This window comes from Paracoccus sp. MBLB3053, from assembly GCF_031822435.1.
GTDB classification, from domain to species: Bacteria; Pseudomonadota; Alphaproteobacteria; order Rhodobacterales; family Rhodobacteraceae; genus Paracoccus; species Paracoccus aurantius.
In genome coordinates, this window is sequence record NZ_JAVQLW010000005.1 from 42,501 (window position 1) to 98,970 (window position 56,470).

Consider the following 56,470-nt stretch of genomic DNA (forward strand, 5'->3'; position numbering starts at 1 on the left):
CAAACGATGCTCATGGCGAGCTCGCGCTATTGCCAGCAGCATCTGCTGCCCCGCACGCAGAACCTGATGCTCCAGGTCGAGAGCCTTGCGGAACAGATGGCGAGCCTGAACCGAGCCGAAGCGGCTGATCTGCCGGTTGGGCTGGGCGCGATCGCAGTGCTTCTGGATCGGTGCTGCACCACGTTGCGCGGTCATGCCAGAACCGCGCCGCGCGGCGCAGGCATGATGCGCATGTGCGAACAGCGCCTATGGGGGGCCCTGGCCGCCGAGTTGCATCGTATGGAAGGAACAGACGGCCCGATCATGCAGGCTTGCACCAGGATAGAGGTCATCGGTTTCGACCTCGCCTCGGCGATACTCGACCTGCCTGAAGACGAATCGGCCATGGATGTGGCGGCAATGCGCGATCTGATTGCGGCCCATATCTGCATCGCGGCGGGCGCGGGCAACGGGCGCTACCTGCCGGAAGAATTGCCGGAACTGCTTTCCTCGCTTCCGAGCTGCCAGTCCGAGATCGCTGAACTCACCGAGGCGCTGAATCGCGAGCATCGCCACCTCCAGACCGCCTCGAGCGATGTGGCCTTGGCCCTTTCGATCGCCACGCAGGCGAGCGCGCAGTCAATGGCGATCACGAGGCTCGAAGACGCGCTATGGGGTCTGGACCATCAGCTGAACGAGGTCGCGGCGCAATATCGTGCGATGGCCAGGCAGGCCAAGCGTTCTGCCGCGCGCGTGGCGATCAGAAAGCGCATCGGGACCGATGCGGCATTCTGGCGCCGGACCGCAGAAGCCCTTTCGGCGCCATCGGCACTGATCCAGGAGCCGCCAGACCTTTCCCTTCTACAGGAAAATGTGCATCGCGGCCGGATCGGGCTGAACTCGCCCCTATCCGCCTGACGAAGTGTCAGGCAGCACGGCGGATCACTCCTTCTTGTCACCACGCAGGCTCATGCCTCGGACGCTCATCCCGCCGACGCTCATGCCCTGAACGCTCATTCCGCTCACACTCATGCCGCCAACACTCATGCCACGCGCTTCGGGGCCCGAGGGGCCCTTGCCAAGCAGGAGCTGCTCGAACATGCCCGACTGGACATCCATGCGGATCGAGTAATCGGCCTTGTCATAGGTCCAGACCATGAGGTCATCGGGAAGGAGAACTCCGCCAACCGAGCCCTCGGTGGTGGCGCCAGCCGAAGGGCGCAGACCCGAGGCTGCAGTTTCTGCCGACACCCCGGGGCCATGAACCAGGAACAGGGCAGGCACCGGCAGGACATGGTAGAGCCCTTCGAAACCGAAACCATAGACCCGCGCGAAATTCGGCTGTTCGGCAGCAAGCTGCCCCTCGACGGCGCCAGGCTGGCCCGAGCTCTTGGCCGCCTCGGGTTCTTCCGTGGCCTTGATATGCAGGTCTTCGACGACACGACCGAAAAGCAGGATCTCCGAGTGGCTGAGCAATGTTTCGGGCATTCGGGAACCTTTTTGATGAAATGGGAAAGATCGAGGCAGACCAGGCCCCATTCGCGGCACCTGTCTGGCGGACACCCGAAAGAACTAGCCTAAAGCGGCAATCCTGTCGAACTTTTTCTCGGATCCAGAAGGGTTTCTGCCGATCTGCCACTTCGCGCCCTCGGGGCAGCAGGATCAGTCGCGCATCTGCGATATTCCGCCGCCAGAAGGAGATGGAAGTGCTCGGGGTCCGACATTCCCAGATCCATCAGATAGGCCGTGATGTCGCTGGGGACAGGGCGTCCCAGGCGGGTTTCGAAATACCAGCTCATGAGCATGGGTTGGGGCGGCACGATCTGCCCATCCGCACCCTTCCCGTCCGCCTTGCGGTCGGCGCGCGCGCGCAAAGATTCGAAATCGCCAGCAAGACGCAGCAGGTCAAGCATGGCGCCGCCAAGCTGGCGATCCATCTGCCGGGCCAGCTTGGCAAGCGACGCGCGATCCGAGATCAAGCGCTCGAAACCATCCCGGCTCAGGCCATTTCGTGCAGTCCAGCCCCCGATGTCGCGTTGGCGAAACAGGCCCAGTGGCAGCCTTATCGAAAGTGCCGTCTCTGACACTTCATCCCGATCCGGCTCCAAGCCCGCACGCTTGGCCGCATCCAACGCCAAGACCTGCAAAAGCGCGTCCTGCCGCAGTTTCAGATACCTGTCGGCATCGAGCCGCAGCTCGTCCAGGATGCGCGCGTCCTCTGCCGACAGCAGGTCTTGCTCCGCTGCGATCCAGGGCGCATTGGCCCAAGCCTCTGTATGCTCGAAGACAAATCCAGGCGGCCCGGGTGGGGGTGGCCTGTGTTCAGCCAGCGCTGCGAGCAAGGCAAGCGCGTCCAGCCGCTTCTGGTCGATCCTTCCCCGCGCAAGCCAGTCGAAAAACCGCTGACGCCGCGCGGCATCGAAGCCTTCGGCGGCGGAAATCGCGGCTTGCCAGTTCCGTTCCTGGTAAAAGAGGCGCTTCGCCGACCTGACCAGAGCTGCTGCCGCAGGCTTGTCCAGAACCCCCTGCACGACGGCTGCGGCGACCGTGGCGCGGATGTTCACCATCGGCTCGCTCAGGGCGACAAATCCCGTCTCGGCCGGACCGTGCAGCAACGCGACCTCGTCGTCATCGGTCAGCACGCCATCGCGGTAATCCTCGAAAATCCGACCGATGCCCTGCATGCCAAAGGGATGAAGCTCGGCTGCGCGCAGCGCCCCCATGCTGGACGCGCCATAGACGGCGATCCCCTGAGACAGGGCCCAAAGCACCTCCTTGTGCCATACGGCGGGCGCCCCATCGAAATAGCCGTCGATGACCCCGATTGCTGCGGGGCCGGACAGCGCGGCCTTGTAAAGTTCGCCTTGTCGCACAGGGGGGCGAAAGTCGAAATCAGGATGGGCCAGAGTATCGCTTTCCCTCAGTGAGGGGCCAGCAAACACGATGATGTTCATGCCCGCCCTCTGCTTCGCGCCCGCTCGCCGGGGATATAGCCTGCGTGGTCATCCGGCCCCTCGAGCCCCGGAATGACGACCTTCACCACGGGTATCCCCAACGAAGCCTTGGTCAGATCGACGGCGACAACCTCCGTGATCCCCACGCGCCGAAGCCGCGTCAGGAGCCATTCCAGATCGTCACCGAAATTGTCCGACAGGAATTCGGGAATGGCCGCGAATTCCCGCGAGGGCAGATGCGCCTCGCGCCAGATGCTTGCGATCTCGGCCTTGCGGCTTCGTTCCGCGACGGAGTACTCGACCGGGCTGAGATCATCGCGCGCACCCGATATATAGGTGGTCCGAACCTGTACCGCCTCGGTCAGCGACCTGAGCAGGGCAATCGCGCGTGACGGATGCGTGCCCACCCCGATGCCGACATGCTGCAGGGGGTCGCGCCGATCAGAAAGCAGGGTGTAGAAGCTGGGAACGCCAATATCGCTTGTGATATCCCAGACAGTGACGTCGAAATCAGTCTCCCCAAGCCGGGCAAGCACGGCACGGCACGCGGCGTCGGTGACACTCTCGGGATCTATCCCAGTCGCTGCGCGCAGGTCCGGCGTGCTCGCCTTCCACATGGCGGTCGCGTCCCGTTCGATCACTTCGCAGATCGCGTGGCAGATCGCCTCGATCATGCTGTTCCCCGAGGCCAGCCCATTGCTGCTGCAATCAAAGCAGCCGCTGCCGGGCGGCTGCGGCAGGGTGAGATTTGCTCGGACCGTTTCATAAGGCAGCCAGCGCGCGGTGCCCGAGATCAGATCCCTGCCCTCGGCCCAAAGCGTGACAAGGTTCGGGTGAAAGCGATCCGAGGTCCGCGCCAGCCGCCCGACATCGACAAATTCATGTGCATGCCGAAGCTCGGCCATGCTGCCGAACTTGAGCGGAAGTTCGATATGCTCGGCATGATAGAGTTCGGCCGCCTCCATCAGACCCGAGGCAGTGGCGGCCTCCAGATCCCAGCCCTTGCCCTGCGACACCGCCAGGGATCTCGCGTTCGGACGGCACACCATCACCACCGGAATGCCGATGCGATCGAGCCCGGTCACATTGGCGATCCGCGTGATGCCCATTTGCGGCATCAAGGCCTTGACCCGCTCGACGGTCCGGGCTGGAGAGACGCCGCGATGGGTGCCGGTCAGATATCCCTTGCTGTCATCTTGCAGGTCCACTTCCGGACCAAGGCCTCGCGGGTGCATCCTCTCCCCTTCCAGCGGCCCCATCGTCAAAGCCTAAGTGACCCGTTCGGTCGGCGTCCAGACCATGTCGATGATGGGCGTTGCATTGGGATCGATCACGCGAAACCCCATCCGGCAGTAAAGTTCGATCGCACGGTTGGTGCGTACCGCGGAAAGTGAAACGGTCCTGCCTTCGCAACTGGCGCGATCCTGCAAATCGCGGATGATCCGCGAGCCGATGCCGAGGCCACAGTATTCCGCAAGAATCTGGATCTGCGTAAGATTGTAATCGGTGTCCCGCTCGGTGATCTGGGTCCATCCGATATCCACGCCACGATAGACGATGATGCAGGAATCGGCGGCCTTGAAGGACCTTCTGATCGCTGCCCGCCGCATCGGCTCATCCCACTTGCCCAACTGCAGCATCAATGGCCTCATGGCATCGATGTAGATCGCCTCGGCAAAGGCAAACTCATCGCGACACGCCGGGCGAAGATGAAATATCGGGCAATGATTCATGGCGGCAGTATATGAGCTAGTTATCTCATGTCACTGGCCCGCCTTGATCTTTCGTCAATAATTATCCCACATATTTGCCAAGCATGTGCCGTACTCTTCGACGTGGCGCTTGACAGATGGGCGCTTGGCGGCGTTTAGGGGGCGGCAAGGCAGAAAAAGCGAATTCCAACAGCCGCTTTCATCCCGAAGATGCGGCATCACAGCACCGCAGAGGAAAGTGCCGGAAGCATGATTGCGCAGTCGAACTTGAGCGGCCCGCAGCTTCTGACCGTCCTCTACGCGGATGTTCACGGATATACGCGACTTCTCGAACAGGACGAACGGGGAACGGTCGCGCGTCTGACCCGATCGCTTGCATTGATCCGTGACCTCGTGGGCGATTACGGGGGATCGGTCGTCAACACGGCCGGGGACGGTCTGGTCGCCGTTTTCCAAAGTGTGCACAAGGCCCTGCATTTCGCGATCGAGATGCAAAGCGAGTTGTCGCGCGAATCCGCCTGGACAGATGGGGCCCAATCCATCAGCTTTCGGGTGGGGATCTCGGTCGGCGACACCTTCGCTGGGGCCGATGGCGTCTATGGCCATAGCGTGAACCTTGCCGCCCGCATCCAGAGCTTTGCCGAACCGGGCGGGATCTGCGTGACCGAGGCGGTCTATCAGATCGTCCGGGCGAATGGCGATCTTCGGCTGCGTTCGCTTGGCTCCAAGCGGCTCAAGAATGTCTCGGCACCGGTGGAGATCTACTCGGTCGAGCGACTGTGCACTGGCCAGAGCAGCTTGCCGATCCCCACGCGATCTCTGGGTGCCGAAAGCCTGCCGGATGCATCGCTGGCGATCCTGCCGCTCGAGAATATCTCGGCCGATCCATCAGATCTGTATCTTTGCCAGGGGATCGCGGCAGATCTGATCACCAACCTTTCGCGGTTCCGCAACCTGATGGTCATTGCGCGGCATTCCTCGATCCTTGCCGCCGCGAATGCCGGATCGCTGGGTGAAATCGGACGGAGACTGGGCGTGCGCTATCTGCTTACCGGCAGTTTCCGGCGTTCGGACAAAAGGATCCGGATGACCGTCGACCTGGTCGAAGCCGCCAGCGAAAACGTCATCTGGTCCGAACGCTATGATGGCGTGATGACGGACATCTTCGATTTTCAGGACGATGTGGCCGCCATGACCTCTGCGCGGGTCGCGATCCATATCGACGCGGCCGAGCGGCGCCGGCTGGCGGAACATGCACATCCCGCGCTTTACGCCTATGGTCTCGTGCTGCGGGGACAGGACATGGGATTCCGTTTCCTTCCCGACGCGAACCTGCATGCGAGGCGCCTTTTCGAGCAGGCGCGCGACCTCGACCCGGATTACGGCCGCAGCTATGCGGCGATGTCGCGCACCTTCAATGTCGAGTGGCGCTACAACTGGACAAACGACCCCGAAGGATCGCTGAACGAGGCACTTGCCCTCGCCAAGCGCGCCGTCCAGTGCGACAGCCTGGATTCCCGTGGCTTCTCGGAAATGGGGCTCGCGCATCTCTACAAGAAGCAGCATGACGAAGCCATTGCCGCCTATGAGCATGCTGTCGATCTCAACCCGAATGATGCCGATCTGCTGGCCTATATGGGCGACTGCCTTGCCTATGTCCGCCAGGGCGAGCGCGCCGTGAACCTTCTGGAACGCGCGATCCGGCTCAACCCCTATCACCCTGATTCCTACCTGTGGTTTCTGGGCGATGCCTATTTCCACAACGGGGACTATGCGCGCACGCTGGAAACCCTCTACCGCATGCGCGACCAGTCCGAGGCACATCGCCTCCTCGCGGCCAGTCACGCCATGCTGGGCCAGATGGACGAGGCGCGCCACCATGCCTCGGAAGTGATGCGGGTGCATCCGAATTTCACCATCGAGCATTGGCGCAAGGTGCCCCCACTGAAGCATGCGGAAGACCTCGATCTCTATGTCCATGGCCTGCGCCTGGCCGGGCTGAACTGACAGGGCGAGCTTTGTCCCAGGGCCGTTCAGCGTTGCCGGGCCTCCACGGCGTCGCGAAGCCTGTACCAGTGGATTGCGAGCCCGGCATAGATCGGGTGCAACCCGTGCATCGGCAAGGGTTGGGGTTTGCTGACCGGCAGGGGCAGCGCCTTGCCCGTCGTCAGGTGATCGGCCAGCGCCCTGCCCATCGCCGTTCCCAGGGCAACCCCTCTTCCGTTGTAGCCGATCGCTGCAAGCAGACCCGGAGCAAGCTCGTGCAGATGCGGCAAATGGTCGGTGGTCATGCCGACACGTCCACCCCAGCGATGCGTGATCTTCAACCGCCCGGCCTTGGGAAAGAGCCTTCGAATGGCCGCGGCGATGCCGTCAAAGGCCGAGTCCGCGGCCGGCTCGGCGAAACTGCCGCGCCCGCCCATCAGCAGCCGGTTGCCCGGACCGATCCGGAAGTAGTTCCCGATCCGGCGGATATCCGAGACTGCTTCGCCGCGGGGCAGGATCTGGGCAAGCAGTTCGGGCGAAAGGGGTTCGGTCGCGACCTGAAAGCTGTTGGCGGGCACGATGGTCTGCCTTAGCCCCGGCCAGAGTGCGGCAGGGGTATAGGCATTGCTTGCCATGACGATCCGCTCGGCTTCGACCTGGCCTTGCGCCGTCGATGCGACCCAGCGCTTGCCCCGGCGTGCGATTCCGGTGACCGGGCTGTGACCTCGGATATCGACCCCGGCGCGGGCCGCCGCGGCGGCAAGCCCCCTGACATATTTGAGCGGATGCAGGCGCCCCGCACGCGGATCGCGCCAGCCCGCGACAAAGTAATGGCTTCCGGTCCGCGCGGCCATTGCGTCCCGGTCAAGCCACTCGACCGCGACGCCGCGGCTTTCCCATTGCCGCGCCCGCGCTTCGAGCCCGGGGACATGACATTTCGCGACACCCGCCTGGATCCATCCGTCGCGGGCCGCGTCGCAGTCGATTCCCAGCCGGTCGATCAGCGAAAACGTGACATCCGCCGTGCCTCCCGCAAAGGCTGCACTGTCCGGTCCGAAATGGCGCTCCAGATCGTCGGGGTCTTCCTTCAGGCCGGGGATGACCTGCCCGCCATTGCGCCCGGAGCCGCCCTGCCCCGGTTGCACGGCTTCCAGAAGGATCGTCGCACTGCCAGCCTCGGCCAGGTGAAGTGCCGCGGAAAGGCCTGTGAAGCCCGCACCGATCACGAGCACGTCGCAACGATGCGTGCCCGCAAGCGGCGGATATTCCACGCCCGGCTTGGCCGTCGCCTCCCAAAGCGAGTTCATCGAGAACATCTCAGCCCTCCGGATGGGTGACGCGACGCAGGAAATCCTGCGTCCGCGGATGCCTGGGGCTTCCGATCACCTCGCGTGCCGGGCCATCCTCGACGATCCGCCCGCCATCAAGGAACAGCACCCGGTCCGCGACCTGCCGGGCGAATTCGATTTCATGGGTGACGATCAGCATGGTCATCTTCTCGGCCGCCAGCGCCCGCATGACGGAAAGCACCTCGCCGACCATCTCGGGGTCCAGCGCCGAGGTCGGTTCATCCAGCAGGATCGCATCGGGTTGCATGGCCAAGGCCCGCGCGATTGCCACGCGCTGCTGCTGCCCGCCGGAGAGTTGGTCGGGCATGGCATCGATCTTGGCAGCCAGTCCGACGCGTTCCAGCAGGGCGGTAGCGCGCTCGCGGACCTGGGCTTTCGGCTGCTTCAGGACGTGAACTGGCCCTTCCATGACATTTTCCAGCGCCGTCCGATGGGGAAACAGGTTGAAGCGCTGGAACACCATGCTGACCCGAGTCCGGAGCCGGTGGATCGACGCGGCATGGGCATCAATCCTCGCACCGTCAATCGTGATCTCGCCGGACTGGTAATCCTCGAGCCCGTTGACGCAGCGCAGCAGGGTCGACTTTCCCGATCCGGACGGCCCGATCAGGCACACGACCTCGCCCTTGGCGATCCTGGCATCGATTCCCTTGAGCACTTCGAGCTTGCCGAAAGATTTATGGACATTCTCGAAGCGGATCATCTCGCACCTCCCAGACGCTTTTCGGCCTGCCGCATTACCATGTTCAGCGGAATGGTCAGGCACAGGTACAGTGCGGCCACCAGCGTGAAGACCGTCATGTTGTCGAAGGTCGATGATGCCAGCATCTTGCCCTGCATCGTCAGTTCGGCGACCGAAATGACCGACACCTGCGAGCTGTCCTTGAGCAGCATCACCATGTTGTTTCCATAGGGCGGCAGCACGATCCGGAACGCCTGCGGAAGGACGACCCGGCGCATCATCAGCCCGTGCTTCATGCCGATCGACTTGGCGGCCTCGACCTGCCCCTTTGGAATCGCCTCGATGCCCGCGCGGAACGTCTCGCCGATATAGCAGGAATAGGTCAGCCCAAGCCCGATCACGCCGGCCTGGAATGCCGTCAGGTCGATCCCCAGTTCGGGAAGGACGAAGTAGATGTAGAAGAGCACCACGAGGATCGGAATTCCGCGAAGGAATTCGACGAAGAAACGGGCGATGCCGCCAAGAAGCCGGCTGTTTGACGTGCGCATGAGCGCCCAGAAAAGACCCAGTGACGAGGCCAGCAGCAAGGACAGAAGCGTCACCGCGACCGTGAGCCAAAGACCTTTCGTCAGGATCGGCAGATAGGTCTGCGCGCTGTCGAGAAATTCGGACATGGGGACTCCGTGTAAGCAGGTCCGGGCCGAGCCGGCCCGGACCCCTGCTCAAAGGCCGTATTTCGAGAAGATCTCGGCAAGCTCGCCGCTCGACTTCATCTCGGCGATCGACGCGTTGACCTTTTCCAGCAGTTCAGGCTTGTCCTTCGAGAGCGCGATGGCCACGTTCCCCTCGCTCATCGGCGTGTAGCCCTCGACCAGGTGGACACCAAGGTTCGGGTTCTGTGCGATTTGATAGGCGACGATCGGTGCATCTCCGAAGCCAGCCTTGATGCGGCCCAGTTTCACCTCGCGCATGATATCGGCCAGGCTGTCGTAAAGCTTCACCTCGGAAAACAGGCCGGTCGCCTGCAGCTTGTCGGCAAAGGTCGTGCCGATCTGCGCGCCGATCACTTCGCCCTTCAGATCCTCCAACTGATAGGCTGTGCTGTCTTCGGACTTCACGAACAGACCGTCGCCATAGCTGTAGACCGGGTCGGTGAAGTTCACGACCTTCTTGCGCTCATCGGTCGCGAACATGCCGGCCGAGATCATGTCGATCTTTCCTGTCTCAAGCGACGGGATCAGGGCCGAGAACGAGGTCACCTCGAATTTGGCCGGGCTGCCGATATCCTCGGCAATGGCCGAGGCCAGATCGACCATTGCCCCGGCAGGTTGCTGCGTGGAAGTGTCGAGGAAAGTGAAGGGCACACCTGTTGTCGTGATGCCGACCGTCATGGCGTCCTGCGCGACAGCCGGTGCTGAAACGGTCAGGCCAAGGGCAAGCACCGCGCCAACTTTGCCAAGTCTGTTCATGGTCATGAAATTCACTCTCCTTGCTGTCTGCATTTTTCGGGTCCTCTCATAGGGCGCTACGAAGCGTGGAGGACATATTTTCACGATATTGAACGAATTCTTCTTGGCAAGGAAAATATCTTAAAATATTCACGAAGGTGAAAGCGATGTAGATTTGAGCAGTAGAATTTTCAGTCAGGTGATGGAAGACCGGTTTTTGGTTTGCGATATGCGGCCGGCGGCATCTATTCTGCGGGTAACGGCAAAGAAGGGCATGTGATGACCGCGACTGATCCCGACCAGTTCGGAATTCCCGAGACCGAGGATGATCGCTCGCTCGGGCTGGCCGTCCGCGCCGCACGCAAGAAAAGCGGCCGATCCCTGAAGCAAGTTGCTGATTCGGCTGGTATTTCCGTCGGGCTCCTTAGTCAGATCGAACGCGGCATCTCCTCTCCCTCGGTGCGGGTCTTGCGCGCGGTCTGCGTTGCCCTGGACATACCGGTCCTGTCGCTTTTCGATAGTGGCGACCAGCGGTCCGAGCGCGAAGCCCAGATCATCGTGCGCGCCGGACGACGTCGCTCGGTCGATTTCGGAGACCGGGGATTCATGAAATCCTTCCTGAACGCACATGAAAACGGCGCCCTGCAGGTGATGGAGCTTGTGCTGCAGGAAGGCGGCGGATCGGGCGAGGACAGCTATCAGCACGAGGGCGAGGAATGCGGGCTGGTCGTGTCGGGCCAGATCGAACTTGCGGTCGATGGCGATGTCTTTCGCCTGGGCCCCGGAGATTCGTTCCATTTCCAAAGCGAATTGCCACATCGCTTCCGCAACCTTCACGCCGGAGAAACGCGGGTCATCTGGGTCACGACGCCGCCCGTCTGGTAGGTCAAGCCGACGACAAATGCTGCGCAAGCCCCCTCAACATCGCACAGCATTCGGCCAACTCGCCCGGGGTGATGAATTCATCCGGCCGGTGGGCGCGGTCGATTTCCCCCGGCCCACAGATGATCGCGGGTATTCCCGCAGCCTGGAAAAGCCCCGCCTCGGTCCCGTAGCTTACCGACTGCAAAGGAATGTTCCCGGTCAGCCGGGCCAGCAGATCAGCCAATTCGGCGCATTCGGAAGGCGGCAGGGCGGGATAGGCGCTCAACTCGCTATGGCTGACGGCAAGGGCACGATTTGGCACCAGATCCTGCGCGCGCCGGATCACCTTGGCGGTGATGGCCGCCGGATCATCAGCGGGAATTGCCCGCACTTCGAATGCGATTTCGCATCGTTCCGGGATGATGTTCACGGCCGTGCCACCCCGCACGACTCCGGCGACGACCGTCGAATGGGGCGGTGAAAACCGGTCGTCAAACGGGCCATCCTCGGCCAGCCGCGCATTCAGGTCGCGGATTGCCAAGAGCATCTCGGCCCCCGCATAATTTGCATTCAGCCCCGCTTCGGGGCGCGAGGAATGCGCGGCGCGGCCGGTCAACACCAGAGATGTCGCGCGCTTGCCCTTGTGCGACAGGACCGGACGCATCGCCGATGGTTCACCCACGATGCAGGCCAGAGGCGGGGCGATCAGGCCGGGCATCGCGGCGATCATATGCCCTACGCCGCGACAGCCGATTTCTTCGTCATAGGAAAAGGCAAGATGGATCGGCTGCCTTAGACCCGCGGCCTGGAACTCTGGCACCATGGCCAGCATGCAGGCGAGGAAGCCTTTCATATCCGTGGTGCCGCGACCATACAGCCTGCCGTCGCGGGCCGTCAGGCAGAACGGATCGGACGCCCAGACCTGACCGTCCGTCGCGACAACGTCCATATGCCCCGAAAGAACCACCCCCGGCACATCCCGGGGTCCGATCGTCGCCAGAATGTTTACGCGATCGCCCTCCGGGCCTTGCAGGACCACCGGCTCGACCCCCATGCGGCGCAGATGCCGCTGGACAGTTTCCGCGATCGTCGCGTTCGACCTGCCGGGCAAATCCGGGCAGGCAACAAGATCGGCAAGGATGGCTTCGGGGGTCATGGCATTCTCGTTCTGATTTCCCGGATATCCTTCACCTGTTGTCGCGCCAGATGATGCCGAAGGTCGTGCGCCGAGCGCAATTACCTGCCGAGAGGGGCGACAGGCGGACGCCCGGACCAGTGGCGGGCAGATTTTCGTGACGGCACGGAATGCCGACAACCCATCTCTCTACGGCATGATCCGCTGCCACCTCCGCTCGGCAAACCTCATCTGCGGTGGTTCGGCCGCTAGTCTTGCGGGCAAAGAACTGGACGAGCCCGATGAACATTCCCTTCGACCCTGCAAGCCTTTCCCTGCCTCGACGCCACTTCATTGGTGGCGACTGGCTGGAGGGCGACGAGGCCCTTGAACTGACCCGCCCCTCGGATGGCCGCGCAATTGGGGCAATTCCGATTGCCGATGCCAGCGTGGTCGATCACGCCGTCACGACGGCCGCCCGCGCGCAACGCGCCTCGGGATGGGGCAGCTGCCAACCTCGCGACCGGACACGCGCCCTGCAACGCTGGGCCGATCTGATCGAGGCACATGCCGATGAGCTTGCCGCGCTGGAGGCCGTCGCATCCACCCGGTTGATCAGCCAGATACCCGGTATCGACATCGCGATCACCGCTGAACAGATCCGCTTCTTTGCCGAGATGGCCGACAAGGAAGGCGGCGCGCTTGTGCCGACCCGCGACGACCAGCTTGGGATGATCATGGACGAGCCCTATGGCGTCGTCGGGGCGATCACGCCCTGGAACTTTCCCATCTCGATGGCCGGATGGAAGCTGGCGCCCGCGCTTGCCGCAGGAAATGCAGTGGTCCTGAAGCCATCCGAGATGACCCCTTTCGCAACGCTTCGCATGGCCGAACTTTCCGTTCAGGCGGGCATTCCCCCAGGTCTTGTCAACGTCGTTCTCGGGGACGGGCGCGTGACCGGGACCGCGCTGACAGGTCATGCCGGGATCGGCAAGGTCAGCTTCACCGGCTCGACCCTGGCTGGCTCGGCCATCATGGAGAATGTCGCGCGCAGCGGGGTCAAGCCGATGACGCTTGAGCTGGGTGGGAAAAGTCCGCAGATCGTCTTCGCGGATGCCGATCTGGACCTCGCGGCCAGATGCATCGCGGGAAGCATCATGTTCAACGCCGGGCAGGCTTGCGTCGCCGGTAGCCGGGTGATCGTCGAGAAATGCATTGCGGAAGCATTGACCGACCGGCTCCTGCCATTGATGCGCCCGCAGAACCCCGGACCAAGCTGGCTGGCTTCGACCGGCTATTCTCCCGCGATCTCCGCGACGCAGCGCGACCGGATCGACAGCATCGTCCAGGCCGCCATTGCCGAGGGCGCCGAGGTGCTTTGCGGCGGCACCCCGCTCGAGCGCGAAGGGTTCTTCTACAAGCCGACGATTCTCGGCGCTGTCACATCGGACAACCCTGCCGTCACCGAAGAGATATTCGGCCCAGTCCTGACGATCCAGGGCTTCACCACCGAAGAAGAGGCGCTGGCTCTTGCCGACCACCCGACCTATGGCCTTGCCGCCGGGGTGTTCACCCGCGATCTTGCCCGCGCAATCCGCGTGACGCGGACGCTCCAGGCCGGCACGGTCTGGGTCAACCGCTATGGCCGCTCGCGCGACCACATCCTGCCGACAGGGGGTTACAAGGCCTCGGGCATCGGCAAGGATCTGGGTCGCGAGGCCTATCACGCAAACCGCCGCACGAAATCCGTTCTCATCGACATCTGAGGCCCATATGACCCATCGCATCGCCCTGATCCCCGGAGACGGGATCGGCAACCCCGTGATCCAATCCGCCATGCAGGTGGCTGAAAAGGCAGCGCCAGGCTTGCTGGAAACACAAACCTTTCCATGGTCTTGCGATCACTATCTTAAAACCGGAAGCATGATGCCCGAAGACGGGATCGAAACCTTGCGGGGGTTCGACGCGATCTTTCTGGGCGCCGTCGGCTGGCCCGAAAAGGTGCCCGACGCGGTTTCCCTGCACGGCCTCCTGCTGCCGATCCGCAAGGCCTTCGTGCAATATGCCAATATCCGTCCGCACCGGCTGCTGCCCGGTGTGCAAGGCCCACTGCGCAAGGAGGCCTTCGATATCCTCTGCATCCGCGAAAACACCGAGGGTGAATATTCCGGGGCCGGCGGCCGGGTGCATCAGGGCACGGAAAACGAGGTGGCCGTTGAAACCGCGATCTTCACCCGCGCGGGGGTCGAACGCATCCTTCTCTTCGGCTTCGAACAGGCAATGACCCGAAGCAAGCGGCTCGCCTCGGTCACGAAGTCGAATGCGCAGAAATATTCGATGGTGTTCTGGGACGAGGTGACGCGCGAGCTCGCGCGGGAATATCCCGAGGTTGAGGTCAGCCATTACCATGTCGACGCAATCGCCGCGCGCATGGTCATGGCGCCTGAAACCCTGGACGTGGTCGTGGCCTCGAACCTGTTCGGCGACATCCTGACCGATCTCGGCGCGGCGATCCAGGGCGGCCTTGGTTTTGCGGCCTCGGCCAATATCGACCCCACCCGCAAGGGGCCCTCGATGTTCGAGCCGGTTCACGGCTCGGCTCCGGATATTGCCCATCTTGGCATTGCCAATCCGATCGCTGCCATCTGGTCGCTCGTGATGATGCTCGACCATCTCGGCGAAGGCGCCGTCGCAGGCCGGATCATGCGTGCCATCGAGACGACGACCGCGCGCGGTATCGGCACCGTGCCGGGGGCCGACACGACAGATCAGATCACCGCGGCCATCGTGACCGCGCTCGAGGAGTAGATGATGAACGTGATGCAGAAATTTCCAGGGCTGTCCGATCCCGACCTTTTCCGCCAGGCGGCGCTGATCGGCGGAAACTGGGTTCAGGCCGCTTCGGGTGCCGTGATCGAGGTTACCGACCCGGCTACCGCAGCCGTGATCGGCACCGTCCCGGACATCTCGGGCGATGAGACGCGCGCCGCGATCAAGGCGGCCGATATCGCCTTCCAGTCATGGCGAGGCCGCCCGCATTCCGAACGCGCGGCCCTGCTCGAGAAATGGTTCTCGCTGATGGAGGAACATGCCGAGGATCTCGCCCTCATCCTGACGATGGAGCAGGGCAAGCCGCTTGCCGAGGCACGGGGCGAGATCGGCTACGGCGCGAGCTTCGTCAAATGGTTCGCCGAAGAGGCGCGCCGGATCGACGGATCGGTCATCCCAGCCCCCGCGGGCGATCGGCAGATCGTGGTCCTGAAGGAACCGGTGGGCGTCTCGGCCATCATCACGCCTTGGAACTTCCCCAATGCCATGATCACGCGCAAGGTCGGGCCCGCGCTGGCCGCTGGCTGCACAGTGGTCATCAAGCCCTCGGAATTCACCCCCTTCTCGGCGCTGGCCCTTGGCGTGCTGGCCGAACGGGCGGGAATCCCGGCAGGGGTCATCAACATCGTGACGGGCATGCCCGCCGAGATCGGAGCCGAGCTGACTGCGAACCCCGTCGTCCGCAAGCTTTCCTTCACCGGCTCCACGCGCGTGGGCTCGATCCTCATGGCGCAATGCGCACCCAGCCTGAAACGCCTCTCGCTGGAGCTTGGCGGCAATGCGCCCTTCATCGTTTTCGACGATGCCGATCTCGAGGCGGCGGTCGAGGGCGCGATTGCGTCGAAATTCCGCAATGGGGGGCAGACCTGCGTCTGTTCCAACCGCATTCTGGTCCAGGCGGGCGTCTATGACGCCTTCGCGGCCAAGCTGTCGGCACGGGTCGCCCGCATGCGCGTGGGACCCGGAACCGAGCCGGGCAACGAGATCGGACCGATGATCAATGCCCCCGCCATCGACAAGATCCGTCGCCATGTCGCAGATGCCCTTGCCAAGGGCGCGAAGCTTCTGGCCGAAGCGCCGGTCCCTGCCGGTGGGCAATATGCCGCGCCGGTCGTGCTTGGCGAGGCGAGCACCGAGATGGAACTCGCAAGCGAAGAAACCTTCGGCCCCGTCGCGCCGCTCTTCCGCTTCGAAACCGAGGCAGAGGCCATCGCGCTTGCAAATGGCACGCCATATGGGCTTGCCGCCTACTTCTACACCGAAAGCCACAAGCGCGCCTGGCGTGTCGGACAGGCGCTGGAATTCGGCATGGTCGGGCTCAATACCGGCTCGGTTTCGACGACGGTTTCGCCCTTCGGCGGGGTGAAGCAATCGGGGCTTGGTCGCGAGGGCGCGCGTGTCGGGATCGAGGAATACCTCGAAACCAAGGCGTTCCACATGGCGGGGCTTTAGGAAAGATCGGGCCAAAGGGTTGACGGGGGCTCCAGGCCCCCGCGCTTTCGAGGCCCCTCGATGGGGCCGCGAAAGCGTTCATTTCCCGTCCCATCGACCGCCACACGAAAAGCGGACGGGCGCCGGCACTGCCGACGCCCGCGCGCTCAGCCCGAGGCGAAGCTTACTCGATCACGACATAGATCTTGCGCACCGTCTCGATCGTCTTCCACGATCCGCGATAGCCGGGCTTCATGACAAAGCTGTCACCCTTGCGATAGGTGACCGTCTCCTTGCCTTCTTCGGTCAGTTCGACCACGCCTTCGAAAAGGTGGCAGAACTCATAGACTTCGCCCTTGATCGAAAGCGTCTCGCCGGGCGTGGCCTCCCAGATGCCGGTTTTCACCCGCCCCTCCTTGCCTTCGTCAAAGGCCCATGTCCGGAACGAGGGATCGCCCGCGATCAGGCGATCTGGCAGAGGTTTCGATGCCTTCGGCTCGGGCAGATTCAGGGGGTCGATCTTGATCAGGAGATTCGTCATTTTACCTTGTCCATTGCCTTGTAATAGAGCCCGACCAGCGGCAGGAACCAGGGCTTGCCGGTATGCAGCGGCACCGCCTGCCATGGCTGATCGGAAAATGGGGTACGATCGGTCCGCCCGGTGATCAGGTCGGCCATGATCTCGCCCATATGGGTTGCGATCTGCGCGCCATGGCCCGAATAGCCCATGGCGTAGTAAAGCCCGTCTGCGAAACCCGCGCGCGGATAGCGGTCCTGCGTCATGTCGACGAGCCCGCCCCAGCAGTAATCGATCTCGGTATCACTCAGATGGGGAAAGATCCCGACCATCGCCCGGCGCAGGATCTCGCCGCTGCGCGCATCGGACTGCTGGTCTGATCGCGCCGAAAAGCGTGCCCGCCCGCCGAAGATCAGCCTGTTGTCCGGCGAAAGCCGGAAGTAATTGCCGATGTTCATCGAGGTGACGCAGGTGCGGTTTCCGGGCAAGGTGGCCCTGACCTCATCTGGTGCGAGAACCCGCGTTGCCAAAAGAAAGCTGCCCACGGGAACGATCCTGCGCCGGAACCAGCCAAAGGCCGGCGGGGTATAGGCGCCTGTCGCAAGCAGCACCTTGTCTGCCGTGACACTCCCGCGGGGGGTTTCAAGCGCCCAGCCACGGCCCATCTCACGGCGCGCGGTCACGGGCGCATCCTCATGGATCTGCGCGCCCCGGCGCGTAACGGCCCCCGCCAGGCCAGACACGAAGCGCCCCATATGCATCATCGCGCTTTTCTTTTGCAGCATCGCCCCGTGAAACTGCTCCGAGCCGATCTCGACCGACAGGTCGTCGCGCGTCAACAGTTCCGTCTCCGGATCGACTTCGGCATGGATCGCCTCGAAGTTCCGGGCGATCGCCTCCATGTGCTGGGGTTTCGAGGCGAGCTTCAGCTTGCCTGTCCTGCGGAAATCGCACTCGATGCCCTCCTCGGCGACCAGACGTTCGATCGTGTCGATCCCCGCATCGAAGGCTAGGTAAAGGGCGCGGGCCTTTTCGGGCCCGAATTCCTTGCGCGCGGCCAGATAGCTATGGGCGATCCCGTTGTTGAGATGTCCGCCATTCCTGCCCGAGGCACCAAAACCCACAGAACGCGCCTCGAGCACCACAACCGAACGTCCCTCGGCGGCAAGCTTGCGCGCTGCCCCAAGGCCGGTGAAGCCGGCCCCGATCACCGCAACGTCGAAATGGCCCGTGACCGGCCCTTTCGCCGCTTCGGTAAATCGGGTTGCGCTGTCGTGCCAGTAGGACACGAATTTCATCCCGGTCAGATCCCGAATACGCCGGGAAGGCCGCCGATATCCCCGATTTCGGTGTAACCGTAATAAGGGTTGGCCGGCTCATGCCCGCGGTTGACCCAGACCTTCGACTTGATGCCCAGATCATGCGCGGTCATCAGGTCGTAACGGAACGAGGATGACACATGCGTGATGTCCTCGGGACCGCAGCCCAGAACGTCCAGCATGTATTCGAAGCCGCGCATCTGTGGCTTGTAGGCGCCGGTTTCTTCGGCGGTGATGACCTTGAAGAACGGCGCGCCCAGCTTCTCGACATTATGGGGGATCTGCACCTTCATCGCATTCGACAGGATCACCAGCGGGATTTCCTGCGCCAGCTTGGCCAGCCCTGCCGGCACGTCGGGATGCGGCCCCCAGGTCGGAACTTCGGCATAGACACGCTGCGCCTGCTCGTCCTGGAAGGGCACGCCGTTCTTTTTGCAGGTGCGCTCCAGCGAATTATGCACGACCTCGGCATAGGGCTTCCAGGCACCCAGGATCTCGTCCAGCCGATAGGCGGCAAAGTCGCGAATGAAGTTCTGCATCGCGGCATCATCCAGCTGATCGCCATAGATCCGGCGCGCGGCACCCGCCATGTCGAAATGGGTCAGCGTGCCATAACAGTCGAAAGTCACGAATTTGGGGCGAAACGAAGCCATGATGTCCTCTTGCGAATGGGATTGGCTTCATCCTACGCGGCCATGTCGGGGCTTCCGGCCGCATTGCTTGCCCGGCAAAGCAGAAAACACCGTAAGGAAAGCCCTCTGCGGCAGAGAGTTGCGGCAGGCATCCGAAAGCTCCTGCGGGCGGGAAGCGGCACAGGCCATACGGCGGCAGATCATGCTGTCATCTGCGGTTGGAACAGCCAAAGATTGCAAGGCGAAGCAGCGATGCCGCGAAAGATCTTCGGGATTCGCGGCAAGATGTGCCGAACCCGAGACAGAAGGCAGCCCATGACCCAGATCCTCACTTTTGACAGGTTCGGCCCCGAACATCTGGACGCGGCACTCCGCCTCTCGCAAGAGGCCGGCTGGCCTCATCGGCGTGACGATTGGGCGCTGGTCGCTTCCGTCAGCGATGGCCTCGTCGGCTTGCAGGACGGGCAGGTCGTGGCAACCGCGATGGCGACCCCGTTCGGCGCGGTGTCGATGGCGAACATGATCATCGTGGACCAGAAGATGCGTGGGCAGGGACTGGGACGAGGGATCATGACCCGTGTCCTTGAACTGACCAGCGCCAGCGCGTGGAGGCTGGTCGCGACGCAGGCAGGCTTGCCGCTTTACCGCAAGCTGGGGTTTGAGGAATGCGGCTTGGTGCATCAGCATCAGGGTCGTGTGGCCGCCTTGCCTGCCCCCGACGGCGTTCGCCTCGGTTCGCTCTCCGACCTGCCCGAGATCCGCGCCATGGATGCAGCGGCAACCGCAGCCGATCGATCGAGACTTTTGGCCGAGTTGCTGCGTCACGGCACCGTCGCCCTGGTCGAGGGGAAAGGCTTTGCCATCAGTCGTGATTTTGGACGCGGCCGGGTCGTCGGACCGGTCATCGCCGATGATGCCGAGACGGCGCGACAACTTCTCGCGTTCCTTATCGCGGGGCACGAGGGCGAATTCATCCGTGTCGATACGCCCGATGACCCGGGCCTGAGTGACTGGCTGGCCGGGCTTGGTCTGCTTCGCGTCGATACCGGCGTCGCGATGCAGCGCGGCGAAACTCACCCCCTGACCGGCACATTCTCGCGCCATGCGCTTGCCGCGCAGGCCCTGGGCTAAGGAAAGCAAGAACCATGCTAAGCAATTCCTCTATCGAACTGGACCGGGCTCATCTGGTCCATCCCGTGGCTTCGTGGCGCGGCCATGAACAATCCGGTGTGCGACTGCTGAAATCCGCCAAAGGCGCGACCGTGACGGATGCCGAGGGCCGCCAGTTGCTGGACGGCTTCGCCGGTCTGTGGTGCGTCAATGCCGGATACGGGCATGAAAGCGTGATCGAAGCGGCGACGCGCCAGTTGCGGGAACTGCCTTATGCGACCGGGTATTTCGGACTTGGCTCCGAGCCTGCTGCCCACTTGGCGGCCCGTCTGGCGGATCGCGCGCCAGGTGAACTGAACCATGTCTATTTCACGCTGGGTGGCTCGGACGCGGTCGACAGCACCGTTCGCTTTGTCCGCTACTACTGGCACGCACGCGGCATGCCGCAAAAGGATCAGTTCATCTCGGTCCAGCAGGGATATCACGGTTCGTCCACGGTGGGCGCTGGCCTGACCGCGCTGCCGGCCTTTCATGCCGGGTTCAACCTGCCGCTCGACTGGCAGCACAAGATCTCGTCCCATTACGCCTATCGCAACCCGGTCGGCCCCGACCCCGAGGCGATCATTGCAGCCTCGGTCGCAGAGCTTCGGGCAAAGGTCGAAAACCTTGGCGGCGCCGAGCGCGTGGCCGCCTTCTATGTCGAGCCGATCCAGGGGTCGGGGGGCGTGCTGGTTCCGCCCAAGGGCTGGATCGGAGCCTTGCGGGAGGTGTGCCGCGAACTCGATATCCTTTTCATCGCGGATGAGGTGATTACAGGTTTCGGGCGCACCGGCCCGCTTTTCGCCTGCGAGGATGAAGGCATAGTTCCCGATATGATGACGACCGCGAAGGGCCTGACCTCGGGCTACGTGCCGATGGGTGCAGTCTTCCTGTCGGATCATGTCTACGAGACGATCGCCGATGGGGCGGGCGCTGCCGCGGTCGGGCACGGCTATACCTATTCCGCCCATCCTGTCAGCGCCGCAGTCGGGCTTGCCGTCCTGGACCTTTACGAAAACGGCCTGCTCGAGAACGGCCGAAAGGCCGGAGCCCGTCTCCTTGCCGGACTCCAGAGCCTTTCCGACCACCCCCTTGTCGGAGATGTCCGGGGCCGGGGGATGCTGGCCGCCATCGAGCTTGTCACGGACAAGGAGAGGAAGACCGCCCTGCCCGTCTCGGCCTCTCCGGCGACGCGGGTTTTCGATAGGGCTTGGCAGAACGGATTGATCGTCCGCGCCTTCGCCCAGGGTGTGATCGGCTATGCCCCGCCGCTTTGCTGTACCGAAGCCGAAATCGACGCCATTGTCGAACGCACACGAACGGTTCTGGACCTGACGCTGGACGACCCCGACATTCGCGCGGCGATGCGTTGATGGCGGTCCTGTTTCTTTCGACGCCGGAACGGGCACAGATCTTTCGCGAGGCCCTGGCCAAGGCACTTCCCGAAGTTGCGTTTTACGCGGGCGAGGCGCCGGACCCTGCAGAGATCCGTTGGGTCGTGACCTGGACCGCGCCCGATGACCTGGCAGAGCGCTATCCGAACTTGCGGCTGATCTTTTCGATCGGCGCGGGCATCGACCAGTTCGACCTTGCCCGCATCCCGCCACAGGTTGGAATTGTCCGCATGCTCGCCCCGGGGATCGCCGAGCAGATGGGCGAATACGCGACCATGGCAACCTTGGCCATGCATCGCGACCTACCAGCCTATCTGGATCGGCAAGCGCGCGGCGAATGGCGGGCAGGCGAAAACCTGCCTGCTGCCCGGCGGCGCGTCGGAGTGATGGGGCTTGGCATGCTGGGCAGCACTGTCCTGGATCGGCTGCGGCCTTTCGGCTTCGATCTGGCAGGCTACAGCCGATCTCCCAAGACGATCGAGGGCGTCGAATGCTTCACCGATTTGTCCGCCTTTCTGGCCCGGACCGACATCCTGATCTGCCTCTTGCCGCTCACGCCTGAAACCGAAGGCGTGCTGAACGCTGATCTTTTTGCCCAGCTTCCGCACGGTGCGCGACTGATCCACCTGGGCAGGGGACGACAGCTTGTGACGAAAGACCTCGTCGCGGCTCTGGACAGCGGCGGGTTGTCCGCCGCCATGCTGGACGTGACCGACCCCGAGCCCCTGCCCGCGGGCCATCCGCTTTGGCGCCATCCCGGCGTCATCGTGACCCCCCACATCGCCAGCCAGACAAGCGCGACAGAAGGCGCCGCGCATGTCGTCGCGGGAATATCGGCAGATCTGCGGGACGGCGTCGTGCCCGGGCAGATCGACCGGGACAAGGGGTACTGACCACGTTTCGCCGCATGACAGCATTTTAGCATATTATGCTGCCAACCGGGAAAATTCGACGCATCGCGCGCCCGGATACGTTTCATTATTTGTCTCAAGGGTTGCCTAATACGGCATTTGGCAACAAGCCCCGACAAAGATCGGGGGCGAATAAAACGGCAGATCATGCCGCGACAGGGAACGTCCGCCCATGAACCCGGCAAGGTTCTCAAGGCAGCATCTCTGCCCGGCCCATCCTGCCATGGTCTTTGCAATTCGGCACCGCCCGCCGGCGGGCCGCACAAATGCTCGCAAGGGCAATCCACCTGCGCCCCAACGCGCAAGAACAGGGAATAAAGATGAGCAATACCGGCATCACGAACTGGACCCGCTCGGATGATGAGATGGTCGAACATGCCCTGCGTCGCGGGGCGAGCCGAAGGGATCTGCTGCGCATGTTCATGGCCGGCGGCATCAGCCTTGCAGCAGGGGGCCTCGTTCTGGGTCGCGCGGATGCGGCTCGGGCCGCGACGCCGGTCAAGGGCGGCCACCTGATCGCCGCGAGCTGGTCTTCCTCGACCGCCGATACGCTGGACCCGGCCAAGGCATCGCAGGCCACCGACTATGTGCGCTGCTGCGCACTTTACAACCGCCTGACGTTCCTGAACGGCGCAGGCGAGGTCCAGATGGAACTGGCCGACAGCATCGAGACATCGGACGCAAAGGTCTGGACGGTCAAGCTGAAGAAGGGTGTGACCTTCCATGACGGAAAGTCGCTCAGCGCGGATGACGTGGTGTTTTCGCTGAACCGCCACCTGGACGAGAGCGTGGGCTCCAAGGTCAACTCGCTTGCCAAGCAAATGACCGAAATCAGGGCGCTGGACCCCAGCACGGTGCAGATCACGCTGGCCGCGCCGAATGCCGACCTGCCGACCATCCTTGCGCTGCACCACTTCATGATCGTGGCCGAGGGAACCACCGATTTCTCGAAGGGCAACGGCACCGGAGCCTTTGCGCTGGAAAGCTTCGAGCCAGGCGTCAAATCCCTGATGAAGCGCCACGAGAACTACTTCAAGCCGGGTGGGGCCCATGTCGACAGCTTCGAGTATTTCGCAATTCCGGACGACACGGCACGGGTCAACGCGCTGCTTTCGGGCGATATTCACCTTGCCGCATCGATCAAACCCCAGGCCATGCGGCTGATCGAATCCGCCGGCAATATCGACGTGGTGCAGAACACCGCCGGCAACTACACGAACTTCAACATGCGCCTTGACCTTTCGCCGGGCGACCGGGCCGGCTTCGCCGAGGGGATGAAATACCTGTTCGACCGCGAGCTCATCACCAAGTCGATCGCGCGCGGTCGGGCCGTCATCGCGAACGACCAGCCCGTGTCGCCGTCGAACCGCTACCATAATGCCGAATTGAAGCCGCGCGAATTCGATCCCGAGCGCGCAAAGTCGCTGTTCGAGAAGGCCGGTCTGCTGGGGCAGGAAATTCCGATCGTCGCATCCGATGCCGCAACCTCGTCGATCGAGATGGCCACGATGCTGCAGCAGGCAGGATCGAAGATCGGCATGAAGTTCGACATTCAGCGTGTACCTTCGGATGGCTACTGGTCGAAATACTGGCTGGCTGCGCCGGTCCATTTCGGCAATATCAACCCGCGCCCCACGCCCGACATCCTGTTCTCGCTGCTCTACACCTCGGACGCGCCCTGGAACGAAAGCCAGTTCAAATCCGAGAAATTCGACAAGCTGGTCCACGAGGCACGCGGTGAACTGGACGAAGCCAGGCGCAAGGAAATCTATGACGAGTGCCAGGTGATCGTCTCGAACGAGGCGGCAACCGCAATCCCGGTCTGGCTGTCGGACATGGAAGCCAAGTCGAAAAAGCTGCAGGGACTCGAGACGAACCCTCTGGGCGGCCAGATGGGCTACGCGATGGCCGAATACGTCTGGCTGGAAAGCTGATCCCCGCCTCGGGGGCCGGAAAAGTCCGGCCCCCGCTTTCGACTGAAAGGTCCCTGCATGAACTTGCAAATTCCCAGACTCGTTCTTGGCCGGTTGGGTGTGGCGATGATCACGCTGCTGATCGTGTCGGCCGCGGTTTTCGGTGCGACGCAGATGCTGCCCGGCGACGTGGCCGAGATTCTGCTTGGCCAGGCCGCGACACCCGAGGCGGTCGCCGGTCTGAGGCGGGCGATGGATCTCGATCAGCCCGCCATCGTGCAATATGCCAATTGGCTTTACGGGCTGATGCATGGCGATCTGGGAACATCCTACGCAAACAGCATGCCGGTCGCGGATCTGATCGGAGGCCGGCTGCTGAACACCTTGCGGCTGGGAGCGGTGACGGCCGCGATCGCCGTGCCGCTTGCGCTTGCACTCGGGATCTCCACGGCAATGTTTCGCGGCTCGACCTATGATCGCGCGATCAGCGCTGCCATCATCGCGATCATCTCGGTTCCCGAATTCATGATCGCGACCCTTGCCGTTCTGGTCTTCGCGGTCTGGCTGAAATGGCTTCCGGCGCTTTCGTTCGGCGATGACGTGCAAAGCATCGGCGAGATGCTCAGGGTCTTTGCCATGCCGGTCATCACCTTGCTTTGCGTCATCTGCGCCCAGATGATCCGGATGACGCGCGCCGCCATGATCAGCGTGCTCGACAGCCCCTATGTCGAGATGGCGCTGCTGAAGGGTGCTTCGCGCCCGCGGATCGTGCTGCGCCACGCATTGCCCAATGCTGTCGGGCCGATCGTCAACGCGGTGGCGCTTTCGCTTTCCTACCTGGTCGGTGGCGTCATCATCGTCGAGACGGTCTTCAACTATCCGGGCATCGCGCGTCTGATGGTCGATTCCGTCGCAACCCGTGACCTTCCGCTGATCCAGAGCTGCGCGATGATCTTCTGCGTCGGCTATCTGATCCTTATCACCCTGGCGGATGTGATCTCGATCCTCTCGAACCCGAGGCTGCGCAAGTAATGGCTGTTTCCTTTCCCACCCCCCGCCGCCTTGGCTACCATATGAGCTGGACCGGCATCGTTGCCGGGCTCATCGTGCTGTTCTGGGCGATCATTGCCATCATCGGCCCCGCGGTGATGCCGCACGACCCAGGCGAGATCATCGATTTCGACTATTTCGGTCCGATGACCGGCGATCTGTGGTTCGGCTCGGACTATCTGGGGCGCGACATGTTTTCGCGCATCCTGATGGGGGCGCGCTACACGGTGGGCATTTCGCTGGCGGCCGTCATCCTCTCCTGTGCGATCGGCGTGCTTCTGGGGATGACCGCAGCGGTCAGCGGCGGATGGTTCGACACGATGCTGAGCCGGGTCCTGGATGCCCTGAACTCGATCCCGTCCAAGCTTTTCGGCCTGGTGATGGTCGCGGCGGTCGGGTCGTCGATCCCGGTCCTGATCCTTGTCCTTGCCGTGATCTACCTTCCCGGCGCCTACCGTTTTGCGCGGGCGCTGGCCGTCAATATCAACACGATGGATTTCGTGCTGGTCGCCCGCGCTCGCGGCGAGCGGACACCCTATCTCATCCTGCACGAAATCCTGCCCAACATGACAGGTCCGGTTCTGGCCGATGTCGGGCTGCGGTTTGTCTTCATCGTGCTGCTGCTGTCGGGCCTGTCCTTTCTCGGGCTTGGCGTGCAGCCCCCCAATGCGGATTGGGGAAGCCTCGTGCGCGAAAACATCGGGGGCCTGTCCTTCGCCGCGCCAGCCGTCATCGTCCCAAGTCTTGCCATCGCCAGCCTGACGATCAGCGTCAACATGCTGATCGACAACCTGCCCACCAAGATCCGCGATCGGAGCCAGTGATGCCGAACCTCGTCGAAATTCGCGACCTTCAGGTCAAGGCCACGACGGATGCGGGAAACATCATCCCGATCATCAAGGGCGTCAGCTTCGACATCGCGCCGGGCGAGATCGTCGCCCTGATCGGAGAAAGCGGTTCGGGCAAGACGACCATCGCGCTCAGCTTGATGGGCTACACGCGCAAGGGATGCGCGCTGTCCGGCGGGTCGATCAGGGTATCAGGGCGCGATGTCCTGACAATGTCCGAGCGTGAACGCCAGGGATTGCGCGGCACCGAGGTCGCCTATGTCCCGCAAAGCGCCGCCGCCGCCTTCAATCCGGCGCTGAGGCTGATCGATCAGGTGATCGAAGTCGCCCGCATTCACGATACCCTGCCCGCCACCGAGGCACGCGCGAAGGCGATCGAGCTGTTTCGCGCCCTTGCCCTTCCCGATCCGGACACGATCGGCGATCGCTACCCGCACCAGGTCTCGGGCGGTCAGCTTCAGCGGCTATCGGCGGCGATGGCCCTGATCGGCGATCCCAAGCTGGTGATTTTCGACGAACCGACGACGGCACTGGACGTGACCACCCAGATCGAGGTGTTGCGTGCGTTCAAATCCGTAATGAAATCAGGCGGCATGGCCGGCGTCTATGTCAGCCACGACCTGGCCGTCGTGGCCCAGATCGCCGACCGGATCGTCGTCCTGAAGGGCGGAGAGGTTCAGGAAATCGGCGAAACCGAGCAGATCCTGCACCGTCCTGCGCATTCCTACACGCGTGACCTTCTGGCTGCGTTCGAACCGGCTGCCCATGCCCGTGCGATCGACCCCGCAGCCAAGAGCGGCGTTCCCGTCCTTGAGGTTTCGCAGGTCTTTGCGGGCTACGGGCCGCGCGGTGCGAATGGCATGCCCCAGAAACTCGTGCTGCGTAACGTCAGCTGCCAGCTGGCGCGCGGCCAGAATCTTGGTGTGATCGGCGAAAGCGGCTCGGGGAAATCGACGCTTGCGCGCGCGATCGCGGGGCTTCTGCCGCCGGCGAGCGGCAAGGTCAAGCTTGCTGGCGCCCTGCTGGAACCTGCAGCCGCGATGCGGTCAAAGGAAGACCTGCGCCGAATGCAAATCGTCTTCCAGCTTGCGGATACCGCGCTCAATCCGGCCCGATCCATCGGCGATATCATCGGACGCCCGCTGAGCTTCTATCACGGGCTGAACGGCGGTGCGAAACAGGCGCGGATCATCGAGCTGCTCGACATGGTGCATCTGCCCGCGACAATGGTTCACCGCCTTCCGGGCGAGCTTTCCGGGGGACAAAAGCAACGGGTGAACCTTGCCCGCGCCCTTGCTGCGAACCCCGAAGTGATCCTGTGCGACGAAATCACCTCGGCGTTGGACACGGTTGTCGCGGCGGCGGTCATCGAAGTGCTGAAGGAATTGCAGCGCGAACTGGACCTGTCCTATGTCTTCATCAGCCACGATCTCTCGACCGTGCAGGCCATCTGCGACGAGGTGATGGTGATGAACGGGGGTGAGACCGTCGAAACGCTCCGTGCCGAAAGCTTGCCGGAGGGCGCGTGCCATCCCTATTCGCGCCTGCTTTTCGACTCTGTGCCGCAGCTCGACACCGGATGGCTGGACAGCCTGCCTGCCCGCTCGCTGTAACCCTGTCTAAAGCTGGAAGATGTTTTTCAGCGGCAGATGGCTCTTCACGAAGGGCGATTTCATCACCACGAAGCTGAAATACTTGTCGATGCCGATCTCGCGGTCGATCAGGCCCTCCATGATGGCCTGATATTCGGTGATACCCGCCGTCACGAATTTCAGCAGGTAATCGTACCCGCCCGAAATCAGGTGGCATTCGATGCATTCCTCGACCTTCATCAGCGCCTCCTGAAAGCGGGCAAAGTCGATCTGGCGGTGGTTCTTGAGCGTGACTTCCGTAAAGACGGTCAGCGTGGGACCCAGTTTCGCGACATTGATCTGCGCGGAATAGCCGGTGATGTATCCCGCCTGCTGCAGCTTCTTGACCCGCATCAGGCACGGGCTAGGCGAAAGATGGACCAGCTCTGCCAGCTCGACATTCGTGATCCTTCCGTTGCGTTGCAACTCATGCAGGATGCGGATGTCGATGCGGTCGAGTTTCAGCATGTCGCGCCTCTTGGGATTTGGCTCGAAGCCTAGGCATAATATTCTGCCTTCTCAAGCCGAAGCAGCCTTTCCGAAGCACAATTCTTACGAAGAACTCAACAAATCATGGCGCTGCTGCCCAAGCCATGTTTAGCACATTGTTTCGGCAACTGCCTCGAAGCGGCAGATGCTTCGGTCTGCGATCGTTAGGTTCGTGACAAAGGAAACAGGAGACTAGGATGCGTGTCCCACTGATGCAGATCACCACCCGGACCGACCTGCCCGACCGGGCCGACGTGGTCGTGATCGGCGGCGGAATTGTCGGGACCTGTGCGGCATATTACCTTGCGCGCCGCGGTGTCTCGGTCGTTCTGCTGGAAAAGGGTGCGATCGGCGCCGAGCAGTCCAGCCGCAATTGGGGATGGTGCCGCCAACAGAACCGCGATGCGCGCGAGCTGCCCATATCGACGAAAAGCCTCGACCTCTGGGACAGGTTCGCGGCCGATATCGGAGAAGATGTCGGCTTCAGGCGTTGCGGGCTCTTGTATCTTTCGAATGACGAGGCCGAGCTTGAGGGCTGGGCACGCTGGCGGGATTTCGCCCGCGGCGAAGGCGTCGTCACCCATATGCTGACGCCGCAGGAAGCCGCCGAACGTGGCCGGGCCACCGGAAAGGCATGGAAGGGCGGCGTCTTTTCACCTTCGGACGGCACCGCCGATCCAAGCCGCGCCGCCCCCGTGATCGCGCTTGGGATCGAGCGACTTGGTGGGCGGGTCGTGCAGCGCTGTGCCGCCCGCGGCCTTGAACTCGAGGGCGGCGCGGTTGCCGCCGTGGTGACGGAAAAGGGCGTGATCCGGACCCGGAACGTGGTGATGTCGGGGGGGGCCTGGGCATCGTCATTCCTGCACCAACTGGGGCTGCGCTTTCCGCAGGCCAGCGTCCGTTCCTCGATCCTGTCGGTCGGGCCCGGTGCGACCCTGCCCGATGCCGTTCACACCAGCCGCGTCTCGGTGACCCGACGCGGCGATGGCAGCTATACGCTTGCCGTATCGGGCGCGGCACGCGTCGACGTGACGCCGCGACAGATGCGCTATTGGTCAAGCTTCCTGCCGATGTTCTTCAAACGCAGGAAATCCCTGGCCCCGGGTGGAACGCAAGGCTGGGCTTCGGGGCACGAAACTCTGCGACGCTGGAGGATGGACAGGGAAACGCCGATGGAGCGGATGCGGGTGCTGGACCCGCGGCCCGATATGGGACAGATCGAGCTGACCCTGTCCCGGGCACGCGAGCTCTTCCCTGCGCTGGCGGGGTCTTCGGTGGCGGCAAGCTGGGCCGGATATATCGACAGCACGCCCGACGGCGTCCCGGCGATCGGCGAAACACGCATCCCGGGGCTCGTCCTGGCTGCGGGCTTCAGCGGCCATGGCTTCGGCATCGGCCCCGGCGCGGGTCATCTGATCGCGGATCTGCTGACAGGGCAAAATCCGATCGTCGACCCCAAACCCTATGCCCCGTCGCGTCTCGACGGATCGGCCTGGGGAAAGGTCGCGGATTTCTAGGAAAGCTTCCAAGAAAGACGGGGGCAGTTTCTCGCCCCCGCGGCCATCAGCCCAGAGCCTGGTTGATGAGCCCGTAAGTTCTGGCGGGGCCCACCGGATCGGGCAAGGTTTCCAGCGACATGCGCTGGACCGTGTCATATTGCACGATGCCGGAACTGGTCAGGAAGTCCTTGAACGTGCCATCGACCTCGCGCGTATCGACCCGCAGGAACTCCCCTTGATGACCTGCGATGAAGGGGCCACACAAGGCGATCGCGTCGGCATCGCTTTCGGCCACGATCGGGCCGATCACCCGCCCGCGCCCGAAATGCCGCATCAAGGCAAAGCCCGCGATCCGTCCTGCCCGCTCGATCACCATGCCATCCGACACCGCAAGCATCGCTTGCATGACTTCGGGGCGGGCAACCCCCATGGCATCGCGATCAAGCTGCAGCACCGCATCGGCGTCGCTGGCCCGCATCGGCCGCGCGATCGGCGCGAAGGCCGGCGCTGCCGTGACGATCCCGTTCATCTGATAAACCGTCGCCAGCGTCTTGAATCCCAGCGAGACATACAGCCGGAACGCCTGCTTTGTCGCATTGAGCACGCGTGCCCGACCCCGCGTTTCGTTCAGGATATGGCGCATCAACCACCCGCCCGCGCCGTGTTCCTGCAGACGGGGCGAGGTGATGACCATCCCGATCGAGGCGACGCTGTCGGAATAGGGAAACCACATCGCCGATCCGAAGACCCTGCCGATCGGGTCGCGAACAACCCAGCCCTGCCCCAGCCCGATCACCATTTCCCAGTCATCCGCGCGATGCGGCCAGCTGACGGCGACCGAGAGCTCGTGCAGCCGGGGAATGTCGTCAACGGTCATCCGTTCGAGGCTCAGCTCGTAGCCAGCGATTTCGATCGTCTCCGCAATTTCCAAAGTCCGCTCCTGCCAGATTGCTGCCTTTTCCCCATCCTATCGGCGGGCGAAAAGGCTAACCTAGCGGAAATCGGCAGGAAACAGCATATCCTGCTAATTCACGTCGCGACATTCGCTCTGAGGCTCGGATCTGTCAGGCGATGAGGCGGTCGGCGATCCTTTCGGCAATCATCAATGTAGGCAGGTTGGTATTCGCACAAGGGATCGTCGGCATGATCGACGCATCCGCGACAGTCAGGCCATCCACGCCGATCACGCCTCCATCGGAATCGGTCACCGCCATGGCGTCATCTGCGCGACCCATCCGGCAGCTGCCCGAAGGATGCCAGGTTCCGCCGACATTGGCCCGCACGAATTCCTCGAGCGCGGCGGGATCGGCAAGCAGCCCCGAGAGCGTCCTGCCCATGGTGATGGCGGAATGAACGAGCGCCGAGCGCAACGGCCCCGCGACATCCAGAAGCCCCGAGAGCGTCCCGCGCTGCAGGGCGTTCCAAAGGCCCGGCCGGGCAATGCGCGCAACACGCGGGGTATAGCTTGCCGGAAAGACCGGTCCGCACCGCCCTCTGAGCATCGGGTCCGTCAGCACCTCGGCCCCGCGTCTCAGCGCGTCGCAAAGTCGGACCAGGTCGCGTTCATCCGAAAGCATCCTGAAGTTTACCGCGGGCGCCGTGCCGGGATCGGAGCTCACCAGCCGGACCCAGCCACGCGAATAGGATTTGTTGACCCAGAAGAAGATGCTGCCCATGCGCAAGCCGACCGAATGCCAACCCGATCGTGAAAGGATCGCGCCATGCATGTCCCCCGCGGGCGCTTCCGCGAGCCCCGAGGAGTAACGCCAGACGGCCTGTTCGTGATGCTCGCCCCGGTCCTGCACCCGCATCGATGGCGGCAGGAAGGTCGAAACCGCGATCGAGGGATGTTCCATCAGGTTTCGGCCGACACCGCCACGGTCCGCAAGGACATTGATCCCCAGCGACTGCAATTCGCCGCCCGGTCCGATCCCCGACCGCAAGAGGATCGCCGGGCTGTGGATCGCACCCGCGCAAAGGACGACCCTTGGCGCCGCAATCGTCACGACGCCTTCGGGTCCGAGGATTTCGGCCCCGGCGACCCGCCGCCCTTGGAAGATGAGCCGCAAGGCCCGGTGCCGGGTCAGGATGGCCAGGTTCGGCCTTCGTCGCACCTCCGGCGTCAGCCAGACAACCGAAGCGGGCTGACGTTCGCCCTTGTCGCTGATCGCGGTCACGCCTCGGAAGGTTCCGTCCTGCCATTCTCCGTTCTGGTCCGGCCGAACCGGATGGCCCCGCGCATCAAGTGTTTCCATCACGTGGCGCACGAAGGGCGACAAGGCCCTATCAGATGCCCTGCGCAAGACCAGAGGGCCGGACTTGCCATGGTATGGCCCGTCCTCGTCGCGATCGGCTTCGATGCGGCGAAAGACCGCAAGGACGTCGTCCCATCCCCAGCCCGTCGCACCTGCCTCGACCCATTCCGCGTAATCCGAGGGCGCCCCGCGGTTCGACATCAGCGCGTTGATCGCCGATCCTCCCCCCAGAATCTGCGCCTGTTCGTACCGTCTGGCTGCGGACGGGCCGTAGCTGGCTGAAAGGCCCGCCCAGATGTTTCGCGGGTCCAGATAGGCCCGACCGGGATAGCGGCTGCGGATTTCGTCCGGCATCTCGGCCTCGGAAATGTCCCGCCCGGCCTCAACCAGGACCACCCGCCGCGACGGATCTTCCGAAAGCCGCGCCGCCATGACGCATCCGGACGAGCCGCCGCCAAGGATCACGACATCGGCCTGCATCAGCGCTTCCGCAGGTTCAGCGACATGATCGCAAGGACAAGAAAGCTGGCCGCCGTCAGCAAGGTGCTGAGCGCGGCGATGGTCGGGTCGATCTCGTCGCGCAGCGCGGTGAACATCTTCTTTGTCAGCGTCTGGTTTTCGCCCCCGGCGATGAAGATCGCGACGACCGTCTCATCCAGGGCCGAGATGAAGGCAAAGACCAGGCCAGAGACGACCGAGGGCCGGATTTGCGGCAGGGTCACGGCGAAAAAGGCGCGCGGGCGGTTCATGCCCAGGCTGCGCGCGACCATTTCCTGTGCCGGATCGAACTTCCGCAGACCGACAAGAACAGAGGTGATGACATAGGGCATGCCCAGCATGACGTTGGCGAGGATCAGCCCCGGCAGCGTCGCGAGCAGGCCGATATTGGCATAGATCAGGAAAATGCCGACGGCCGTGATGACGATGGGCACGACCAGCGGCAAAAGCAACAGGACTTGAAGCGCCCCGGCAAGCCGTGCCCTCGCCATGTTCAGCCCATAGGCCGCCGCAGTCCCAAGAACCGTCGCGATCAGCGCGCTGCTGACCGAGACGATCAGGCTGACCCGCCCCGCCGCGATCCATGCCGGGTCGCCAAGCAGCGATTGATACCAGCGCAACGACCAGCCCGGCGGCGGAAACTGCAGGAAACGCGCACTGGAAAAGGACATCGGCGCGATGATGAGGATGGGCACCATCAGCCAGATCATGGCGATTGCGGTGAAGGCATAAAGCGCGATGCGGGTGGATGACAGGTTGCGCATTATCGCACCCCCATGATGCGGTCGAAGGGGATCAGGCGGCTGGCAAGCTTGAAGATCAGGAAGACGCAGACCAGCAGCACGATGCTGATGGAACTGGCAGCGCCCCATTCGTGGTAGATCTCGATATTGCGCGCGACCAGCATCGACACCATGAAGGCGCGCCCGCCGCCCAGGAGTTCCGGCGTGATATAGAAGCCCAAGGTCAGCACGAAGACCAGCACGGAACCCGCGACGATCCCCGGAACGGATAGCGGAAGATAGACATGGCGAAAGACAAAACCCGGCTGTCCGCCAAGGCTGGAGCCAGCCATCTTGAGTTCGGGCGGGATCTTCTGCATGGCCGCGAACAGCGGCAGGACCATGAAGGGCAGCAGGATGTGGATGGTCGCCATGATCGTGCCGAATTCATTGTTCACCAGGGCCAGCGGTTGCTCGATGATCCCTGCCTTGATCAGCATCGAATTTACGATGCCCCGCCTTTGCAGCAGGATCAGCCAGGCATAGGCCCGCACCAGAACCGAGGTCCAGAACGGCAAGAGCACCGTCGCAAGGATCAGCATCTGCCAGCCCCGCGTTGCATGGGCCGCCACATAGGCGATTGGATAGCCGATGAGCAAAGCCGCGGCGGTCACGATGAAGGCTATCCGGAAGGTTTGCAGAAAGGCCGTCAGGTAGATCCCATCGGTCAGGAAGCGGCCATAATGCGCCAGCGTGAAGCCGTCGGCGTCGCGGATCGATTGCCACGCCAGCCAGAGCAGCGGCGCGATCATCAGCAAGGCCACGACGGCCAGGGCAGGGGCCAGCAGGGCAAGCACGAGACGCTGTTCGCGCCTTTCGTGCAGAACTTCGGGACTGTCGCTCACGCTGGCCCCCTTGCTCATTGCTGGATGAACGCGGCCCAGCGGGCCATCGCATCATCCCCAGCGGGCGAGGCCCACCACTCGGTCGAGACGAGCACCTGCTTGGCGGCGTTGTCAGGCGAGGAAGGCATTTCGGCCGCCCGCTCGGGCGTGATCTTGCCGGTCTCGTAGGCTTTCGGATTGGCAGGGCCGTAGTCGATATAGGCCGGGAAGTTCGCCTGGATTTCTGGGTCGAGCGCCGCATCGACGAATTTCACCGCCGTCTCGGCATTCGGCGCACCCTTGAGGATGCAAAGCGAGGTGTATTGCAGCATCCCCTCGTTATAGGTGAAATCCACCGGCGCGCCTTCGGCCTTTACGGCCGAGACGCGGCCATTCCAGGCCATCACGATATCGGCCTCGCCATCCGCCAGAAGCTGGGCCGATTGCGCGCCCGATGTCCACCAGACATTGATGCTGGGCTTGATCTGCTCGAGCTTCTTGAAGGCGCGGTCGACGTCCAGCGGATACATTTCATCGGGCTTCACGCCGTCGGCCAGCAGCGCCGCCTCAAGCGTGGCAAGCGGATGGTTTCGCAAGGCCCGTGTGCCCGGGAATTTCTCGACATTCCAGAAATCGGCCCAGCTTTGCGGGGCGCCATTCGGAAAGGCGTCGGGATTGTAGGCAAGCACGCTGGAATAGAATTCATATGCGACCGAATAGTCGCTGCGATACTCGGCAGGCATGGCCGCGACATTCGGCATCTTGGCCAGGTCGAATTTTTCGATCATGCCCTGTTCCCCGCCGCGCAGACAGTCCTTGGTCGGTGTGTCCACCACATCCCAAATGGGCTTGCCGGTCTCGGTCTGGGTGCGAAGCTGCGGCCAGGCATCGGGACTGCTGTCCTGCTTGATGGTGATACCCGTCTTTTCGCTGACCGGGTCCAGGATCGCCTTCGTCTGAGCCTCCTGATAGGCGCCGCCCTGGCTCACGAATACAACTTCCTCAGCATGAGCCGCGGCGGCAAAAGCCAGGGCAGAGGCGGTCAGGCCCAGTCTGAAATACCGGTATTTCATCATCTCATCTCCTGTTGGCGGGCCGACGGCCCGGTGAAGCTGAGCCTCGGCTCTTAGCGGCCGATGGCATCGAGAAACTGGTAGTAGCCCGCAACCAGCCGGACGGCGGGTTCACGGATTTCGTAAAATGGAACGGGCCGCAGGGCCTCTGAGGTCAGAAGACCCGCATCGGTCTTCTGGCCCAGCACCATCCGCGCGGCGTGCCGCCCGATCATGCTGGCCAACGCGACCCCGGTTCCATTGTAGCCAAGCGAGAATGTCACCCGATCGTCCAGCCGGGACAGATGCGGCAGGCTGTCCATGGTCATGCCGACAAGCCCCGACCAGCGATGCGTGACCGCGACACCGGCAAGCTGTGGAAACTGGCGTCGCATTGCCTTTTCCAGCGCGGCGAATGCCGCGGCGCTGTCCGCCTTGCCGAAGGCCCCACGACCGCCATAGACAAGCCGCCCCCCCGCCTTCCGAAACCAGCGCATCATGCGCCGCGTCTCGGTATAGCTGCGGTCGTGCTCCAGCATGGGCCGATCCAGCAGCTCGGTCGCGATCATTGCCGACCGAAACGGGATCAGCCGCCTTCTGACGGCATCGGTCGCGGGCGTCAGGTCGGAATAGCCGTTCGTCGCGATCACCACCTGCCGCGCCCGAACCACGCCGCGATCGGTGTGAAGTTCGATCCCGTCGGCCGTCCGGCCAAGCCGGGTCACCGGCGTCTCGCAGTAGATGCGTATCCCCTGCCCCGCCAGCGCCCGCGCCATCCCCAGAACATAGTTCAGTGGATGTATGACGCCGCCATGGCGGTTCAGCATGCCGCCCGGAAAATCCCGGGAACCGGTTTCGGCCTTCATTTCCTCGGGCCCCAGCATCGAGATCGCCTGATCGCCCAACGTGCCGGTCAACCAGTCCGCCTCGGCCCTCAGCGCATCCAGTGCGACCTGGTTATGGGCGCAGCGCAGCGATCCGGTGGGGCGGTAATCCGCCCCCTTGATCCCCAGTTCCTCGATGGTTTCGCCGACATGGTCGATGGCCTCGATCCCGAGGTCATGCATGCGCCGTGCCGTTTCCAGGTCCCAGCGCCGCGCCATCTCGGCAAAGCCGATGCGGAACTTGCCGGACACGACGCCACCATTGCGCCCCGATGCCCCCCAGCCGATCCGGCTGGCCTCGATGACCACCGGCTCAACCCCCGAGGCGGCAAGGTAGCGGGCCGTCGACAGGCCGGTATAGCCCGCCCCGATGATGGCGACATCGGCACTCACATCCCCTTGCATCGCCGGCAGGGAGGGAAATGCCGTGGCGTTTTGCCGCCACAGCGAGGCGATGTCAGGGAACGGAGGCACGGCCCGCATAGGTTCAGGCCGCCGCGCTCAAGGACGTGGCCTTTTCCGCCTCGACCGCATCCGCGAGATCCTTGAGGCAGGTGAAGTGGAAATCGGGCTTCGTGACCTGTTTCGGGATCGGCGTCCCGCCGAAGCCTTCCAGACCCGCGCGACGTTCGATCCAGCAGGTCGTGTAACCCTGTTCACGGGCGACGCCGATATCGTGGTGCTGGCTTTGGGCGACATGCAGGATCTCGGACTGCTTGTAGCCGAATGCCGATTGCCGGCCGAGATTGAACGAGAAGAAGCGCGGGTCCGGCTTCGCGACGCCGGTTTCATCGCAGGTCACCCCGTCATGGAAGGGATTGCCCAGCGTGTGGGCATAGGCGGTGAACGCGGTCCGGTCCGCATTGGTCATGGCCACCAGCCGGAAATGCTTGCGCAGGCGGGCCAAGGCCTCGACGGAATCCGAAAATGCGGGCCAGCGCAGGCAGGCAAGCTGGAACGCATCCGCGGTCGCTTCAGACGTATCGAAACCCGCCTCGTTCGCCAGCGAAAGATAGACATCCTTCATCGCGAAGGATGACCGGCCATAGAACTTGTCGCGCCCGCGCAGATAGGGCTCGAAGATCTCGTAATCGCTTGCCGCCGCGGCCTTCTCGCCGCCCAGCTTGCGCACGGCGTTCAGGATGCCGCTTTCGAAATCGATCAGCGTCCCGACCACGTCGAAGGTCAGCACCTTGAAATCGGTCAGTTTCATGTTCGGATGTCCTTGTCAGTTGTTCGAAGCAGGTTGGCGCGTCGCATCCGCAGCGTCTGGGACTACGATCGTGTCATCGGGGTGCAGGTGCAGGACCAGCCTTTCGCCGGGCCCCCGCAAAAGGGCTCTGCCACCGTGGTTCGCCGGCAGGCGAAGGCTCAGTTCCTCGCCGCTGTCGAGCCGCGCAAAGATGCGGTAGCTTTCGCCCTGGTAGAGAGTGTCTCGGATCGTGACGGGAATGGCGTTAAGACCGCCCTCTTCGCCCAGAACCAGTTTCTCGGAATGCAGCACGAGGTTCAGCCCGCCTTCCTTCGGCAAGGGGCGCGCGCTGACCAGTTCGACCCCGGCAAGGGAAATTCGGTTTCCCCCCGCGCGGCGCACCGGAAGAATCGTCGCCTCGCCGATGAAGCCGGCGACAAAGCTGTCGGCCGGGTGGTCGTGCAATTCCTGAGGCGGCGCAAGCTGGACGATCCGCCCGTTGCGCATCACCGCGACGCGATCCGACATGGTCAGCGCCTCGCGCTGGTCATGGGTCACATAGATGATCGTCGCGGAAAGCTTTTCGTGCAGGGCCTTCAACTCGATCTGCATGTTTTCGCGAAGCTGCTTGTCCAGCGCCGAAAGCGGTTCGTCCATCAGGATCAGCCTCGGCTCGAAGATCATGGCACGGGCCAATGCGACGCGCTGGCGCTGCCCGCCCGACAAGGCGGAAATCGCCCGATCCTCGTAACCCTTCAGGTCGACCATCGCGAGCGCCGATTGCAGTTTCGCCGGCCAGTCGGCCTTGGGCATGCGACGCGCGCGCAGCGGAAAGGTGATATTCTCGCCCACCGTCATGTGTGGAAACAGCGCGTAATTCTGAAAGACAATGCCGATGTCGCGCCGGTGCGGCGGCTCGAATGTAATGTCCCGCTCACCCAGAAGGATCTGCCCCGAGGTCGGCTGGACAAATCCGCCGAGCAGCCCGAGACAGGTCGTCTTGCCTGAACCCGACGGCCCGAGGATCGACAGGAACTCGTTCGGCGCGACATCAAGGCTCACGTTGTCAAGCGCCAGGAACTTGCCATAGGCCTTTGTCGCATTGCGGATCGAGACGCCGATCTTCTCGTGTTCAACGGGGCTTGCCATCACGCGGGCCAGACCTTTCCTCATGCGGGCACGGTGCCGCAAGATGCGGGAGCGATGCGCCATTCCTGTTGGTGAGAGGGGCTTTCTCGCCCTCGATTACAGTGATGTTGGACCCGGTCACCCGCAGATGGCAATTGAAAAAAGATCCGGGTCATGGTAACAAAATGTAATGCCAAGCCCGCGTCTTTCCCTACCTTCGCTGAACGCGCTTTATACCTTCGAGGCCGTCGGGCGGCGCAGCAGTTTCGCCCGCGCCTCCGAGGAATTGAATGTCACCCCCGCCGCCGTCAGCCGGATGGTCGCGCGGCTCGAAGACCATCTGGGCGTTGCCGTTTGCACCCGCGAGGCAGGTGGCGTGCAGTTGACCGAAGAAGGCGCAATCCTGCATCGCGCCACCAGCCACGGGCTGAATGCGATTGCCGCGGCCATCGAGGAAATCGAAAGCCGAAGACGCGGCGTGGACACTGTCTCGATCTCGCTTTCGACCGGGTTTACAACGCATTGGCTGATGCCGCGCATGTCGCGGTTCAAGGAACGATTTCCCCATGTCGAGCTGCGATTTCAGCTGATCATGGGCGCGCTTTCCGGCCCGGTCAGCGATGTCGATTTCGGCATGCGCTTCGTCGACGGCGCAGATGACCGGCACGAGGCGGCTTTCGTCATGCCCGAAATCCTGGTGCCCATCTGCTCGCCGGGCTTTGCCGCGCGCGGTGCGACGGTCGACCTGCCGCCTTTCGATTCCTGGCAGCCCGTCGCCCCGGCAGAGCCGCAGCAGGGCTGGTCGCACCTCTTCTTCGCGGCAGGCGAGGGAGAAGCACCGAAGACGCAGCTTTTCTTTTCGGATTACGCGATCGTGGTTCAGGCCGCGATGCTGGGCCAGGGAGTCGCGCTCGGCTGGCTGAATGTCGTGGCCTATTGGCTGTGCAGCGGCGCGCTCGTCCCGGCGATGCCCGCCCATCGCGCAACCGGCAGGCGTTGTCATTTCATCAATCGGCGTGACCGGCCTCTCAGCCAGATCGCGACGGCAGTGCGCAACTGGATGATCGACGAAGTCCGCGCCGATGCCAAGGCCGTCGTCGAAACCTTCCCCGAGCTTGGAATCGAGCCCTTCTGAGGCCCGGGGCGGAAAGGCAGCCTACCAGTTCCGTGCCTCGACCAGCGCCGCTCCGATCGTTCTGGCCAAGGCTGCGGGCACCTGCGCCTGATCCGCGACCTGCTGCCATTTTGCGATGGCCGCATCCACCTCGTCTCGGATTTCGGCGGCTCGCCTCGGCTTGATCCCGGTTCTTGCGGCAACCTCGTCAAACTGCACCCGACCGGGCCTGCGCCCTTCTCCGGCGACAAGCAACGTATGTTCGCCCCCCGGCCCGCTGCTGAAGCTCAGATCATAGGCCGGAGCAAGGCGCCACGTTCCGCCACGGTCCATGAGAAATGCGTGGTTCTTCAGATGGTCGTCCCGGTTTTGACTGCGCACGTTGAAGACCATGCGCCGGAACATCTCTTCGACGATGCGCTGATCGCGGGTCATGATCCGGACAAGTTTCACAAGCTCGACATAGTCCAGCGTCGCCGTGCGAAAATCGGCATCGAGAAGGGCCGCGACTGTCTGCATGTGCAGCCGGCCATTGCCCTCGCGATCGAAGCGGTCGGTGACGAAGAACGGCTCTCCCGAGGTCGCGCGCAGGATCTCGACAGGCGACATGGCAATACCCGCGACCCGGGCCATTTCGGCATAGGCGGCCTCGGCCTCGACCGCCCCCTTTTCGTCCCCGATCGCGCGGCGCTTTACCAAGACCTGCCGCCAACCCGGCTCCCATGGCAGCCGGTGCCCCCGCAGCCGCGCACCATCTTGCGACAATTGCGCCACGAATTTCGGCCGAGCCCCCTGCGAGCCGCCAGCCATCATCCGCAGCCGCTCCAGATCCTCGGCCGTCGCACCATGGCCCACCTCGGGCACCAGCCGATCGAACCAGTCCAGGCTGATTTCGACCTGCTCATCGGCCTGTTCCTCGGGACGGTAGCTCAAGGCCCCCATCCCGTCACGGCCCACCATGGCAAGCCGGTCAAGGTCGGTTATGTCATGGCGCTGCCACCCTCGGGCCGCGAGTTCCCGGTCAATCAGCAGTCTTCCCCAACCATCCGGCAGACTGTCGCCAAAGAGGCCCGGCAGATCGCCAAAGGCACGTGCCCTTGGCCGCAGCAGCGCTGTCGGTGCCTTGACCAACAGGGGACTGACCGGCAAGGGTCGGGCCACGAAGTCCGGGGACCATTCGGCGACGGCGTGCCTCACCGTGGCATCCCAACCAAGCGTGGCCACCGGCAGCGGCGGGCCATCGTCGAAATCAAGTGCCGCATGCAGCCTTCGGCGCGTCATGACTTTTTCCGCCCCCGCGCGCGTTTCGGAAGCACCGCCCGACGCTCGACCTCGTCAAGCGTGCGGGCCTCGGGCAACGGAAAAAGACCCGAGAACCCGTCAAGCGCATCAAGTGCCTCGGCAATTGCAAGCAACGAGGCAAAGGACAGCTCGCCGATCCGCTCGAACCTTTTCAGCGTGCCCAGCGGCACGCCTGATCGCTCGGCAAGTTCGGCCTGCGTCAGCCCCAGCGCAAGGCGCCGATTTCGGGCGGCGGCGCGGACCTCATCCTGGATATCGGGCGCAGTGGCAAGACCGGGAATCATGTAGCACCATTCAGATAATGGATCTGATATTATCCATTATCTATGGATTTTGCTATCAATGGATAGCATTTGATCCATTATTTTGGTACAAGGTCGTTGCGTTCCTGGTCGTTCCGACCGATCCGCGCAAGCAGCACGACAGGCAGGATCCCGACGAGAACGATGGCCAGCGCCGCGATGGCCGCCTCTTCATATGTCCCGCGCGAGGCTTCACCGTATAGATGCGTGGCAAGCGTCTCGAAATTCAGCGGGCGCAGCAGGAGCGTCGCCGACAGTTCCTTCATGCAGTCGACAAAGACCAGCAATCCTGCAGCCGCCAATGCGGCTTTCGACAGGGGCAGATGGACATGACGCAATGTGCCGCTCATGTCCTGACCCAAGGCGCGGGCCGCGTGATCGTAACTGCGGGGAATGCGGCTCAGCCCGGCCTCCACCGAGCCGACCGAGATGGCCAGGAAGCGTGCAAGATAGGCATAGCCGAGCGCCAGGCCAGATCCGATAAGGACGAGGCCCGCCGAGAAACCGAACCATTCCCGAGCGCTGCGGTCGATCAGCCGGTCAAGCGCCCCTACGGAAATCAGGATACCCAGCGCAAGCACGGTCCCCGGCATCGCATAGCCAAGGGTCGAGACACGCTGCACCACCTGCATCGCACGATGCGGAAAGGCACGTGAGGCATAGGCCACCGTCAGCCCGCAGATCAGGACGATCAGGGTCGCCACCGCCGAAAGAACGAATGTGTTTCGTGCTTCGATCAGCAACCGATCCGAAAGGCCGGCGAACTGAAACCGCTTCCACGCCTCGACCGCAAGGTAAAGCGCAGGCGTCAGGAAGCCCAGCACTACCGGGATCGCGCCTGCGGCGAAAGCGGCAAATGCGGCCTTGCCGGACAGCCTACGCGGAGAAAAGGGTCGTGCCCGCTGGGCGCTGACGGTGTAGCGCTGACGCCTGCGCGCCCATCGTTCAAGAGAAACCAGCATCACCACCAGGGCAATCATCGCAATCGAGATCTGTGCCGCTCCGGGAAGGTCCGAGCGCGTCACCCAGGTTGTATAGATCGAGATGGTCAGGGACCGGACCCCAAGGAATTCCGACGCCCCGATATCGTTCAATGTCTCCATCAGCGCCAGACTGACCCCGACGGCAATGGCTGGCCGCGCCAGAGGAAGTCCGACCCGACGGAACACCTCGCGCCGACTGGTTCCCAAGGTGCGCGATACCTCGACGAGGTTCGCCGCCTGGGTCAGGAACATCGCCCGCGTCGGCAGGTAGACATAGGGATAGAGCACCAGGCTCAGCAAAAGGATCGCTCCGGGCATCGAACGGATGTCGGGCAGGCGGAATTCGCGTGGGCTTTCATAGCCCAGCATGGCCCGGATCACCGACTGGACGGGACCCAGCGGATGCAGCAGGTCGAGATAGGCATAGGCCACGATATAGGTCGGCACCGCAAGTGGAAGCAGCAGCGCCCATTCCAGCACCCGCCTGCCCCGGAAATCATAGGCCGTGACCAGCCAGGCGGCCGAGGTGCCGATCACCGCGACCAGCAGCCCCACCCCCGCCATCAGGATCGCGGTCTGCGACATCGCATGCGGCAGGACATGCGCCGCCAGATGGCCCCACAGCCCGGCCGAGCCCCGTGTCGCTTGCCAGAGCAGCGCGGCGACCGGCACCACGACAAGCCCGGCGATCAGCAGGCTGGCAATAAGCCAGCCGCGCCCGCGCGGTCGGGAACGGCGCAGCCTGCCGGCATCTGGAATCGAGCTGTTCATCACGCGCAACTTTCCCGGCAACTTCGGTTCGGGCTGCCGGGCAGTCCCATCAATTGTCGAAGCCGACCTTGTCGACCAATTCGCTGGCTTCTTTGCGATGGGTCACGATCTCGGTCAGGGGGGCCGGATCCACACTCAACTCACCGAAGGAGGCGACGATCGGGTCGATCGCGGCCCCTGGCTTCACGGGATATTCGAAATTGGCTTCGCCATAGATCTTCTGCGCTTCATCCGAGACAAGGAATTCCAGAAGCTTGACCGCTTCATCCTTGTTCGGCGCATGTTTCGCCAGCGCAGCCCCGCTGATGTTCACATGCGTGCCGCCATCTGCGAAGGTCGGCAGGATGACCTTGATCGCATCGCCCCAGGCGCGCTGCTCATCGCCGCCCTTACCCGAACGCATGAGCCCGACGTAATAGGAATTCGCCACGGCAATGTCGCAGATCCCGCCCAGAATGTCCTTGGCCCCGTCGCGATCTCCGCCACCGGCCTTTCGGGCCAGGTTCGCCTTGATGCCGTTGAGCCATTGTTCGGTTTCCTCGCTGCCATGATGCGACAGGAAGGCCGAAATCAACCCGGTATTGTAGGGATGCTGCCCCGAGCGGATGCAGATCTTGCCCTTCCATTTCGGGTCCGCCAGATCCTCATAGGTGAGGGCATCCAGATCCAGATCCGTGGCCGCATAGACCACTCGGGCACGGATCGAAAGTGCGAACCATTCATTGCCCGGGTCGCGCAGGTTCTCGGGCACAGCGGCAGTCAGAATCTCGGAATCGACCGGCTGGGTCAGACCCTTTTCGGCCAGGTCGGCAAGGTTTCCGACATCGACGGCCATGAGGATGTCCGCAGGTGAGCTTTCGCCCTCGGATGCGACGCGCTCGGCCAGGCCATCCTTCAGAAAGATCGTGTTCACCTTGACGCCGCTCGAAGCGGTAAAGGCCTCCAGCAAGGGCTCGACCAGCCCGGGCTCGCGAGAGGTGTAAAGGTTCAGTTCCTGCGCAAAGGCACTCCCCGCCCCGACAAGCAGCATCGCGCTTGCACAAATTGCTTTCGACGAATGCCCAACAAACTTCATTCCATGCCCTCCCTCGGGATTGAGCCAAGTCGGCCGACCCGGCGCCCTTTTTCCCGTTAGCTTGGCTTATAAATTCAGTCAAGTTTTCCGTCTGCAGCCGGATCGATGGTGGAAGCCGGGATGGGTTCGGGAAAGACATGAACCTGGGCGCCGTTCAGAAGTAGGCTGACCTTTTCCCCCACGGCCATGGGAACGCGTTCATGGCTGTGCATGCGCAGGGGCTCGGCAAGAGGGTGAACGCTGATATCGATCTGTTCGCTTTCCCCCATGAAGGTCTTTCCGACGATCCGGGCCGAGATCCCTTCCCCGTCCGGCCCGATCGAAAGCGCCTGTGGCCGGATGCAGGCCAGAACAAGGGATCCTTCCGGCAGCGACAGCAGGGCCGGAAACCGTCCGATCGGAGTTTCGACGCTGCCCCCGCTCCAGATCCCGGCAAGGCGGTTGCATGGCCCCATGAACTCGGCGGCATAGGACGAGATCGGGCGGTCATAGATGTCGAACGGTGAGCCTGTCTGTTCGATCTGGCCCCGCCGCATCAGGACGATCATGTCGCCGACGGCCAAGGCTTCTTGCGGATCATGAGTGACGATGATGGCCGTCATGCCGAGCTTGCGAAGGATGTCGACCGTCTCCTTGCGCACGCGTTCCCGCAATCCCTGGTCGAGATTCGAAAATGGTTCATCCATCAAAAGGATGGCCGGCTCGGGCGCAAGCGCCCGGGCCAGCGCGACGCGCTGCTGTTCGCCGCCCGACAGGGAATAGGGAAAGCGATCCAGCAGATGCAGGATGCCGATCCGATCGGCGATTTCCCGGACACGACGCAGCTGGTCGGCCTTGGACAAAGCGCGCAGCCCGAAGGCCAGGTTCTCGGCGACGCTCAGATGGGGAAACAGCGCGTAATCCTGGAACATGAAGCCGATGCGCCGGCTTTCGGGCTCGACGAACCGGTTCGGGCCCACGATTTCGTTCCCGTTCATCAGGATGTTGCCGCCATCGGGTCTGTCGACACCGGATATGATCCTGAGCAGCGTCGACTTGCCGCAGCCCGACTCTCCCAAAAGGCAGCTGATCCGGCCAGCGGGCAGCGTCAGCGAGATATCCGACAGGACCGTCCGTCCGCCAAAGCGACGAGAGATCTTCTCGAGGTGAAGCGCGATCGGCGCGGGACCAGGCATTCCTGTATCACTTTCCAAATTTGCCGTGCCTGACGCCGTTTCTGTCCGGCACGCGGGCTCGGGGCAGCTCGTGCAGTCGTGTTCTAGGAATATGCGGGACGTTTCGTCTACCCCGCAAGCGCGCCAATGGCATCTGCGCTTTGCCCTTCGTGGCCATGGCGGTCGTGTGGCACAGGATCAATTGGCGCTCGCGATGGCCCGCGCGGTCGAAAAGGGGATTCCCTTCCCTTACCGGGGCGCGGCCTCGTTGCGATGAAAATTTGTGAGCATTTTCTGCGCCCTAGGGCGCGAAGGATGACGAGCTGCTGGAAAATACCTCCGCAACGCTTCGATCCACCCTGCTGCTCAGATCAGGGCCAGATCCGGCGTCGATATCTTCTCGACCGCATTTCCACGCCCGGCATGGCGTGCGGCGGGGCCGATATCCCAGATGCTCGAGGAAAGGCTTGCCACCTCGACGATCTGATAGGATGTCGCGAGCAGGTCATCAATCGCCCGCTGCGCAGCCTCGGCCGCGTTCTCGCGCGCATCATCTACCCCGGGAGCGGCGCCGGATATATTCAGATCCACCAGCGCGGCACGCAGGGCTACAAGCAAGTCGTTCGGGATTTCAGTCATGGTCTGCTTTCTTTTGACGGCGCAACGTCCGAAACGAAAAATCGTTTCATCGTCGCACGCCAAATCGAAAATGACCGTCAGGGCACCCCGATCCCTGCACGCGCAGGGATCATCCGAGGGGCCGGTTTCGTGTCGGGGCGATCCTGCCGCAATTGGCCGCCCGCATCACGCAGTTCTGTGCTGGAATGCACCGATCCGAAGATCAGGAGGCGAGATATTTCTCGGCCGCCTGACGTCCGGCAAGTGCCGCGAGACGGGGAACATCGAACCGGCTCAGGCCCAGATCGGCAAGTTCGCGATCATTGGTCATCGACAGTTCTTCATAGGTCCGGCGCTGGATGCGACGACCGACGAGATAGGCCCGGATACGGCGGAAAAGGTCGGGTTTCGAAGGCTGCGCCATCTGGCCGCGGCCCAGGCTCGCAAGTGCTGCTGCGTTCATGATCATATTCCTCTTGGTTGCGCTAACAATGTAGATGCTGCGTCGCAGCATGAGCAGTAGCGATCGAGTCATTGCAGCTATGCTTCAATGTGATGGCAAAAGGGGTCAGCCATGCGACACACGCAACGCAGCCCCTGGCCGCGTGCAAATCACCTTCTGGCCATTCGCATCGGAAAGGCCCGAGCAAGGCGGTCGCCGGCAGGCTGATGCCCGCTTGCGTGCCGGCACTCGCGCAGATTTCCGGGTGGCGTGCGACATGGCTTGACGTGGCGCCCATTCATGGCGACGACAGGCGCTTGAACATTTCCACGCGATGACGGACCCTCGGATGTCTCAGCCCTACAGAACAGTCTCTGCCGAACTCGCAGGCGCCCTGACGATGCATCGCGATCGAGTCGCGCTGCGTGACCGAGGCCTTCGCCTGACCTATGGCGAGCTGGCCGCGTTCGTCGCCGCCTGTCGCGTTCCCATGGCCGGGCAGAGGGCCGTCGCGCTCTACGGCGCGCCCGGCGCGCTGTTCGGCGCGACCGCGGCCACGGCGGTCATCGCGGGTTGCCCCTTCGTGCACCTCGACCCGGCCATGCCGAACTCGGTGCTTGCCAATATCCTCGACGAACTCGAAATCGGGCTCGTCATCGTCTCTCAGACCCCGCGCGACGGCCAGTTGCCGGCGGGGTGCCAGGTGCTCGACGCCAGCACCTTTCTCGGCGCGCCCGCGACGGCCGCCACCGCGCCCGCAGAATTCCCGCCCTCGCATCCCATCTATCTGGTCGCCACTTCGGGCACGACCGGTCGACCGAAATGCATTCCCGTCACCCATGACGCGGCATTCCTTTCGTATGAGTGGCGCGACGCCTATACGCCCTACCTGCCCGGCATGAAGGTCGGCTGCTACATCTTCGCGATCTGGGAAATGTTCCGCCCGCTGCGCAATGGCGGCGAGGTATGCTTTCCCGGAATCGAGGATCTGCTTTCACCCCAGGCGCTCGCGACCTTCATGGCCGATCACGATCTTCACGAGATGCTCTTCACGCCCTCCTTCTTCGAAAAGATGCTGCAGGGGCTCGATGCCGAACGTGCCGCCTCGCTGCCGCTCCGCCGCATCATCCTGAACGGCGAGGTCGTCAGCGACCGCCTAATCCGCGAGGCGCAGGCGAAGCTGCCGGATGTCGCACTCTGGAACCTCTACAGCATCTGCGAAACCCATGACATCTGCATGTCCCGGGTGACGGGACCGGCCAGCCGGGCCGAAGGCGTCAGCGTCGGCAAGGCCATGCCCCATCTGCGCGCCATCGTCTTGGATGACAACGACCTTCCCGGCCCCTCAGGCACCCCCGGACTTCTGCATTTCGCGGGCCCGCGCATGCTGGGGCCGGGTTACGTGAACCGCCCCGAGGAAACCGCCCGACGGTTCCGTGACCTGACCATCGAAGGCCGCGAGCTGCGCCTTTACGATACCGGCGATCAGGGCTTCGTCGAGCCAGACGGCGAAATCGTCGTGCTGGGCCGCGTCGCCCATATGCTGAAGCTGCGCGGCCACAGCATCCAGACCCGCGAACTGACTGAAACCATGGCCGGATTGCTGGGCTTTTCTCACGCCATCCCCTGGGTGCAGCAGGTCGGCGAACAGGGTCAGGCGCTCGTCTTCTATTACACGGCCGATGCCCGGCAGACCGCCAGCAACAGCGCCCGCTGGCCCGGCGCGGGCGAGACCGCCCGCACGCCCGAAGCGCTCGCGGCCGCCCTGCGCGCGGTCCTTCCGGCCTATTGCGTTCCAAGCTATCTCGTCCAGCTTGACGAGATCCCGATCCACGAGGTTTCGGGGAAATGCAATTACAAGGCCCTGCCCGCCATCTCGCCGCAGATCGGCACCGACGCAGGCGCAAGCGACGCCCTGCCAGTGGTCGCACAGGCCGCGCGCATCATCTGCTGCGGTGAAACTCAGATAGATCCGTCTCGATCCTTCCACGATCACGGCGGTGATTCCCTGATGTGCGTCGACTTCATCGTCTCGCTCGAACGCGACTATGACACCCGCGTCGATTTCGACTGGGCGCTGAACCTGCCGCTTGCGCGGTTGCACGATTTGCTGAGCGCCAGAGAAACCGCCAAGCCCGTCGCGGCCTTCGACCGCCCCGGCATCCTTCTGACCGGCGCGACGGGCTTTCTCGGCCGGCATGTCCTGGCCGAAGCGGTGCGGCTGCTTCCCGAAGGCCAGGTGGTCTATTGCCTTGTCCGGCCAAGGGATGACGAGGCCGCGCAGCGTCTCGATGCGACAGCCGCCGAATTGGACATCCCGCAAGACCGGGTCGTTCTGGTTGCGGGCAGCATGGATGCTGCCGAATTCGGTCTCGCGGCCGCCGATTACGCGGCGCTTTGCCAGCAGGTCTTCCGCGTCATCCATTGCGCCGCGATCGTCAATCTCGCCGTCGATCGGGCCCAGATGGAGCAATGGTCGCGCATCGGCATCGCCGCCGTGCTGGATTTCTGCCGGAATGCCAAAGCCGACCTGCGCTTTTCCTCGTCGAACGCGGTCTTTCCCGAAGAAGGCGGCCCCCATCCCGAAGCACCTGCGGCGGACTTCGCCGCATGCTCGGGCTATGGCGCGGCCAAGATCGCGGCCGAGCGCCAGATCGAAGCCTCGGGCCTTCCTGCGCTGATCGTCCGGCTGCCCTCACTTTACGATATGGCGGCGCCCAATCCGAAGGATATCTGCGAAAACATCCTCGCGGCCTGCCGGGCTTCGCAAAGCCTGCCGGCGGGGCTGTGCTTTCCCATGACGGATGTGCGCGCGGCGGCCGCGTTTCTCGTGCATGCGGCGGCCCCCGGGGCGGTCGAATTCTGCAACCTGATCGCGGATGATCCGCTGACCGCGCGCCAGGGCATGGAGGCGTTCGAAACCCTTCCCGCCGAAACCTGGCTGGCCAGGGCACCGCTTGCCGAACCCGTTCGCAAGCTGATCGCGGCCGCGCCCTCCACCCTGCACGCCAACGCCCGATTCCGCAACGAGGCGGCGAAGGCACATTGGTGCAAGGCGGGGCTGGGCGCGTTCGACCGGATCTGCGACGCCCCTGCCCTGCTCGACGCGAGGCTGGGTTACCAGAGAGAGCCCGCGTTGACCTGAACATCCTCCATCGTGATCGCACGCGCCGCATCGCTGACAAGAAAGGCGGCAAGTGCTGCGATCTCATCGGGCTGGACCAGCTTGCCCTGCGGGTTCGAGGCCTCGTATTTCGCGACGACCTCGGCCCGAGGCGCACCGGCGGCGACCTCGTCATCGATGAATTTCTTCAGCATCTCGGTTTCGACCCAGGTCGGGCTGATGCTCGTGCAGGTGATGCCATGGGCCGCGCCCTCAAGGCTGACGCAGCGCCCAAGCCCAAGCAGACCGGCCTTCGAGGCGCAATATGCGGCATTGTTCGCCATGCCCTGATGCGCCGCGACCGAAGCGATGTTGACGATCCGGCCCCAGCCCCGCTGCTTCATCAGCGGCATCACGGCGCGGATCATCTTGAACGTCCCGGTCAGGTTCGTGTCCAGCGTATCGTCCCAGATGCGGTCCGAATGGTCGATCACGGCGGCTTCCTCATAGACACCGGCCGCGTTCACCAGAATGTCGACCTGTCCGTGTTCGACAACAAGGTCCCCGACGAAACGGGCGCAGCTTTCGCTGTCACGCACGTCAACCTGGCCAAAGCTGATCGCCTCACCGAACTCGGCCCTCAGTTCGGCGCTCAGCTCGGCATCCGCGCCCCGCCGCGCCCCGATGCGGACAAGTGTCCCCTCACCGGCAAGCCGCCTCGCCACGGCCCGCCCGATTCCGGACAGCCCGCCCGTGACAATTGCAATCTTCTTCTGGCTCTTCATCAAGTTCATCTTCCGCCATTGCGCACTTGCTCGGCGGCCTTGCGATCGCCCTGTGATCCCGGCCCCCCGAAGCCCCTTGGTCTACAGGAATGCCCATCGAGGTCAAATCGACTGCCGGGGCGTGCGGTGGAAACAGCGGCCTTTCGCGCTCAGGCTCCGTCGCAACCATCGGGGCCACGGACCCCATCTTTCGCAGCCCGCGCTTCGATCAGCTCGATGCGCGCATCAGCTTCCTCGAGCGTGATCGGTTCCTTCCCGTCGGGGATCGCTTCCAGCATCGGGTTCACATAGGCTAGACGCGCCAAGCAGACCTTGCGATCGGACCGTCCGATCACCCGTGCGGGAACGCCCCCGACCACGGTATGGGGCTCGACATCGCGGCGCACCACGGCATTCGCCCCGACGACGGCCCCCTCGCCCACGCGCACGGCGCCCAGAATGACGGCCCCGACCCCGATTTCGACCCCGTCGCAGATCACCGGCCGGTTTTGCAGCCCGTCCAGCCGCGCGATGCCAAAGGTGGTGTTCTGTCGCACCGTCACGTCATTTCCGATCCATTGCGCGACAAGGATCATGCCCCCGAAATGCTCGATCCGCACCCTGCGGCCGACGCGGACGGTATAGGGCAGGAAGATCCCGGTGGAGCGCGAGACGCGCCTGAACATCAGCCGGTAGAGCAGCGTTGCCGGTGCGCGCAAGATCTTCGGAAGGCCCATCCGCCAATTTCCGAAGCGATGCCAGAATAGGGCCTGGAACCCCTCGGACAGCCAGTCGCGGCCATTGGCGCGGTAATCCTCGGCGACAAGCGCCCAGAACCCGATCCCGGCAGGGTTTCCGTTCCGGTCCCCGCGCGAAGGCGCGAAGCGCCGATCTTCCCGCGCTCGGAATTCCCATTCCTCCATCTCACGCATCGGTCTTGCCCGTCAGAAGCGGCACCATGACAAGGCGGGGAAAATCGTGCAGGAATCCTTTGGGCATGGCAGGGCTTTTGCCGCGCAAAAGCGCCAGCGGCAAGTTGATCAGCGCCCCCGCGATCCAGGCCAGCCCTGCGCGCCGCGCGCCCGACCGCCCGGCCGTCTTGAGATAGTAAAGCATCCAGGACCGATACCAGTAGACCGGTCGCGGCCGGCGACCGGAGCGATTTGCTTCCTGCCCGGTCGATGCACCCTCGACATGGACCACCCTCGCGCTTGGCACATGCAGGATGCCATGCCCGGCCCGCCCGATGCGGTGCATCAATTCGACCTCTTCGTAGTAAAGGAAGAAATCCGGATCGAACCCTCCCTCCTCGGCCAGAACCGAAAGCCGGAACATGACCGCAGCCCCGGCAACCCAGTCGACCCGGCCTTCGGGCCAGTCGGGCGGCAGCGCGGGCAGGCGCCCGGCGCAAAGCCGGGACAGCGGGCCGAAGCCCACCGCCTCGACGAACTCGCTCGCGGCGGAAGGAAAGCGAAAGGCCGCGGTGACCGGCCGACCCGAGGGCAGTGCAATCCCGGCACCGGCAGCGGCAATTTGCGGCGCGGCGTCCAGGCGATCCGCCAGAATCGCCAGCGCCTCGTTTTCAAGCCGGGCATCGGGGTTCAGAAGGAAGACATAATCGGGCGGGGTTGACCGCCGCGCCAGGGTCTCAATGACCAGGTTGTTGGCCCGCCCGAAACCGTGATTGCGAGTTTCCAGCCAGAGCGTGACGCGCGCGCCCCAGCCTCCCTCGTCCCAGGCACGCGCAAGGCGCGCCGCATCGTCACCGGGTGAACCGTTGTCGATCAGATGGATCTCGACCAGGCGACCGCCATGGTGCCGCGCCAGCAGGCTTTCGACCGAGGCAATGGCAAGCTCGGCCGTGCCGTAATTGACAATGATGACCACGACACTTGATAAAGAACAACTCGTCACCCGACCTCCCAGATCAACGACAAAACGCGGCAGAACCCGTCGCGCCCTGCCCCTGCATTGCGCCTACGTCGCAGGGTTCCGGGCTTGGACAATGCATGATTTTCGGCCATTTGACTGATTTGCAATATGTTTGTTGAAAATTCGTTAACGCTCTGCCCCGAACCGGGGCAGAGTTGGCCGCTCAGCCCTTGCGACAGGCGCCGCCGGGACGCGGCAGGCCGTTTCCGAAAACCGCATCGGGCCCTTTCTCGCCAAGGTCGCGCGCGTTGCCCGACAGCGCATGGCGCACCGAGCTGACCGAGCCTGCGGCACCTTCCCCGGCCACCAGCGCGGTGACATAGGGGGCAGCCAGGGACGTTCCCGAAAGATATTTCCCCTGCCCGTCCAGCTCCAGATAGATGTCGACGCCCGGCGCGGCAAAGTCGATATGCGCCCCCCGGGGCGCAAGATCATAGGGACGCATCGCGGCATCGATCGCGGTCACCGCGATCGTCTGGGAAAAGGCGGCCGGATAGCGCGGCGGGCTCGACGGGCCAACATTCCCCGCCGCCGCGATCACCACCATCCCCTTGCGATCGGCGGCCTGAAGCCCGCGGTCCAGGATCTTGTTATAGGGCCCGGCAAGGCTGACATTGACCAGTCGCACACCCGAGGCAGCCAGCCAGTCGATCGCGCGCATCAGCGTGTCGACCCCTGCGGCCTCATCGAATTCCGGCGCATCAGAGACGACCGAGGCGCTGTAGATCTGCGCCCCCGTCAGTCGCCCCGGACCGGCGATGATCTCGGCCACCGCCGTGCCATGCTCGACGGCTGCGGGATGTCCGCCGGTGAAATCCTTCTGGACGATCCGGGCGTTTCTCAACTCGGCCGCGCCGCTGTCCACCGCCCCGTCGATGATCCCGACCGGAAGGCGCGCCGCGCAGCCCGAAGACGACCAGTCCAGCAACCGGTCGGCATAGACCCGGCCGCCGGGCTCGGCCTGAAGCCGATAGGCATGGTTCACGCCCGCCGTGGCGCTGCGCTCGATGGCCTCCAGTTCGGCAATCGCCGTCGGCCCATCGCGCCCCCGCGGGATACGGAAGACAAGCTGGCGAAACCCCAGCGACGCAAGATCGTCCTGCCGCAAGAGCACATAGCCCTGCTGGCGCGCCCGCGTCGCAAGCCGCGCCGCGGCGGCCTCGCCCGGCACCAGCGCCACGATCTGGCCCGGATCGATCACATTGGCCGCATCGCGCGCGATCTGATCGGAGGGCGGAGGGTTCAGTTCGGGCGCGGCGCAAGCCGTCAGGCCAATCAGCATCGCGAACCACGCCGCCCGTTTCATGGGGTGAGTCATGACATCATCCTTTCTGCGCGGGTTCCACACTCGGTCGCTTGGGCAGGGCAACCGGTTCAATCAGGGGCCGAAAAATCGCCTGCGAGAAAATTGAACCACAACGGCGCCATTTTCGACCATACATAGTGAAGGACCCGCTTCCCAAGCCGGATATCGGGCAGAAAAGGGGAAATTTCGATGGACGATCAGGCAGATCGGCCCGACGACATCACACTCATGGCCTATGTCCGAGGCACCCTTCCAGAGAAGGAGCAGGCCGCGGTCGAAGAGGCGGCACGGCAATTGCCCGAGGTCCGCGGCGATATCGCGCTGCTGCGCGGCCTGCTTCTGACCCGCGAAACAGGGGATGAAGCCGCGCCGGGTGATCTGGGCTGGGCCAGGCTTTCGCGCGCGATCGACGCGGAAAGGGTCGCCCCGGACCGCTCGCGGCGCCGCTGGCTTCGCCCGCTCGAAATTGCCGCGACGGTGCTTCTGGCGGTGGGGCTGTGGCAGTTCGCCGTCCTGCCGCGCCTGCCGCAGATCCTGCCCGGCACAGACCGCTACGCGCCGGCATCCCAAACGGCCGGCGGCACGCTTGCCGTAGCCTTCGTGCCCGAGGCGACCGAGGCCCGCATCCGCGCGCTGTTGCAGGATATCGGGGCCGAGATCATCGGCGGACCCAGCGCGCTCGGCCTCTGGACGCTCGGCTTCCGGAACGATACGGCCCGCGACGCGGCGCTGCAGCGCCTGTCGGAAGAAACCGCGATCGTCGAATCCGTTCAGGCCAACTGATGGGCGAATAGCTCAGCGATATTTCATGAAGGCCGCGAGGCAGCGTTTCAGCAATTGCTTGGCATGCATGATCCGGGTCTTGACAGTGCCCGTCGGCACGCCCTCGATCTCGGCGATCTCGCCGTAGCCCAGATCCTGGAAAAACGCCAGTTCGACGACCGAGCGATGCGGCGCGCTCAGCCCCTCCATGCAGGCCCTGACCTTGGACGCATCGCTCGCGGCTGCGGCAAGCGCCTCGGGGTCGGGCGTTTCGTCCGCCACGGTCTCGTCCGGTTCGGCCAGGACTACGCGCCCCGCACGGCGCAGCCGGTCCACCGACCTGTTGCGGGCAATGCCGAAGATCCAGGTCCGCGCGCTTGACCTGCCCTCGAACCGCGCCGCGCCGCGCCAGACCTCAAGAAATGTCTCCTGCATCAGGTCGGCGGCCTCGAACGGGTCGCCCATCCGCGCCCTGAGAAAGCAGTAAAGCGGTTTCGACAGACGATCGTAAAGCGACTTCATCGCCGATTTGTCGCCTTTGCCGATCCGGGAAATCAGGACCTCGTCGCTGATCTGGTCTTGTGCTGACATCGCCCGGTCCGCTTTATAATTTCCTGATATCGCTTGAAAACAAGGCTTCAAGAACAGCTGGCCCATATCCGGCCAACCTCGTCACGCGGACCCACGTTACAACCCGCTTCCGACTTGGCGAGCGAAAAAACCGCCTTCCCGCAGAAGAAATTTTGAACCGCCCCCCGGACCGCCACGACCAAGAGACATCAACGTCGTGGTGGCGTTGTCCAACTGGATCGAGGAGACGGAAAGATGGCAAAGACGACAATCCCCGGAACGGATCTGGCCGATGTGCTGATCGGCAGCGGCGCGGCCGAGCTGTTCGAGGCATTGGCCGGCAATGATGTCATCGCGGCCGGCGGCGGCAATGATGAACTGCAGGGTGGCGATGGCGATGACGTGCTGATCGGCGAAAAGGGAAATGACCTGCTGGTCGGCGGCAAGGGCGCGGATGTCATGCTGGGCGGCGACGGCCGGGACACGATGGTCTGGAACAATGGCGACGGCTCGGACGTGATGGAAGGCGGCGCGGGCTATGATACCGCCATCGCGAACGGCTCGGACACGGCCGGCGATGTCTTCGAAATCTCCAGCGCCGATGGGCGGGTCGATTTCCAGCGCGTCAATTTCGGCAACTTCTCTCTGGACATCGGCAGCACCGAAAAGCTGATCGTCAACGGCCTTGGCGGCAATGACCTGATCGACGCCAGCGGGCTTGAAGCCGGTGCGATCTCGCTTGAAGCCTATGGCGGCGATGGCAAGGACACGCTGATCGGTGGCGACGGCAACGACTATCTCAGCGGCGGCGACGGCAATGACCGGCTCGAAGGCGAAAAGGGCAATGACGTGATGTTCGGCGGCGCCGGTCGCGACACCATGGAATGGGACAACGGCGACGGCTCGGACACCATGGATGGCGGCGCGGGCTTCGACACGGCGATCGTCGAGGGCGCCGAGACCGCGGGAGATTTCTTCGAGGTCAGCTCATCCGAAACGGGGGTGCATTTCGAACGCACCAATCTTGGCCCCTTCACGATCGAGATCGAGCATACCGAGGTGCTCAAGGTCGAAGGTCTCGGCGGCGACGACCAGATCGACGCCAGCGGCCTGACCGCAGGCAAGATCAAGTTGCAGGCCTTTGGCGGCAATGGCGATGACACCATCATCGGCAGCGATGGCAAGGACCTGATCGACGGCGGCCGCGACGACGACTGGATGACCGGCGGCGCGAACGAGGACACATTCGTTTTCAGATTTGGCAATGACACGATCACCGATTTCGAAGCCGGCACCGACAAGATCAAGCTCCAGGTCGGGGGCGGGTTCGACGACTGGTCGGATCTGCAATACGCCGCCAGCCAGCAGGGCGATGACCTGGTCTTCGATTTCGGCGGCGGCCATACGCTGACGCTCGAGGACACCTATCTTTACGAACTCAGCCAGTCCGATTTCGTGTTCTGACAGCTTCCCTCCCCCGGGAAGGGCGCGCCGGCTTGCCTCGGCGCGCCCATTTCGTTCGAGCGCTCAGCCGGCCTGGTCCCGCGACAGGATCCAGCGACCGATCTCGGGCCAGGTCGTTGCGATCGTGCGCTTTCCCATGAACAGCCCGATATGCTGGTCGGGCACAAGCCTGCGGACGACATCGTCTTCCCTGCTTCCCAGAAGCCCGGCCGTCGCGAAAGCCTGTTCGGGTGGGACGATCCGGTCATATTGCCCGGCCAGCAGCCAGGTGGGACAGGTCACGTCGGCCAGCGAAAGCACTTGCCCCAGCGCCTCGAAACGGCCCTTGGCCAGCTCGTTTCTCTTGAATATCCGCCAGACCACCTCAAGGTAATAGCGCCCCGGCAGGTCGAGCGTATGCTGATACCAATGCGCGAAAGCGGGGCTGTATTCCATCGGCTCCTCGTCCTCGGCGCCTTGCGGCACGGAAGCACGCGCCCATCCCGCGATCCGC

At 63.5% G+C, this 56,470-nt stretch carries 52 protein-coding genes (2 of these 52 only partly in view); 18 read left to right on the plus strand and 34 right to left on the minus strand.

The features are described 5' to 3' along the window. Positions 1-897 carry the 3' portion of a hypothetical protein gene (locus RGQ15_RS20405; RefSeq protein WP_311162686.1) on the plus strand. 153 nt of this gene lie to the left of the window's left edge, so the window shows 897 of its 1,050 coding nt (coding positions 154-1,050); the start codon falls outside the window, past its left edge; the stop codon is at positions 895-897. A gap of 24 nt (positions 898-921) precedes the next feature. Here the strand turns inward: RGQ15_RS20405 and RGQ15_RS20410 are convergent, their stop codons facing one another. From RGQ15_RS20410 to RGQ15_RS20425, 4 genes are all read right to left on the minus strand, one after another. Next, positions 922-1,467, minus strand: coding sequence for a hypothetical protein (locus tag RGQ15_RS20410; RefSeq protein ID WP_311162687.1), 546 nt, complete (start codon positions 1,465-1,467; stop codon positions 922-924). An 89-nt stretch (positions 1,468-1,556) separates the two neighbouring features. Next, entirely contained in the window at positions 1,557-2,933 is a 1,377-nt protein-coding gene (locus RGQ15_RS20415) for a TfuA-like protein (RefSeq protein ID WP_311162688.1), read from the minus strand. Next, a complete protein-coding gene (locus tag RGQ15_RS20420) occupies positions 2,930-4,168 on the minus strand; it encodes a YcaO-like family protein (RefSeq protein ID WP_311162689.1) in 1,239 nt (412 codons plus the stop codon). The genes RGQ15_RS20415 and RGQ15_RS20420 overlap by 4 nt, the downstream gene beginning before the upstream one ends. A 33-nt stretch (positions 4,169-4,201) precedes the next feature. Further along, positions 4,202-4,573: a GNAT family N-acetyltransferase gene (locus RGQ15_RS20425; protein ID WP_311162690.1), complete on the minus strand. Its 372-nt coding sequence runs from the start codon at positions 4,571-4,573 to the stop codon at positions 4,202-4,204. A 321-nt stretch (positions 4,574-4,894) separates the two neighbouring features. On the opposite strand from RGQ15_RS20425, the gene RGQ15_RS20430 reads away from it, so the two are divergent. Further along, on the plus strand, positions 4,895-6,652 hold the full coding sequence (locus RGQ15_RS20430; protein WP_311162692.1) for a tetratricopeptide repeat protein: 1,758 nt from the start codon (positions 4,895-4,897) through the stop codon (positions 6,650-6,652). A gap of 26 nt (positions 6,653-6,678) precedes the next feature. Here RGQ15_RS20430 and RGQ15_RS20435 read toward each other — a convergent pair whose 3' ends face one another. The 4 genes from RGQ15_RS20435 to RGQ15_RS20450 are packed head-to-tail and all read right to left on the minus strand — an operon-like array spanning position 6,679 to position 10,137. Continuing rightward, positions 6,679-7,947 (minus strand): NAD(P)/FAD-dependent oxidoreductase, encoded by a 1,269-nt coding sequence (locus tag RGQ15_RS20435; protein WP_311162693.1) that lies wholly within the window; start codon positions 7,945-7,947, stop codon positions 6,679-6,681. A 1-nt stretch (position 7,948) separates the two neighbouring features. Next, on the minus strand, positions 7,949-8,683 hold the full coding sequence (locus RGQ15_RS20440; protein ID WP_311162694.1) for an amino acid ABC transporter ATP-binding protein: 735 nt from the start codon (positions 8,681-8,683) through the stop codon (positions 7,949-7,951). Beyond that, the gene (locus tag RGQ15_RS20445; RefSeq protein ID WP_311162696.1) at positions 8,680-9,336 is read right to left on the minus strand and encodes an amino acid ABC transporter permease; all 657 of its coding nucleotides are present in this window, start codon (positions 9,334-9,336) and stop codon (positions 8,680-8,682) included. Before RGQ15_RS20445 ends, RGQ15_RS20440 begins: the two co-directional genes overlap by 4 nt. A gap of 48 nt (positions 9,337-9,384) precedes the next feature. Beyond that, entirely contained in the window at positions 9,385-10,137 is a 753-nt protein-coding gene (locus tag RGQ15_RS20450; protein WP_311162697.1) for an ABC transporter substrate-binding protein, read from the minus strand. A 252-nt stretch (positions 10,138-10,389) separates the two neighbouring features. On the opposite strand from RGQ15_RS20450, the gene RGQ15_RS20455 reads away from it, so the two are divergent. After that, complete coding sequence (locus RGQ15_RS20455; protein WP_311162698.1) at positions 10,390-10,995, plus strand: cupin domain-containing protein; 606 nt, start codon at positions 10,390-10,392, stop codon at positions 10,993-10,995. Position 10,996: 1 nt separating this feature from the next. On the opposite strand, the gene argE is transcribed toward RGQ15_RS20455, so the two are convergent. After that, positions 10,997-12,130, minus strand: coding sequence for an acetylornithine deacetylase (argE, locus tag RGQ15_RS20460; protein WP_311162699.1), 1,134 nt, complete (start codon positions 12,128-12,130; stop codon positions 10,997-10,999). Between the two features lie 260 nt (positions 12,131-12,390). Here argE and RGQ15_RS20465 point away from each other — a divergent pair, with 260 nt between their 5' ends. From RGQ15_RS20465 to RGQ15_RS20475, 3 genes are read left to right on the plus strand one after another with little or no spacing between them, the layout of a single operon-like run. Then, the gene (locus RGQ15_RS20465; RefSeq protein WP_311162700.1) at positions 12,391-13,854 is read left to right on the plus strand and encodes an aldehyde dehydrogenase family protein; all 1,464 of its coding nucleotides are present in this window, start codon (positions 12,391-12,393) and stop codon (positions 13,852-13,854) included. A 7-nt stretch (positions 13,855-13,861) separates the two neighbouring features. Next, a complete protein-coding gene (locus RGQ15_RS20470; RefSeq protein WP_311162701.1) occupies positions 13,862-14,896 on the plus strand; it encodes a tartrate dehydrogenase in 1,035 nt (344 codons plus the stop codon). A gap of 12 nt (positions 14,897-14,908) precedes the next feature. Then, a complete protein-coding gene (locus RGQ15_RS20475; protein WP_311162702.1) occupies positions 14,909-16,369 on the plus strand; it encodes an NAD-dependent succinate-semialdehyde dehydrogenase in 1,461 nt (486 codons plus the stop codon). A 163-nt stretch (positions 16,370-16,532) separates the two neighbouring features. On the opposite strand, the gene RGQ15_RS20480 is transcribed toward RGQ15_RS20475, so the two are convergent. The 3 genes from RGQ15_RS20480 to RGQ15_RS20490 are packed head-to-tail and all read right to left on the minus strand — an operon-like array spanning position 16,533 to position 18,837. Continuing rightward, positions 16,533-16,889 (minus strand): cupin domain-containing protein, encoded by a 357-nt coding sequence (locus RGQ15_RS20480; protein ID WP_311162703.1) that lies wholly within the window; start codon positions 16,887-16,889, stop codon positions 16,533-16,535. After that, on the minus strand, positions 16,886-18,163 hold the full coding sequence (locus RGQ15_RS20485; RefSeq protein WP_311162704.1) for an NAD(P)/FAD-dependent oxidoreductase: 1,278 nt from the start codon (positions 18,161-18,163) through the stop codon (positions 16,886-16,888). The genes RGQ15_RS20480 and RGQ15_RS20485 overlap by 4 nt, the downstream gene beginning before the upstream one ends. Before the next feature lie 5 nt (positions 18,164-18,168). Then, complete coding sequence (locus tag RGQ15_RS20490) at positions 18,169-18,837, minus strand: haloacid dehalogenase type II (protein ID WP_311162706.1); 669 nt, start codon at positions 18,835-18,837, stop codon at positions 18,169-18,171. A 294-nt stretch (positions 18,838-19,131) separates the two neighbouring features. Between RGQ15_RS20490 and RGQ15_RS20495 the strand changes: the two genes are divergently transcribed. From RGQ15_RS20495 to RGQ15_RS20525, 7 genes are all read left to right on the plus strand, one after another. Further along, on the plus strand, positions 19,132-19,947 hold the full coding sequence (locus RGQ15_RS20495; protein ID WP_311162707.1) for a GNAT family N-acetyltransferase: 816 nt from the start codon (positions 19,132-19,134) through the stop codon (positions 19,945-19,947). A 14-nt stretch (positions 19,948-19,961) separates the two neighbouring features. Next, positions 19,962-21,338: an aspartate aminotransferase family protein gene (locus tag RGQ15_RS20500; RefSeq protein WP_311162708.1), complete on the plus strand. Its 1,377-nt coding sequence runs from the start codon at positions 19,962-19,964 to the stop codon at positions 21,336-21,338. Further along, a complete protein-coding gene (locus tag RGQ15_RS20505) occupies positions 21,338-22,252 on the plus strand; it encodes a 2-hydroxyacid dehydrogenase (RefSeq protein WP_311162709.1) in 915 nt (304 codons plus the stop codon). The genes RGQ15_RS20500 and RGQ15_RS20505 overlap by 1 nt, the downstream gene beginning before the upstream one ends. 338 nt (positions 22,253-22,590) lie before the next feature. Further along, entirely contained in the window at positions 22,591-24,204 is a 1,614-nt protein-coding gene (locus RGQ15_RS20510) for an ABC transporter substrate-binding protein (protein WP_311162710.1), read from the plus strand. Positions 24,205-24,261: 57 nt separating this feature from the next. Then, the gene (locus RGQ15_RS20515) at positions 24,262-25,215 is read left to right on the plus strand and encodes an ABC transporter permease (RefSeq protein ID WP_311162711.1); all 954 of its coding nucleotides are present in this window, start codon (positions 24,262-24,264) and stop codon (positions 25,213-25,215) included. Then, positions 25,215-26,057: an ABC transporter permease gene (locus tag RGQ15_RS20520; RefSeq protein WP_311162712.1), complete on the plus strand. Its 843-nt coding sequence runs from the start codon at positions 25,215-25,217 to the stop codon at positions 26,055-26,057. The genes RGQ15_RS20515 and RGQ15_RS20520 overlap by 1 nt, the downstream gene beginning before the upstream one ends. After that, positions 26,057-27,694 carry an ABC transporter ATP-binding protein gene (locus tag RGQ15_RS20525; protein ID WP_311162713.1) on the plus strand — a complete coding sequence of 546 codons (1,638 nt, stop codon included), beginning with the start codon at positions 26,057-26,059 and terminating at the stop codon, positions 27,692-27,694. The genes RGQ15_RS20520 and RGQ15_RS20525 overlap by 1 nt, the downstream gene beginning before the upstream one ends. Positions 27,695-27,700: 6 nt before the next feature. On the opposite strand, the gene RGQ15_RS20530 is transcribed toward RGQ15_RS20525, so the two are convergent. Continuing rightward, positions 27,701-28,180 carry an Lrp/AsnC family transcriptional regulator gene (locus RGQ15_RS20530; protein ID WP_311162714.1) on the minus strand — a complete coding sequence of 160 codons (480 nt, stop codon included), beginning with the start codon at positions 28,178-28,180 and terminating at the stop codon, positions 27,701-27,703. Between the two features lie 218 nt (positions 28,181-28,398). Between RGQ15_RS20530 and RGQ15_RS20535 the strand changes: the two genes are divergently transcribed. Continuing rightward, positions 28,399-29,718: an NAD(P)/FAD-dependent oxidoreductase gene (locus RGQ15_RS20535; RefSeq protein ID WP_311162715.1), complete on the plus strand. Its 1,320-nt coding sequence runs from the start codon at positions 28,399-28,401 to the stop codon at positions 29,716-29,718. A gap of 46 nt (positions 29,719-29,764) precedes the next feature. On the opposite strand, the gene RGQ15_RS20540 is transcribed toward RGQ15_RS20535, so the two are convergent. The 8 genes from RGQ15_RS20540 to RGQ15_RS20575 form a co-directional block, all read right to left on the minus strand. After that, positions 29,765-30,631, minus strand: coding sequence for a GNAT family N-acetyltransferase (locus RGQ15_RS20540; protein WP_311162716.1), 867 nt, complete (start codon positions 30,629-30,631; stop codon positions 29,765-29,767). Positions 30,632-30,764: 133 nt separating this feature from the next. Next, on the minus strand, positions 30,765-32,435 hold the full coding sequence (locus tag RGQ15_RS20545) for a GMC family oxidoreductase (RefSeq protein ID WP_311162717.1): 1,671 nt from the start codon (positions 32,433-32,435) through the stop codon (positions 30,765-30,767). Continuing rightward, positions 32,435-33,217 (minus strand): ABC transporter permease, encoded by a 783-nt coding sequence (locus RGQ15_RS20550; RefSeq protein WP_311162718.1) that lies wholly within the window; start codon positions 33,215-33,217, stop codon positions 32,435-32,437. The genes RGQ15_RS20545 and RGQ15_RS20550 overlap by 1 nt, the downstream gene beginning before the upstream one ends. Then, a complete protein-coding gene (locus tag RGQ15_RS20555) occupies positions 33,217-34,080 on the minus strand; it encodes an ABC transporter permease (RefSeq protein ID WP_311162719.1) in 864 nt (287 codons plus the stop codon). Before RGQ15_RS20555 ends, RGQ15_RS20550 begins: the two co-directional genes overlap by 1 nt. A gap of 14 nt (positions 34,081-34,094) precedes the next feature. Further along, positions 34,095-35,132 (minus strand): ABC transporter substrate-binding protein, encoded by a 1,038-nt coding sequence (locus RGQ15_RS20560; RefSeq protein WP_311162721.1) that lies wholly within the window; start codon positions 35,130-35,132, stop codon positions 34,095-34,097. A gap of 53 nt (positions 35,133-35,185) precedes the next feature. Beyond that, positions 35,186-36,388 carry an NAD(P)/FAD-dependent oxidoreductase gene (locus RGQ15_RS20565; protein ID WP_311162722.1) on the minus strand — a complete coding sequence of 401 codons (1,203 nt, stop codon included), beginning with the start codon at positions 36,386-36,388 and terminating at the stop codon, positions 35,186-35,188. A gap of 94 nt (positions 36,389-36,482) precedes the next feature. Beyond that, a complete protein-coding gene (locus RGQ15_RS20570) occupies positions 36,483-37,208 on the minus strand; it encodes an HAD-IA family hydrolase (protein ID WP_311162723.1) in 726 nt (241 codons plus the stop codon). Positions 37,209-37,223: 15 nt separating this feature from the next. Next, on the minus strand, positions 37,224-38,336 hold the full coding sequence (locus tag RGQ15_RS20575) for an ABC transporter ATP-binding protein (RefSeq protein ID WP_311162724.1): 1,113 nt from the start codon (positions 38,334-38,336) through the stop codon (positions 37,224-37,226). 169 nt (positions 38,337-38,505) lie between these two features. Here RGQ15_RS20575 and RGQ15_RS20580 point away from each other — a divergent pair, with 169 nt between their 5' ends. Then, the gene (locus RGQ15_RS20580) at positions 38,506-39,450 is read left to right on the plus strand and encodes a LysR substrate-binding domain-containing protein (RefSeq protein ID WP_311162725.1); all 945 of its coding nucleotides are present in this window, start codon (positions 38,506-38,508) and stop codon (positions 39,448-39,450) included. A gap of 21 nt (positions 39,451-39,471) precedes the next feature. Here the strand turns inward: RGQ15_RS20580 and RGQ15_RS20585 are convergent, their stop codons facing one another. The 7 genes from RGQ15_RS20585 to RGQ15_RS20615 all read right to left on the minus strand — a co-directional run bounded on the left by RGQ15_RS20585 (position 39,472) and on the right by RGQ15_RS20615 (position 46,097). After that, complete coding sequence (locus RGQ15_RS20585) at positions 39,472-40,710, minus strand: type II toxin-antitoxin system HipA family toxin (RefSeq protein ID WP_311162727.1); 1,239 nt, start codon at positions 40,708-40,710, stop codon at positions 39,472-39,474. Beyond that, entirely contained in the window at positions 40,707-41,015 is a 309-nt protein-coding gene (locus RGQ15_RS20590; RefSeq protein ID WP_311162728.1) for a helix-turn-helix domain-containing protein, read from the minus strand. The genes RGQ15_RS20585 and RGQ15_RS20590 overlap by 4 nt, the downstream gene beginning before the upstream one ends. A gap of 77 nt (positions 41,016-41,092) precedes the next feature. Further along, positions 41,093-42,787: an ABC transporter permease gene (locus RGQ15_RS20595; protein ID WP_311162730.1), complete on the minus strand. Its 1,695-nt coding sequence runs from the start codon at positions 42,785-42,787 to the stop codon at positions 41,093-41,095. A 49-nt stretch (positions 42,788-42,836) separates the two neighbouring features. Beyond that, positions 42,837-43,862, minus strand: coding sequence for a Fe(3+) ABC transporter substrate-binding protein (locus tag RGQ15_RS20600; protein WP_311162731.1), 1,026 nt, complete (start codon positions 43,860-43,862; stop codon positions 42,837-42,839). A gap of 74 nt (positions 43,863-43,936) precedes the next feature. Further along, a complete protein-coding gene (locus RGQ15_RS20605; protein ID WP_311162733.1) occupies positions 43,937-45,037 on the minus strand; it encodes an ABC transporter ATP-binding protein in 1,101 nt (366 codons plus the stop codon). A 345-nt stretch (positions 45,038-45,382) separates the two neighbouring features. Then, entirely contained in the window at positions 45,383-45,655 is a 273-nt protein-coding gene (locus tag RGQ15_RS20610) for a hypothetical protein (protein WP_311162735.1), read from the minus strand. A gap of 202 nt (positions 45,656-45,857) precedes the next feature. Then, positions 45,858-46,097 carry a DUF1127 domain-containing protein gene (locus RGQ15_RS20615; protein WP_311162737.1) on the minus strand — a complete coding sequence of 80 codons (240 nt, stop codon included), beginning with the start codon at positions 46,095-46,097 and terminating at the stop codon, positions 45,858-45,860. A gap of 328 nt (positions 46,098-46,425) precedes the next feature. Between RGQ15_RS20615 and RGQ15_RS20620 the strand changes: the two genes are divergently transcribed. Continuing rightward, a complete protein-coding gene (locus RGQ15_RS20620) occupies positions 46,426-49,221 on the plus strand; it encodes an AMP-binding protein (RefSeq protein WP_311162739.1) in 2,796 nt (931 codons plus the stop codon). Here the strand turns inward: RGQ15_RS20620 and RGQ15_RS20625 are convergent. The 4 genes from RGQ15_RS20625 to RGQ15_RS20640 all read right to left on the minus strand — a co-directional run bounded on the left by RGQ15_RS20625 (position 49,194) and on the right by RGQ15_RS20640 (position 53,193). Next, positions 49,194-49,964, minus strand: coding sequence for an SDR family NAD(P)-dependent oxidoreductase (locus tag RGQ15_RS20625; protein ID WP_311162741.1), 771 nt, complete (start codon positions 49,962-49,964; stop codon positions 49,194-49,196). The genes RGQ15_RS20620 and RGQ15_RS20625 overlap by 28 nt on opposite strands. 149 nt (positions 49,965-50,113) lie before the next feature. After that, positions 50,114-50,875, minus strand: coding sequence for a serine O-acetyltransferase (locus tag RGQ15_RS20630; protein ID WP_311162742.1), 762 nt, complete (start codon positions 50,873-50,875; stop codon positions 50,114-50,116). Further along, positions 50,868-51,830 carry a glycosyltransferase gene (locus tag RGQ15_RS20635; protein WP_311162743.1) on the minus strand — a complete coding sequence of 321 codons (963 nt, stop codon included), beginning with the start codon at positions 51,828-51,830 and terminating at the stop codon, positions 50,868-50,870. The genes RGQ15_RS20630 and RGQ15_RS20635 overlap by 8 nt, the downstream gene beginning before the upstream one ends. Before the next feature lie 208 nt (positions 51,831-52,038). Further along, positions 52,039-53,193 (minus strand): S8 family serine peptidase, encoded by a 1,155-nt coding sequence (locus RGQ15_RS20640; RefSeq protein WP_311162744.1) that lies wholly within the window; start codon positions 53,191-53,193, stop codon positions 52,039-52,041. A 177-nt stretch (positions 53,194-53,370) separates the two neighbouring features. Between RGQ15_RS20640 and RGQ15_RS20645 the strand changes: the two genes are divergently transcribed. Next, entirely contained in the window at positions 53,371-53,964 is a 594-nt protein-coding gene (locus RGQ15_RS20645; protein ID WP_311162745.1) for a hypothetical protein, read from the plus strand. Positions 53,965-53,976: 12 nt separating this feature from the next. Here the strand turns inward: RGQ15_RS20645 and RGQ15_RS20650 are convergent, their stop codons facing one another. Beyond that, complete coding sequence (locus RGQ15_RS20650; protein WP_311162746.1) at positions 53,977-54,534, minus strand: RNA polymerase sigma factor; 558 nt, start codon at positions 54,532-54,534, stop codon at positions 53,977-53,979. Positions 54,535-54,768: 234 nt separating this feature from the next. Here RGQ15_RS20650 and RGQ15_RS20655 point away from each other — a divergent pair, with 234 nt between their 5' ends. Beyond that, positions 54,769-55,977 carry a calcium-binding protein gene (locus RGQ15_RS20655; RefSeq protein ID WP_311162747.1) on the plus strand — a complete coding sequence of 403 codons (1,209 nt, stop codon included), beginning with the start codon at positions 54,769-54,771 and terminating at the stop codon, positions 55,975-55,977. Positions 55,978-56,040: 63 nt separating this feature from the next. Here the strand turns inward: RGQ15_RS20655 and RGQ15_RS20660 are convergent, their stop codons facing one another. Further along, positions 56,041-56,470 carry the final stretch of an alpha/beta fold hydrolase gene (locus tag RGQ15_RS20660; protein WP_311162748.1) on the minus strand. It continues 740 nt past the right edge of the window, so 430 of the gene's 1,170 nt are visible here — the last part of the coding sequence; its start codon lies off the right edge, out of view; it ends in the stop codon at positions 56,041-56,043.

Coding starts and splice junctions, on each gene's coding strand:
- RGQ15_RS20410 (WP_311162687.1), bottom strand. CDS start 1,467: ATGCCCGAAACATTGCTCAGCCACTCGGAGATCCTGCTTTTCGGTCGT.
- RGQ15_RS20415 (WP_311162688.1), bottom strand. CDS start 2,933: ATGAACATCATCGTGTTTGCTGGCCCCTCACTGAGGGAAAGCGATACT.
- RGQ15_RS20420 (WP_311162689.1), bottom strand. CDS start 4,168: ATGCACCCGCGAGGCCTTGGTCCGGAAGTGGACCTGCAAGATGACAGC.
- RGQ15_RS20425 (WP_311162690.1), bottom strand. CDS start 4,573: ATGCTGCAGTTGGGCAAGTGGGATGAGCCGATGCGGCGGGCAGCGATC.
- RGQ15_RS20430 (WP_311162692.1), top strand. CDS start 4,895: ATGATTGCGCAGTCGAACTTGAGCGGCCCGCAGCTTCTGACCGTCCTC.
- RGQ15_RS20435 (WP_311162693.1), bottom strand. CDS start 7,947: ATGTTCTCGATGAACTCGCTTTGGGAGGCGACGGCCAAGCCGGGCGTG.
- RGQ15_RS20440 (WP_311162694.1), bottom strand. CDS start 8,683: ATGATCCGCTTCGAGAATGTCCATAAATCTTTCGGCAAGCTCGAAGTG.
- RGQ15_RS20445 (WP_311162696.1), bottom strand. CDS start 9,336: ATGTCCGAATTTCTCGACAGCGCGCAGACCTATCTGCCGATCCTGACG.
- RGQ15_RS20450 (WP_311162697.1), bottom strand. CDS start 10,137: ATGACCATGAACAGACTTGGCAAAGTTGGCGCGGTGCTTGCCCTTGGC.
- RGQ15_RS20455 (WP_311162698.1), top strand. CDS start 10,390: ATGACCGCGACTGATCCCGACCAGTTCGGAATTCCCGAGACCGAGGAT.
- argE (WP_311162699.1), bottom strand. CDS start 12,130: ATGACCCCCGAAGCCATCCTTGCCGATCTTGTTGCCTGCCCGGATTTG.
- RGQ15_RS20465 (WP_311162700.1), top strand. CDS start 12,391: ATGAACATTCCCTTCGACCCTGCAAGCCTTTCCCTGCCTCGACGCCAC.
- RGQ15_RS20470 (WP_311162701.1), top strand. CDS start 13,862: ATGACCCATCGCATCGCCCTGATCCCCGGAGACGGGATCGGCAACCCC.
- RGQ15_RS20475 (WP_311162702.1), top strand. CDS start 14,909: ATGCAGAAATTTCCAGGGCTGTCCGATCCCGACCTTTTCCGCCAGGCG.
- RGQ15_RS20480 (WP_311162703.1), bottom strand. CDS start 16,889: ATGACGAATCTCCTGATCAAGATCGACCCCCTGAATCTGCCCGAGCCG.
- RGQ15_RS20485 (WP_311162704.1), bottom strand. CDS start 18,163: ATGAAATTCGTGTCCTACTGGCACGACAGCGCAACCCGATTTACCGAA.
- RGQ15_RS20490 (WP_311162706.1), bottom strand. CDS start 18,837: ATGGCTTCGTTTCGCCCCAAATTCGTGACTTTCGACTGTTATGGCACG.
- RGQ15_RS20495 (WP_311162707.1), top strand. CDS start 19,132: ATGACCCAGATCCTCACTTTTGACAGGTTCGGCCCCGAACATCTGGAC.
- RGQ15_RS20500 (WP_311162708.1), top strand. CDS start 19,962: ATGCTAAGCAATTCCTCTATCGAACTGGACCGGGCTCATCTGGTCCAT.
- RGQ15_RS20505 (WP_311162709.1), top strand. CDS start 21,338: ATGGCGGTCCTGTTTCTTTCGACGCCGGAACGGGCACAGATCTTTCGC.
- RGQ15_RS20510 (WP_311162710.1), top strand. CDS start 22,591: ATGAGCAATACCGGCATCACGAACTGGACCCGCTCGGATGATGAGATG.
- RGQ15_RS20515 (WP_311162711.1), top strand. CDS start 24,262: ATGAACTTGCAAATTCCCAGACTCGTTCTTGGCCGGTTGGGTGTGGCG.
- RGQ15_RS20520 (WP_311162712.1), top strand. CDS start 25,215: ATGGCTGTTTCCTTTCCCACCCCCCGCCGCCTTGGCTACCATATGAGC.
- RGQ15_RS20525 (WP_311162713.1), top strand. CDS start 26,057: ATGCCGAACCTCGTCGAAATTCGCGACCTTCAGGTCAAGGCCACGACG.
- RGQ15_RS20530 (WP_311162714.1), bottom strand. CDS start 28,180: ATGCTGAAACTCGACCGCATCGACATCCGCATCCTGCATGAGTTGCAA.
- RGQ15_RS20535 (WP_311162715.1), top strand. CDS start 28,399: ATGCGTGTCCCACTGATGCAGATCACCACCCGGACCGACCTGCCCGAC.
- RGQ15_RS20545 (WP_311162717.1), bottom strand. CDS start 32,435: ATGCAGGCCGATGTCGTGATCCTTGGCGGCGGCTCGTCCGGATGCGTC.
- RGQ15_RS20550 (WP_311162718.1), bottom strand. CDS start 33,217: ATGCGCAACCTGTCATCCACCCGCATCGCGCTTTATGCCTTCACCGCA.
- RGQ15_RS20560 (WP_311162721.1), bottom strand. CDS start 35,132: ATGAAATACCGGTATTTCAGACTGGGCCTGACCGCCTCTGCCCTGGCT.
- RGQ15_RS20570 (WP_311162723.1), bottom strand. CDS start 37,208: ATGAAACTGACCGATTTCAAGGTGCTGACCTTCGACGTGGTCGGGACG.
- RGQ15_RS20575 (WP_311162724.1), bottom strand. CDS start 38,336: ATGGCAAGCCCCGTTGAACACGAGAAGATCGGCGTCTCGATCCGCAAT.
- RGQ15_RS20580 (WP_311162725.1), top strand. CDS start 38,506: ATGCCAAGCCCGCGTCTTTCCCTACCTTCGCTGAACGCGCTTTATACC.
- RGQ15_RS20585 (WP_311162727.1), bottom strand. CDS start 40,710: ATGACGCGCCGAAGGCTGCATGCGGCACTTGATTTCGACGATGGCCCG.
- RGQ15_RS20590 (WP_311162728.1), bottom strand. CDS start 41,015: ATGATTCCCGGTCTTGCCACTGCGCCCGATATCCAGGATGAGGTCCGC.
- RGQ15_RS20595 (WP_311162730.1), bottom strand. CDS start 42,787: ATGAACAGCTCGATTCCAGATGCCGGCAGGCTGCGCCGTTCCCGACCG.
- RGQ15_RS20600 (WP_311162731.1), bottom strand. CDS start 43,862: ATGAAGTTTGTTGGGCATTCGTCGAAAGCAATTTGTGCAAGCGCGATG.
- RGQ15_RS20605 (WP_311162733.1), bottom strand. CDS start 45,037: ATGCCTGGTCCCGCGCCGATCGCGCTTCACCTCGAGAAGATCTCTCGT.
- RGQ15_RS20610 (WP_311162735.1), bottom strand. CDS start 45,655: ATGACTGAAATCCCGAACGACTTGCTTGTAGCCCTGCGTGCCGCGCTG.
- RGQ15_RS20615 (WP_311162737.1), bottom strand. CDS start 46,097: ATGAACGCAGCAGCACTTGCGAGCCTGGGCCGCGGCCAGATGGCGCAG.
- RGQ15_RS20620 (WP_311162739.1), top strand. CDS start 46,426: ATGTCTCAGCCCTACAGAACAGTCTCTGCCGAACTCGCAGGCGCCCTG.
- RGQ15_RS20625 (WP_311162741.1), bottom strand. CDS start 49,964: ATGAAGAGCCAGAAGAAGATTGCAATTGTCACGGGCGGGCTGTCCGGA.
- RGQ15_RS20630 (WP_311162742.1), bottom strand. CDS start 50,875: ATGCGTGAGATGGAGGAATGGGAATTCCGAGCGCGGGAAGATCGGCGC.
- RGQ15_RS20640 (WP_311162744.1), bottom strand. CDS start 53,193: ATGACTCACCCCATGAAACGGGCGGCGTGGTTCGCGATGCTGATTGGC.
- RGQ15_RS20645 (WP_311162745.1), top strand. CDS start 53,371: ATGGACGATCAGGCAGATCGGCCCGACGACATCACACTCATGGCCTAT.
- RGQ15_RS20650 (WP_311162746.1), bottom strand. CDS start 54,534: ATGTCAGCACAAGACCAGATCAGCGACGAGGTCCTGATTTCCCGGATC.
- RGQ15_RS20655 (WP_311162747.1), top strand. CDS start 54,769: ATGGCAAAGACGACAATCCCCGGAACGGATCTGGCCGATGTGCTGATC.